Below are 57,671 nucleotides of genomic sequence, written 5' to 3'. Positions count from 1 at the left end.
TGATCTGCTCAAGCTTCATCGGCCACCTCCTGCCCTTCTTCGGGCGCAGCCGGTGCGGCGGCCGGTGAAGGTGTGGCCGAAGGCGGTTGCGGCGCCGCGCCCGGTTCGGCTGCAGGTGCCGGCGCAGCGCCATCGGCCGCAGCACCGGGCAGCAGGTAACCGGCCAGTTCGAACGACACGTCCAGGCCGAGCCCGGACTCGTTGGGCGACTGCTGGAAGCGCTGCGCGATCAGGTTGAGGTTGTCGACGAACAGGCGCGGGCTGCCGGTTTCCAGGCTGTGCAGCACCGTGGCCAGTTCGGCCACACCGCAACGCAGGCGCACCTGCATGGCCACGCGCACGAATTCGGCGTCACGGCGGTTGTCGGTCAGTGGCGTACGGTTGCTGATGGTGCAGCTGCGGTTGCCCGGGCTGGCCATCGCCACCGCATCCTGCAGCTTCGCGCCCAGCGCAGCGGCCGCAGCTTCGGCGGTGGCTTCGCGCAGGAAGCCCGGCCGCTGCTGCAGTGCCTCGCGGGTGGCGCGCAGGCGCTGTTCGATCTGCGGCTGCTGCTGCAGCTGCGCCTGCACGCGCTGCTCGCGCTCGCGCAGGGCGGCCACGTCGGCGTCGATTTCGCGCAGTGGCTGGGTGAACCAGGGGTGCACCAGCAGCAGGTAGGCCAGGCCCAGCACTGCCAGCAGCAGCGCCAGTGCCAGCCAGCGGTCACGGCGTGCGCTTGGCATCGGCATCGGCCGCCTCCCGGGTCGGGGCCGCAGCCGGCAACGGCTGCAGTTCGGCGGTCATGGTGAAGCGGTCACGGCCACTGGCGGCGCCATCGGCCTGCAGTACGCCGGTCAGATTGACCTTGCGCCACTGCGGTGCGTCCTGCAGCAGCTGCACCAGCTGCGAGGCCTCGCGGCTCAGGCCGATCAGCTGCAGGTTGTTGTTCTCGATGGCCAGCTTTTCCAGGTAGGTGCCCTCCGGCAGGCGCCGGGTCAGTTCATTCCAGATTTCCACCGTTCCGGCGCGCTGGCTGCGCTGCTTTTCCAGGAATGCGGCACCATCGATCAGCGCCTGCAGCTGCGCGCGTTCGCTGGCGACACCACGCGCACTGCGTGCACTGCGCTCGACCTGCGCACGCAGTTCGTCGGCGGCGGCGCGGCGGTTGTCGAGCAGCTGCAGGGCCGCCAGCACCAGCATCACCAGCGCGGCCACGGCCAGCAGCACATTCCAGCGCCGCGTCGGGTCTGCCCGCAGCTGGCGCTGCCCCGGTGGCAGCAGATTCACCTGCAGGGGTTCACCCTCGGTGTCGATGGCATCGACACCGGCCAGTGCATCGGCCCATTCGCCTACGCTGGCCCGCCACGCCTCAAGCTGGCGCAGTGGCCAGGCGATCAGTTCGACCTGCAGCTGGCCCTCGGCGGCGCCCCCGAGTTCACGCACGTCATAGCTGACCTGGCTGGATTCGAACGGCGTCTGGCGGTCGATCTCGAAACCGACCACGGCGCGCAGCCGGTCGGCCGCAGCCGCAGGCAGGCGCAGATGACGACGCAGTACCTCGCTGGCCGGCAGCAGCCACACCCGCGGCAGGCTGCGCAGTCGCGGTTCCAGCACGCGGTCCAGTTCGGCCGGCGACAGCGGCCATGGCACGCTGGCAACTGCTTCGCGGCGTTCTCCGGCCTCTCGCCAGACCTGCAGCTGCTCACCCTGGCGCTGCAGCAGCAGGCGCGCCTGTGCCCAGCCCAGTGCCCACTGCCAACGTGCCGGCACCCAGGCCAGCAGCGATTGCCGCCACCAGCGCAGGAAACGGCCGGCGCCAGGGCCGATCCGGCCCTGCACCTGCCGCACACTGTCCTGCCATGCCGTCATCTTGCTGTCATTCCCTGCTCCCAGCGAAGCACTGTGTAGGACCGCCCGGGAACCCCGCCCGAGCCATTGCGTACCACTGCCTGCAACACCGACCGGCGTCCACTGCCGTCGGTTGCACGAGACTCGATACTATAGGTGCCGCTGCTGCTGGCAAGCGTTGTCGCACCGCCAGCGGTATCTGCGTCACGCTCCTGCTGTGCGCGCTGCGCCAGCACGGTATCCGCATCCAGGCCCAGTGCGGTCAGCACCGGCGCGCTGGCGAACTGGGGATCCGGGCGTGCCTGGCGGCTGTACAGGGTCAGGTGCGGCAGCATGGCCTTGTACAGCGGGCCGCGCATGCCCAGTACCCGCTGCAGTTCACCGAGCGTCTCGAAACGCTTGTTGCGTGGGCCATACGGCAACCCCGCCGCCGCATAGTCCGGGGCTTCGGCACCGCCGCCCGGCTGCAGCAGGCTGTCTTCATCACGCCAGTCGACAATGGCACCGGCCAGCTGCCGGGCTGCCCCTTCGTCTTCGCCGAGCGCCTTGAGGAACGCGGTCAGCAAGGTCACGTCGGCCAGGTTCAGGTTGATCTTGCCGTTCTCGTCCAGCACCTTGATTTCGATGCTGGCGTCATCGAACTGCCAGCGGTAGGTTCGGCCATCAGCGCGCCAGGGCGCCCGCAGCGGATCGGCGGAAAGGCGCAGCAGCGCGTACTCCAGGCCGGCGCGCGCCCGTTCCTGGCCGCGTGCATCGTCATCCAGCACCCGCTGCTGCAGATGCTCGACCCGTGCGCTCAGCGCGAACGCACCGACCAGCGCGGTCATCAATGCGATCAACCACAGCACCAGTACCAGTGCCGCACCGTGTTGCCGGTTCATCGCGCGCCTCCGCTGCCACCGTTACGCGGCGCCACCACCAGCGTCGGCCAGGGCGCGCCCCTGGCCGGGACGATCCTGATCTCCACCAGCATCGGCAGGCGGCGGGTATCGTCCCAGCGCGGCATCCAGTCGCTCACCTGGCCGGTACTGGCATCGATGCCGCGATAGCGCAGTTGTACCGACTTCAGGTTTTCCACCAGCACTTCCGGCGGGCGCGGCGGGTTCTCGGCGATGCGCTCGCCTTCCTGCAGCAGCACCAGGTCCAGCAGCAGGCGCTGCTGGCCATCGCGGCCGTCCACCTGCAGCGCGTGCAGGTAGGGTCCGCCGCGGCCGAGGTAGCCCGGCAGATCGGCGGCGAACAACATGCGCTGCTCTTCGCCCTGGAAGAAGATCGGTTCGCGGGTGGGATCGGGTACTTCCAGCGGCGTGCGCAGCGCACCGGCCAGCTGCCGCCGCAACAGCGCCTGCACCGCGCGCATGCGCTCACTCTCGGCCGCGATCTGCTCGCCACGCTGACTGACCGCCATTGCCGAGCGGACGCTGGCGAACGCCAGCGCCAGGCCACCGGCCAGCAGCACCGTGGCCAGCATCACTTCAACCAGCGTGAAACCTGCGGCGCGGCGCTTCATCGCGCGCTCTCCAGGTCCGGCGGCAGCAGGCGCAGGCTGCGCCAGCGCAGCTGCTCTCGTTCGCTGTCGCCCCAACGCACCTGCAGCTGCAGTTCGGCCAGCCAGGGGGCACCGGCCGACTGTGACTGCACAGCGTTGCCGGCACGTGGCTCCACCCACGGCTGCACCTGCAGCTCCCAGTGGTAGCGTCCCTGTTCCCAGTCGCCCTGCTGGCTACCCACCTGCAGTGGCGTGGCGACACCGGTTTCGGCCAGCAGCGACTGCGCATGCAGTATCGCGCGCGTGCGCAGCTCGGCCTCGCGCACCTGCCTGGCACCACCGGACAGACTGCCCAGCAGCAGGGTCAGCGCCAGCCCGAGCAGGGCAAAGGCGATGATCACTTCCAGCAGGGTGAAGCCGCGAACGTGCCGCTTCATTGTGCCCGCCAGGGGCCGGAGCGGACCTCACCGGTCAGCCAGCCCACGTCGATGCGCCATTCGGCATCGTCACGCTGCAGCCGGATGCGGCCACCGCTGGAGCCACCATCGGGATGGAACTCGATCACGCCCTGCCCTGGCGCAGTGGCCAGCTGCGCGGCGCCTTCGAACTGCACCTGCAGCTGTGCCGGCACGTCACCATGGCGCTGGTTGGCGCCTTCCCAGCGCCGCTTTGCCGGTTCGATGACAAAGCGCTGCGGCTCGCCGCGGGCGATCGCCTGCGCGCGTACTACCCGCAGCTGGTTGGCGATGTCCTTGCCGGCGCTGCGCAGCTGCATGCCGGCGAAGCCGCGCGACAGGCCGGCGGCGGTAATCAGGCCGATCGCTGCGATCAGCGCGATCACCAGCAGCATTTCCAGCAGCGACAGGCCCGCTGCGCGCCTGCCGTGCAGGCGCGGGCGAGGCAGCCGGCGCGGCAGGAAATACGTCATGCAGGATTACGGCTGGTAGCGGATGTCGGCATCGACGCTGCTGCCGCCGGCCTTGCCATCCTTGCCGAGGCTGATCAGCTCGTACGGCTGGCCTTCGCCCGGCGCACGGTACTCCAGCGCGTGGCCCCACGGGTCGTTCAGGTCAGCCGGCTTGGCATACGGCCCCAGCCAGCCACCGACACCCGCCGGTGCGGTCACCAGATCGTTGAGCGAGCCGGGCAGCTTGCCGGTATCGATCTGGTAATTGTCGACCTTGGACGCAACGGTCTGCACCTGCGCCTTGGCGATGTTGGCCTTGCCGCGATCGGCGCCGCCCAGCACGCGGCTGGCGACCAGGGTCAGCACCGCACCGATCAGCACGATGACGATGATGATTTCCAGCAGGCTCATGCCCGACTGGTTGCGCGCGGCGGTGAAGGAAAGGCGGATCGGTCGACGGGAAGCAATCATGGTCGGTCCTTTCAGTTGCGGAGTGTCGGGGTTGCGTAGGGATCCATCGTCAACCGATGGCATTGGTCAGGTCGTACAGCGGCACCAGCACGGCAACGATCACCGCACCGACCACCGAGGCCAGCACCAGGGTGATCGCCGGCACCATCGCCGCCAGCAGGCGGTCGATGCGCCGGGCGCTGTCCTGTTCGAAGGTATCGGCCGCTTTCAGCAGCATGGTATCGAGTGCACCGGATTCCTCGCCGACCTGGATCATCTGCAGCGCCAGGCGCGGGAAACGCTTGCCGCGCGACAGCGCCAGCGACAGGCCGGTACCATTTTTCACTTCATCCGCGGCGGCTTCCACATCGGCGGCCAGCGCGCGGTTGCCCAGCACGTTGCGGGCGATGCCCAAGGCACCCAGCAGCGGCACGCCATTGCGCAGCAGCGTGCCCAGCGTGCGGGCCAGCCGCGCGGTTTCCAGTTCGCCGAGCAGGCGGCCGATGCCGCGACGCTGCAGCAGCCAGCCATCCAGCGCCAGCCGGAAGGCTGGTTGCCGCGCCTTGCGTTCGAAGAACAGCGCGAGTATCCCTGGCACCACCAGCAGCAACACCCACCAGTCGCGCACGAACAGACCCAGCTGCAGCACCGCGTTGGTGAACCACGGCAGCGCCACATCCAGGCTTTCGTACATCTGCGCGAACTGCGGCACCACGTAGCCGAGCAGGAACAGCAGCGCGCCACCCACCACCACCAGCAGGATGGCCGGGTACACCAGCGCGTTGATCACCTTGCCCTGCAACGCGCGGCTGCGTTCGAGGTAGTCGGCCAGGCGCTGCAGGGTTTCGTGCAGGCTGCCGCCGGCTTCACCGGCCCGCACCATGTTCACGTACAGGCGCGAGAACAACCCATGCTGGCGCTCCAGTGCGGTCGACAGCGGCGCGCCACCGCGCACCACATCGCGGATGTCGGTGATCGCGCGGCGCGAGCGTTCGTCTTCGGGCAACCCGAGCAGGATCGACAGCGCGCGATCCAGCGGCTGGCCTGCACCGAGCAGTGTCGCCAGCTGCTGGGTGAACTGCAGCAATGCAGCGCCCTGCAGCGGCCGTTGGCGGAACAGGTTGCGCCAGGTACTGCCACCGATCGCACCGCCATCTGCCAGCTGGGTCTCCATCGGCAGATGGCCCTGGTCCTGCAGGCGCGCGACCAGCTCGGCCTCGCTTGCCGCTTCCATCTGCCCGTCGAAGATCTCGCCGTGCGGATTCAGTGCCTTGTAACGGTAGGTCGGCATGTCAGCCCCGGCGTCCTGCGCGCATCAGCTTTCCTCGGTGACACGCAGGACTTCCTCGATGGTCGTCTGACCACTGAGGGCCTTGGACAGGCCATCTTCGTACATCGTGCGCATGCCGGCTTCGCGGGCAATGCGTTCGATCTCGCCCATGCCGTCGCGGCGCATCACCGCGCGCCGCAGCGCGTCGTTCATCACCAGGAATTCCATGATGGTGGTCCGGCCGAGGTAACCGGTCGGCGCCAGCGCGGAAGGCTTCGGGCGATACAGGTGGATCGGTCCTTCCGGCTGCAGGCGGCGCAGCTCGAAGCGTTCGATCTCCTCCGGCGAGGCTTCATAGCGCTCGGCATGGGTCGGCTCCAGCCGACGCACCAGGCGCTGGGCCAGGATGCCGTTGATGGTGGAGGTAAGCAGGTAGTCTTCCACGCCCATGTCGAGCAGGCGGGTGATGCCGCCGGCTGCGTTGTTGGTATGCAGGGTGGACAGCACCAGGTGGCCGGTCAGCGCCGACTGGATCGCGATGCGCGCGGTTTCCAGGTCGCGCATTTCGCCGATCATGATGATGTCCGGGTCCTGGCGCACGATGCTGCGCAGGGCGTTGGCGAAGTCGAGGCCGATCTGCGGCTTGGCCTGGATCTGGTTGATGCCTTCGATCTGGTATTCCACCGGGTCTTCGACCGTGATGATCTTGACGTCGGCAGTGTTCAGCTGGCTCAGCGCGGTGTACAGCGTGGTGGTCTTGCCTGAACCGGTCGGGCCGGTCACCAGCAGGATGCCGTGCGGCTGTTCCAGCACCTTGCGGAACTGCGGCAGGAAGGCGTCAGTGAAACCGAGACGATGGAAATCGAACACCACCGTTTCGCGGTCCAGCAATCGCATCACCACGCTTTCGCCGTGCGCGGTCGGCACCGTGCTCACGCGCAGGTCCAGCTCCTTGCCCTGCACGCGCAGCATGATGCGGCCGTCCTGCGGCAGGCGGCGCTCGGCGATGTTGAGCCGGGCCATGATCTTGATGCGGCTGATCACCGCAGCAGTGAGGTTGGCCGGCGGGCTTTCGCCTTCCACCAGCACGCCATCGACGCGGTAACGGACCTTCAACCGGCTTTCGAACGGTTCGACATGGATGTCCGAAGCGCGCAGTTCCACTGCACGCTGGATCACCAGGTTGACCAGGCGGATCACCGGCGCTTCCGAGGCGAGGTCACGCAGATGCTCGATATCATCGACCGCACCGCCCTCGCCATCGGCGGTTTCGACGATCGCGCCCATCGCGCTGCGGCCCTGGCCGAACCAGCGTTCGACCAGGTCATAAATTTCTGCGCGCATGCCCAGCACCGGTGTCACCGGCACACCCAGTGCCAGCTGCACGGCCTGCTGCGGATAAGGATCATGGGCATCGGCCAGCCACAGCCGGACCCCCTGTTCATCCAGCGCGAGCGGGCAGACATGGAACTGCTTGAGGAAGCGCAGCGACAACGGCAAGCCTTCCGCCAGCCCTTGTGGCGGTGCTTCCGACAGCTGTTTGCCTTCCAGCAGCGGCAGCCCCAGCACTTCGGCGCTGGCCTGGGCCTGGTCACGCTCGGAGACCAGCCCCAGCCGCACCAGCAGGCCCAGCAGGCTGCCGCCGGCCTCTGCGTGCAGCGGCCGCGCACGTGCCAGATCGCCTTCCTTCAGCCGGCCGCGCGCCAGCAGCGCATCCAGGATGCGGCCTTCAGCGTCGTCGGCAGCGGCGGTAGCAGCAAGCGCGTTCACATGACTCTCCTGTCAATCGGCTCGACTTTAACAGTTAAGCCATGATTTCCGCCGCCCCTGCGCCACCTTTCGTAAAAAGACGAAGCCCGTCACATGGGATGACGGGCTTCGGCCATTCAACTACGACAGTTCAAGCTTACTGCGTGGCGAGAATGCTCACCCCGTTGTAGGCCGCTTCACCCACCACCTTGATGTAGTAGGTGGCCGCCACCGGCTTGGTCACCCGCACCGTCTCGGAGGTGCCCGGACGGGTCGACTTGGCGTCGTTGTCGCTGGCACTGGGCTCACGGCCTTCAGCCACGTAGACCGAAACGTTGCCGGTGCCACCGTAGGTGATCACGCTGAACTGCTTGCCAGCAGCCGCTTCGAAGCTGTAGAGCTTGCTGCTGCCGGCCGCACCGGACAGGCCACCGACGGCGGCCTTGTTGGTCAGCGGCGTGGCCACCGGCCCGCAGTTCTCGGTGCACGGTTCTTCCAGTGCCTTGGCCAGCGCAGCCTTGGCATCGAGGATGCCGGTACCGATCGGGGTGGCCGCCGGGATGGCGACCGGGAACGGACGCGCGGTTTCCTTCAGCAGGGTGCGCATGGCCGCCGGAGTCAGCGGATCCTTGCCCTTGGCGATCAGTGCGCTCTGCACCAGTGCAGCAACGGCGGCCACATGCGGCGAGGCCATCGAGGTACCGCCCATGCCCATGTAGCCCGGCGTGCCCGATTCCGGCGTGGTGGCCGCATTGGAGCCGGTCTGCCAGATGTAGCCACCCGGGTTGCCGTCGACACTGCCGCCGCCACCCGGACCGGACAGGTCCACGCGGGTGCCATAGTTTGAGTAGTAGGTGATGCCACCGGTGATGCGCGTGGCACCCACGGTCACCACGCCTTCGCAGCTGGCCGGACGGTACTTGGACGCGTTGTCGGTCTCATTGCCGGCCGCCACCACCACCGTGGTACCGCGCGAGATGGCGCCGTTGATGGCGTCCTGGTAGGTGCTGCCGCAGGCGCCGCTGCCGCCCAGGCTCATGTTGATGATCTCGGCCGGGTTGGTGTTGGCCGGGATGCCGGTCACCGTGCCACCCGATGCCCAGACCACCGCGTCGGCGATGTCGGACAGGTAGCCGCCGCACTTGCCCAGCACGCGCACCGGCAGCACCTTGGCCTTGTAGGCGACACCGGCCATGCCGACGCCGTTGTTGGTCTGCTCGGCCACGGTGCCAGCGACGTGGGTGCCGTGCCAGGAACTGTCCTCTGCCAGCGAGCCGTCATAGCACTCGTTGTCGTTCTCGACCCAGTCACCGTAGTCCTGCGCACCCGGCACACGATCGTTGGTCGGGCGCCGCGAGGTCTCCGCATCGCTGATGAAGTCGTAACCCTCCAGCAGATTGCCGACCAGGTCCGGATGCTGCGGCAGGATGCCGGTATCGATCACCGCCACCACGATGCCCTCACCCTGCGAGACATCCCATGCCGCCGGTGCGTTGATGCCGCCGACGGCGTTGTGCAGGTGCCACTGGTTCTGCTGGTAGAAGGGATCGTTCGGCACCAGCGCCGGCTGTACGTTGCCTGCACGCAGTTCGGTGCGGCGCAGCTTGACGTCGGCTTCGGCGTACTGCACCGACGGGTCAGCCTTCAGTTCCTTCAGCACACGCTGCAGTTCGGCTGGGGCCAGGCGGCCCTGCACGCGGATCAGGTCCGCACCAGTAGCGAGCTTGCGTACCACCTGCGGGCCGAGGGTACTGGCACGTGAGGTACCGCCGGAGAGGCTGGCCCGGGTCAGCGCCGACTGCACGGTGGACAGCTTCGCCGAGCGGTCGGTGGCGGCGGCAGCGCCGGCCCGGTACTTGACGATGATGCGCTCGGCGCCCGGCTGGGCGGTGCTGGCCTGGCGCACCGGTTCGCGGGTCGGCAGGCCGGCGGCGTGGACGGCACCGACGGCCGTCATCGACAGCACGGCAGCGGCAAGCACATTGATGCGAAGGTTCTGCTTCTTGATCACGTCGAATTCCTCTTCTGGGTCATGGATCGAACCAACACTGCGGCCATCATTCCTTGACGACTCCCGGCCGGCCCAGCCGGGATTGCCGTGACCTCCCCCCAGGCCCTCACTGCAGGTGCTGCGCCGGCGTGGGTGGCCGCCGGCGCGATGGAGTGGCTTACCAGCCGAAGCCGGCACCGACGCCAACCGAGCTGTCGTCGCTGCTGAAAGCACCGCCGAAGGTCACCGTGGCGCGATCGCTGATCGCACGCTGGTAGCCCAGCGACAACGCCGACTCGCCGCCCTGGAAACCAATGCCGACGCCGACTCGGTTCTGGGTGCGGATACCGGCGGCACTGGTGGCCATGTTGAGCATCGCCGCGCTCATCGCACCCTGGCGGTCGATGCGGCGATCCATGTGGCGCAGGCGTCCGTCGATCTCGCCCTTGAACACATCGAAGCTGTCGGCGACGGCCTGGACGCGGCTGTCGGTGTAGCTGTTGGCTGTGGCCATGCCACGGTCGAGCTGGCCCTTGTTGACCGCATCGGTGGCCGTGGTACCCGCCGCCACATTGGTGACCTGGCGCTCGTTGCCTTCACTGCCCACCGAGACCGTGTTGGCACGATCGGCAACCGAGCCCTGGCCCAGCGCCACGGCGTTCGCAGCGGTGGCATTGGCACCCTGGCCGATGGCCGTGGATGAGGCGCCACTGGCGACGGCGCCATCGCCCATGGCAACGGCATTGACACCACTCGCCGGGGTGCCCACCGGAATGCCAGCACCCGCCGCAGCGGCCGTCGGCGTACCCTGCACCCGCGCGGTGCTGGCGGTTGCCGCATCGGCCGTTGCCGGTGCGTCGTTAACGCTGGCCAACGGGCTTTCATCCAGCGAGGTACTCATCGCGCGCAGGCTGGCGGTTCCGGTACGTGAGCCACCGGCGGTGCGGCGGTCGATCTCGCTGACCTTGCGGTCCAGCGCGCCCAGCGCATCGCCGACGTTGCTGTAGGTGGCACCCTGGATCACATAGTTCGGCGCCACGAACACACCCTGCATGCCGACGCTGGCACCACCACCGAGGAAGCTGGCGGCATCACTGAGCGACTGGAACAGCTGGCCGCCATTGATCGCCTGGCGGCTGCCAGCCGCAATGCTGCCGGCACCGACGTTGTCGATGGTGGTGCCCTGGAAGCCGGACAGGGTCAGACGATCACGGCTGGCGTCGTCATAGCCGACGGCGCTGGCCGCAGTGGTTTCAACGGTGGCGATACGAGAATCAAAATCGCCCACGCGGGTTTCCACCGCGCCCACCCGCTGGTTGGTGACGTTGAGCTGCGAACCGGTGATGGCATCGCTGCTGCCGGCGGCAATGCGGCCATCTGCCACGTTGACGATGCGGCGCGTGGCGGGACCATCAGTGGGGTTGCCACTGCCTACCGACACAACATTGGCATCCAGCGCACGCGATCCAGCACCGAGTGCAACCGAGTTCACGCCGACCGCACCCGCGCCGGCGCCAACGGCCAGCGCGCCGGAGGCAGACACCGTGGCATTGGCACCCAGCGCGATGCTGCGTGCGCCAGCCGCATTGGCCACCGAGCCCATCGCTACCGAATCGGTACCGATGGCGTTCGCGGTTCCCGTGCCGTTGGCGCGGAAGTATCGGTTGGTGGTGTTGGCAGTGAACGCAACTGCGTCCAGCTGCCCGCGATTCACTGCGTCATTGATTTCGGTACCGTTGGCGACATTGGTGACCTGCCGGTTGTTGACGGCACTGCCGACGGACACGGTATTGGCACGATCGGCCACCGAGCCTCCACCCAGTGCGACACTGCCCGCAGCCGAAGCGGTGGCACTGACACCCACCGCGGTGGCATTCAAACCAGTGGCCTTGCTGCCGTAACCGACCGCAGTACCGAGGCGGCCGCTGGCTTCGGCATAGCTGCCCAGCGCCGAAGCCCCATCGGCCGAGGCATTGGCGCGGAAACCACTGGCCTGCGACTGGGTACCGCTGGCAATGGCCTGCGCGCCGCTGGCCGTGCTGTAAGCGCCCTTGGCCTGGGCGCCGGCGCCGGTAGCGCTGGCGCCGAGTTCGCTGGCGCTGGCGCCGCTGCCCACGGCCACGCTGTCGACACCACCCGCCTGGGCCGCGTTGCCGAGTGCGGCCGCATTGTTGCCGGTGGCGAGCGCATCGAAGCCCACCGCTGTGGCGTTGGCGGCCATGGCATTGGCACCACTGCCCAGCGCGGTGGCGCCATTGCCGATGGCGTTGGCCGCATTGCCGGCAGCCAGTGCGTTGTCGCCGTCGACCAGTGCGCCGGCTTCGCCATCAGCATTGCCGCTGGCCTGGAACTGCCGGCTGGTCTTGTCGGCGACGCTGGCGACCGCATCCAACTGGCCCTTGTTCACCGCATCGGTGGCTTCGGTGCCGGCCGCGACGTGGGTCACCTGACGCTCACCGCCAGCCTTGCCGACGGCCACGGTGTTGTCACGGTCAGCCTTGGAGCCGGCGCCGAGCGCGACGCTGTTGCTGCCATTGGCGGTGGCGTTGGCACCCAGCGCGGTGGCGCTGCTGCCTGCCGCCCACGAGTTCCAGCCAATCGCGGTCGCGTAGTCTTCGGTGGCCCATGCACCGGCGCCGAACGCCGCCGCACCGGTCCCACTGGCACGCGACGGGATCAGGCCGAAGAAGGTGCTGCCGCCGATGGCCACGCTCTCCTCGCCGCTGGCCTCGCTGGACTGACCCACTGCAACGGCACCGGTACCGGCCGCAGCAGCACCGAAGCCGACTGCAGTGGTGTTGGCACCGCTGGCTGCCGAGCCGTAGCCCAATGCGGTACCGAGGCGACCGCTGGCTTCGGCGTAGCCACCCACTGCGGTGGTGCCATCAGCCGAAGCCGCGCTGCGGAAACCGCTGGCGAGCGCCTGTCCGCCGCTGGCGTTGGCTTCTGTACCTGTGGCCGTGCTGTAGGCGCCGCTGGCCTGCGCACGCGCACCCACCGCGCTTGCACCGACCTCGCTGGCGCTGGCACCACTGCCCAGGGACAGGCTGTCCTCGCCGGTGGCCTGTGCGTTGCTGCCCAGGGCAGCCGCGTTGTTGCCGGTGGCCAATGCATCGATGCCCACGGCGGTGGCGTTGGCGGCCAGCGCATTGGCACCGCTGCCGAGTGCAGTGGCACCGTTGCCGATCGCGTTGGCCGCGTCACCGGCCGCCAACGCGTTGTCGCCCTCCACCAGCGCGCCGGTTTCACCATCGGCATTGCCACTGGCCTGGAACTGCCTGCTGGTCTTTTCCGCTGCCGCGGCTACGGCGTCGAGCTGGTTCTTGTTGACCGCATCATTGCCCTGCGTGCCATCGGCCACATTGGTGATCTGGCGGGTGTTGCCACCGCCGCCCACCGATACGGTGTTGTCGCGATCCGCGATCGAATCGGCACCCAACGCCACGCTGTTGGCACCGCGCGATTCGGCGGCATTGCCCAGCGCGGTGCTGTTGATGCCGCCCGACCAGGCACCACCACCCACCGCGGTGGAGTAGTTGCCCGAGGCCTCGGTGGCCAGCACGCCGAACAACGAACCACCCACGGCGACGCTGTTGGTGCCGGTGGCCAGGCTGCCCTGGCCGGTGGCGGTGCTGTAGGCACCGGAAGCTTCCGAATCGCCACCCACTGCCACACTGTTGGAACCGGATGCATTGGCGAAGTTGCCGAACGCGGTGGCATTGAAGGCCGAGGCCTGTGCATAGCCACCGATGGCGGTGCTGTAACCGCCGCTGGCTTCGGCACCGATACCGAAGGCTGCCGACGCCGTACCACTGGCTACGCTCTCGCTACCGACAGCGGTGGCCGCGTCGCCGCTGGCATTGCTGAAGTAGCCCACGGCCACGGCCTCTTCGCCGGACGCTTCGGACAGCACGCCATTGGCAGTGCTCCCGGCACCGCTGGCGATGCTGGCCGCACCGAACGCCGCGCTCTGTTCGCCGCTGGCTTCGCTTTCCGCGCCATGCGCAGTGGCGTACTCGCCCGTGGCCTGTGCGTTGGCACCGACAGCGCTGGCGTTGGCGGCGGTTGCCAACGCATTGAAGCCCAGCGCCTGTGCGTTGCTGGCCAGCGCGTTGGCGCCGCTGCCCAGTGCGGTAGCGCCATTGCCGATGGCGTTGGCAGCATCACCGGCCGCCAGTGCGTTGTCACCCTCCACCAGTGCACCGGCTACGTCGTCGCCGTTGCCGCTGGCCTGGAAGAAGCGGCTGGTGATGGTGGCCGTGGTCGCCACCGCATCCAGCTGCGCCTTGTTCACCGCATCGGTGGCCTGCGTACCAGCAGCGACGTTGGTGACCTGGCGTTCGTTGCCGGCACTGCCCACCGATACCGTGCGTGCACGGCTGGCAACCGAACCGGCACCGAGCGCGACAGCGTTGCTGCCGCTGGCGTTGCTGCCAGCGCCCAGCGCGATCGCACTTTCACCACCGGCCACCGTGTTGGTACCGATGGCGATGCTGTTGATGCTGTTGCCCAGCGCCTGGAAGCCCAGTGCCACGCTGTTGTCGCCATAGCCGAAGGCACCGCGGCCGACCGCCGTGGAACTGGCGCCGTTGGCCCAGCTGTTGTAGCCGATGGACGTGGCGCCGCTGCCACTGGCCCACGCCGCATTACCGAACGCCGAGGCATTGGTGGCGGTGGCCCATGCACCCGAACCGAATGCTGCTGCGCCACTGGCAGTCGCCCAGCTGTAACCACCTACTGCGGTGCTGTCATCGCTGCTGGCGAACGCGCTGTCGCCGACCGCGACTGCATAGCTGCCGGTGGCGCGCGACTTGCCGCCTGCGGCGAAGCTGTTGTCACCACTGGCCTTGGCAGCGTTGCCGAAGGCGCTGCTGGCAGCCCCGGTGGCCTGCGCGCCACTGCCCACCGCCGTGGCATCGGCAACAGCGGTGGTGCCCACCTGCTGCGCCGTGCCATCGGCACCGATGATCGGCTGGTTGAACTCGTCGTAGGCCTGGCCGAGGCCACCGATGGCGACACCGCCATTACCGGTGGCCGCGCTGTTGCGGCCCACGGCCACGCTGTCATCGCCGATGGCCGACGCGGCAGCACCCTGCGCGATGGCGCCGGCGCCGATCGCATTGCTCGACGAACCCACAGCGATGGAGCCTTCGCCATCAGCCAGTGCGCCAGCATCACTGCCCGCCTCCGGCTGTGCCTGGAAGAAACGCGCGGTGGTGTCGGCAGTGCTGGCCACGGCGTCGAGCTGGGCCTTGTTCACCGCATCGGTGGCTTCGCTGCCCGCAGCGACGCTGGTGATCTGCCGCTCGTTGCCGGCGCTGCCGACGGCCACGCTGTTGGCGCGCACCGCTTCGGAATTCGCGCCGAGTGCCACACTGTTCGCGCCGCGTGCGGTGGCGTAGTAACCCACGGCCGTGCTCTGCGCACCGCTCGCCCAGGTCTGCGCGCCGAGGGCACTGGCGTTCTCGCCCGGTGCATAGGCGAAGTAGCCGACCGCGGTCGCTTCGGCGCCGGAGGCTTCGCTGAGGCTGCCGTTGGCCACGGCACGGTCGCCACTGGCGATGGCACCGGCACCGACGGCGGTGGCGGCTTCGCCACTGGCCTGGGTCTGCACGAAGAAGCCCAGGCCGGGGATCAGGTCAGCCGGACCACCGATGGCGACGCTGCTGGTGCCCGTCGCGTTGCTCTGCGTACCCAGCGCGGTGGAATAATCGCCGATGGCATTGGCCACGGCGCCGAAGGCCGACGCCTGCGCACCGGCCGCATAGGCGCCGACGCCGTAGGACGACGCCGCAAAACCACTGGCTTCGGCACTGGCGCCGACCGCAGTGCCGCCGACGCCTGCGCTGGTTGCGCCGGTTTCCACCGGCACGCCGCCGCTGGTGATCAGCGGGTTGCCGTCGGCATCCACCGCAGCGCCACCCACGGCAACGCTGCCCGGACCGTTGGCCTGCGCGTTGTTGCCGAACGCGGCACTGTTCTGGCCCGAGGCCAGCGCGTTGTTGCCAACGGCGGTGGCGTTCTGCGCGACGGCGGTGGCGCCGGCACCGACTGCAGTGGTGCCGTTGCCGATGGCATTGGCGGCCTCGCCGGCCGCCAGCGCCTCGTCGCCCTCGGCCAGTGCACCGGCATCGCTGTTGCTGCTGCCATTGGCCTGGAAGCGCTTGGCGGTAGCATCGGCCACGGCGGCGACGTCCTTCAGCTGACCGACATTGACTGCATCGTTGTCTTCGGTGCCTGCGGCCACGCTGGTGATCTGCCGGGTCAGCCCGTATTCGGCGGCACCAACGGACACGGTATCGACGCGGTCGGCCAGCGAGCCCGCGCCGAGCGCCACGCTGCCGGTGGCCACCGCCGCGGAATTCGAACCCAGCGCGGTGCTGTATTCACCGACGGCGGTGCTGAACGCACCCACCGCGATCGATGCTTCGTTGGCGGCGGTAGCGCCGCGGCCCAGCGCGGTGCTGCCCGGGCCCATCGCCACGGCACCGCCGCCAACAGCGGTGGCGCCATCGGCAGTCGCTTCGGACAGCGCACCCAGCGCGGTGGCCGCGCCGTTCTCGCTGGCGGCGGTCGCGCTTGCGCCAACCGCGGTGTCGCCGAGACCGAAGGCCGCAGCGCTCTGCCCGACCACCACGCTGGCATCGCCGATTGCCAAGGCGCCCTGGCCGAACGCGCTTGCGCCCAGGCCCGCGGCAATGGCCTGGGTACCGATGGCAGTGGTGGCATTGGCCAGCGACTGTGCGCCGGCACCGGCCGCGACTGCGCCCTGCCCGTCGATCTTCGCCGCGTCGCTGTCATCGCCTGCGCCATCGGCCTTGAAATAACGGTTGCCATCTGCGGCAACGTCGGCCAGCGCGGCCTGCGTGGCGCGCGCCTGCGCGTCCAGCTGCGCCTTGTTCACCGCATCGGTGGCCTGGCTGCCTGCGGCAACATTGGTGATCTGCCGTTCCTTGCCGGTATCACCCACGGATACCGTGTTGGCACGCGTGGCCTTGGAGCCGGCGCCCAGCGCTACGCTGTTGGCCGCACTTGCACTGCTGTTGCTGCCGATCGCCACCGCGTTGCTGCCCTTGGCCGTGGCCGAGCCTTCGATCAGGCACTTTTCGAGCAGCTTGCCGCTGAATGCCACGCAGGTGGCGCTGCCGCCGATCTGCACCGACTGTGCTGCGGCGATACCGCTCATGCCCAATCCCAATACCAGGCCCAGTGCCATCGCCAACCTTGCGGGCGCAGCCTGCGTTGCATCGCGGCGCTGGTCGACGACCCCGCCGCCGCTGTCGGAGGAGGCCAGTTCCGAGGCCACCACCAACTGACCCAATGCTTTGTTCCAGACCTTGCGATAAATCCGATTCATCGGTACGGCTCCTGATTGGACTGGTTTTGGGCAAAGCAACGCCACCGCTGGGCTTTCCGGCCCAACGTCCCCTGGGGGCGTTTATTCGCGTGATTTACTGCGGGGTATTGCCGAACGGCGCGCAGCGACAGAAAACAGAGCGCGTGCGCCAAGCGGTTACTGCGAAATGAATGATTCTGAAACGGGGTTCAAGTGTTAACGGCAACTTTGCAGATCGTCAAGACTTTGACACAGCAAATCCTATTGCCGTGAAGCACATCACTATTTCACGTGTTTATGAAAGGATTTTGTTATGCATGCGTGACGATTCCTCGACGCATGAAAATGCATGTAACTAGCGGTCGCGACTGGAGTTTCAAGCGCGCAAAGAAAAACCCGCCGATCAACGGCGGGTTTTTCCATACGCGATGGCATTGAGGCCTGCGCGATGCAGTGCGATCAGCCGCACCACACCCGCGCGTTGCGGAACATGCGCATCCACGGCGAGTCACCCTGCCACTCGGCCGGAGCCCAGCTCAGGTTGAGCGCGCGCGGGGTGCGTTCCGGGTGCGGCATCATGATGGTGACGCGGCCGTCACTGCTGGTCAGGCCGGTGATGCCGTCCGGCGAACCGTTCGGATTCAGCGGGTACTGGCTGGCAACGTTGCCGTGGCCATCGATGTAGCGCAGCGAGACACGTGCGGCGGCCTGGTCGACGGCATTGTCGAACACGGCCTGGCCTTCGCCATGCGCCACCGCCACCTGCAGGCGCGAACCGGCCATGCCGCGCAGCAGGATCGACGGCGATTCCACCACCTCCAGCAGCGCGGTACGAGCTTCGAACTGCTCGCTGGCGTTGCGGCGGAACTGCGGCCAGTGCTCGGCCCCCGGAATGATGCCCTTCAGCTGGCTCATCATCTGGCAGCCATTGCACACGCCCAGCGCGAAGCTGTCCTCGCGGGCGAAGAACGCAGCGAAGGCATCACGCAGCGCGCTGCGCTCCAGGATCGAGGTGGCCCAGCCACGGCCGGCACCGAGCACGTCGCCGTAGCTGAAGCCACCACAGGCGACCAGGCCGGTGAAGTCCTGCAGGGCCACGCGGCCTTCGATCAGGTCGCTCATATGCACGTCGAAGGCGCGGAAGCCGGCACGTTCGAAGGCGTTGGCCATTTCAATCTGGCCGTTCACGCCCTGCTCGCGCAGCACGGCCACGCGCGGGCGCGCACCGGTGCTGATGAACGGCGCCGCCACGTCCTCGTTGAGGTCGAAGCTGAGCTTGGGCTTCAGGCCCGGCGCCGTGAAGGCACGCGCAATCTCGCGCTCGGCGTCGGCGTTGGCCGGGTTGTCGCGGCGCTTCTGCATCGCATGGGTGACCGACCACCAGGCGTCGAACAGCGCGTCCCAGCGCCACTCGGCCAGGTTCTCGCCGCCCAGTGACACGCGCACCACCGGCGCGGTGGTCGGCTTGGCGATGCGCTGTGCGCATTCGGTCAGTGCGTGGCGTTCGACCAGGTCGGCGAACGCAGCACGGTCTTCGCGCGCGATCTGCACCACCGCACCCAGTTCTTCATTGAACAGGCTGCGGAACGGATCATCGCCCCAGGCATCGAGAGTGATGTCCAGGCCCAGGCGCGAGGTGAAGGCCATTTCGCACAGCGCAGCGAAGGCACCGCCGTCGCTGCGGTCGTGGTAGGCCAGCAGCAGCCCGGACTGGCGCGCATCGCGGATCAGTTCGAAGAAGCCACGCAGGCGCTGCGGGTCGTCCAGGTCCGGCGCGGCACCGGCAAAGGCCGGCAGATCGCCGTGGTCGGCATGCACCTGGGCCAGAATCGAACCGCCCAGGCGCTGCTTGCCGGCGCCGAGGCCGATCAGCCACAGCTCGCTTTCCACGTCGCGGTCGAGCAGCGGCGTCAGCTGCTGGCGCACGTCGGCCACCGGCGCAAACGCCGAGATCACCAGTGACACCGGCGACACGCTCTTGTGCGCTTCGCCCTGGTCGTGCCACTGCGCCTGCATCGACAGCGAGTCCTTGCCCACCGGGATGCTGATGTCCAGCTGCGGGCACAGTTCCATGCCCACCGCCTTCACTGCGTCGTACAGCAGCGCGTCTTCGCCCGGGTGGCCGGCCGCGGCCATCCAGTTCGCCGACAGCTTGATCTCATCCAGCGCATCGACCGGGGCCGCGCACAGGTTGGTCAACGCTTCGCCCACCGCCATGCGTGCCGAAGCAGCGGCGTCGAGCAGGGCCAGCGGGGTGCGCTCGCCGATCGACATCGCTTCACCGGACACGCCGTCGAAGTCGGCCAGGGTGATCGCCACGTCGGCCACGGGCAGCTGCCACGGGCCGACCATCTGTTCGCGTGCGGTCAGGCCACCGACGCTGCGGTCACCGATGGTGACCAGGAAGTTCTTTGACGCCACCGTCGGGTGCGCGAGCACGCGAAGGCCGGCTTCCTGCAGGTCCAGGCCGCCGGTCTTCAGCGCCGGCCAGCGCGGGGCCGACGGATGCGCGGTGTCGCGGTGCATCTTCGGCGGCTTGCCGAACAGCACATCCATCGGCAGGTCGATCGGCGCATCGGCCGGGGTGTGGCCCGGCACCGCACCGTAGGCCACCACCAGGTGTTCCTCGGCAGTCGCCACGCCAACCGCGGCGAACGGGCAGCGCTCGCGGGCACACAGTGCGGCGAACTCGGCCAGGCGCTCCTGGGCCACGCCCAGCACGTAGCGTTCCTGCGACTCGTTGCACCACAGCTGCATCGGCGACAGCGACGGATCATCGGTGGGCACCTTGCCCAGGTCGATGACACCGCCGACCTTGGAGTCGTGCAGCAGTTCGGGGATGGCATTGGACAGGCCACCGGCACCGACGTCGTGGAAGAATTTGATCGGGTTGTTGGCGCCCATCGCCACGCAGCGGTCGATGACCTCCTGGCAGCGGCGTTCCATTTCCGGGTTGTCGCGCTGCACGCTGGCGAAGTCCAGGTCCTCGGCGCTCTCGCCGGAGGCCACCGAACTGGCGGCACCGCCGCCCAGGCCGATCAGCATCGCCGGACCGCCGAGCACAATGACCGCATCACCGGCCTGCAGCTGGATCTTGTCGACCTGCACGCGGTCGATCGCGCCGAGGCCACCGGCCAGCATGATCGGCTTGTCGTAGGCACGCACCAGATCAGCGCCTTCCGGCAGCTCGAAGCTGCGGAAGTAGCCGAGCAGGTTCGGGCGGCCGAACTCGTTGTTGAACGCAGCGCCGCCAAGCGGGCCGTCGGTCATGATTTCCAATGCCGGTGCCATGCGCGGGTTCAGCGCGCGCGGCGCTTCCCACGGCTGCGGCAGTTCCGGAATGCGCAGGTGCGAAACCGAGAACCCGGACAGGCCCGCCTTCGGCTTGCCGCCGCGGCCGGTCGCGCCTTCGTCGCGGATCTCGCCACCGTTGCCGGTCGAGGCACCCGGGAACGGCGCGATCGCGGTCGGATGGTTATGCGTTTCCACCTTGATCTGGAACGCGCTGGGCACCTGCGGCTCGCGGCGGTATTCGCCGCTGGCCGGATCCGGGCGGTAACGCGACGCCGGATGGCCTTCGATCACCGCTGCGTTGTCGCTGTACGCGCTGAGCGTGTGCTGCGGGGTCTGCTGGTGGGTGTTCTTGATCATCCGGAACAGCGAGCGGTCCTGCTCCTGGCCGTCGATGGTCCAGCTGGCGTTGAAGATCTTGTGGCGGCAGTGCTCGGAATTGGCCTGCGCGAACATCATCAGCTCGACGTCGGACGGCGCGCGGCCGAGCGCGGTGAAGCGTTCGCGCAGGTAGTCGATCTCGTCCTGGGCCATGGCCAGGCCGAGGCGCTGGTTGGCAGCCTCCAGCTGGTCCACCGGCACGCGTTCCAGTTCACCGCGGGCCGGCGCCGAGAACAGCGCCTGGCCCTGTTCCACGGTCTCCAGCACCGACTGCGTCATCGGGTCGTGCAGCGCCTTGACCAGCGCCTGCTGGGCGGCGGCATCGGCCGGCCACCCCTGCACGTCGATGCGCAGGCCACGCTCGACCCGGCTGACCGGCTGGCCGGCACCACGGACCAGTTCGGTGGCCTTGCTCGACCACGGCGACAGCGTGCCCAGGCGCGGCACCACGATGCGGCTGACCGCGCCGTCGGCCACGGCTTCGGCCTGCGGCGCGGCTTCGAGGATGCGGCACAGGGTGGTCAGGTCGGGGGCGGCGCTGCCTTCGGGCTGCACGAAGTAGACGTGCCAGGCACCGCTGATGCGCAGGGAGGGCGCGATGGACTGCAGGCGGGATTCAAGACGTTCGCGGCGGAACGGCGACAGGGCGGGCGCGCCCTCGAGGACCATCATGTCCGGGGAACCGTAGTTGGGAAACGGGCCCGACATTGTACCGGAAGCGGGGGGTGGGCTTTGGCCGGGCGGCGCCCGGCACCCGCCGAAGCCAAGGCAACGGCAACAGCAACAGCAACGGCCAAGGCAACAACAGGCATTCCGTGGGCTGGCGGGGTGGTGGGGGCCAGCAGGACACGCCGTAAACCCGTCCATGGGGGCTCGATGGCGCCATCCATGGCGCCAACGGTCCTGCTGGTCCCCACCACCCCGCCTTCGACAGATTTCCGCGATCTGCAGTAGATCCACGCCATGCGTGGATGCTCCCCGGTAGTGCCGGCCGCTGGCCGGCAACCAGGAAATTTCAGAAATCAGGCATTGAAGAACGAAGCGATCGGCTTCTGCTTTTGATTTTTTGTTCTGTCTTCCGTGGCTGGCCGCGCAGGAACCTGTCAGGGGCCGGGTGGGTGGGCTGCGCAGGGGCGTGAGCCGCATGGATGCGGCGATCGAGCTTACATGGACGTACTTGCAGCGTCCCCTGCGCAGCCCACCCACCCGGCCAACCCTCAGAAACCCGCTTTCAGCGACCCACTCCAGCCACGAGGGGCTCCGCCGATGGCCGCCGACCGCGCGCCAGCGCCGCTCTCCGCCAAATCCCCGAACCATGCACTCGCTCACGGATTGACCACACGATTGATGACAACGTTGTCCCTACCTGGCGCCGGACTCTCTCCCCGGCCTCCCAGGTACCTCCGTCCGCCCCCTCCGTCGCCTTCCCGGGCGACGCCCGGACCTGCGTCACGCGCGGCGCCATCGGGGCCCGCGCGCCCTTTGATCGGAGACTTACCCATGTACGACCCGATTGTGCGCAGTGCCGAACGTTCGACCCGAAGCTGTCGTCCCCGCCGCCTGGCCTGGCTGCTTGCCCTGGCCGCCGGTACCGCCGCCCTGCCCGGCCTGGCGCAGGCCGCCAGCTGTGCCGGCGTGGCCCAGTGGGACCAGGCCAAGATCTACCGGGCTGGCGATACCCTGCAGAAAGGAGGCGTCCTCTATCGGGCGAACCAGGACATCTGGAACGCGCCGCCGGACCATCCGGCCGGTGCGCCCTACTACACCAACCTCGGTGCCTGCGATGGCAGCGGCGCCAACCAGCCGCCGGTGGTCAGCCTGACCTCGCCGGCCAACGGCGCCACCTTCAGCGCCGGCAGCACGGTCAACGTGACCGCCAACGCCAGTGATCCGGACGGCAGCGTCGCCAAGGTCGAGTTCTTCCGCGATGGCAGCACGCTGGGCGTGGCCACCAGTGCGCCGTACGCGGCCAGCTGGGCCAATGCCAGCGCCGGCAGCCACACCCTGCGTGCAGTCGCGACCGACAACAACAACGCCACCACCAGCACCGCGACCATCAACATCACCGTCAACGCCGCCGGTGGCGATACCACCGCACCGAGCGTGCCGGGCGGGCTGGCGGTCGGCACCCGCACCGCCAACAGCATCGCGCTCAGCTGGAGCCCGTCCACCGACAACACCGGTGGCAGCGGCGTGGCCGGCTACGACGTGTACCGCAACGGCAGCCTGGTCGGTTCACCGTCCAGCGCCAGCTACATCGATGGCGGGCTGACTGCCTCCACCACCTACCGTTACCGGGTTCGTGCCCGCGACAACGCCGGCAACGCCTCGGCCCAGGGCACCGAGATCAGCGCCACTACGCTGGCCGGCGACGGCGGCACCACCGGCAAGCGGGTGATCGGTTACTTCACCCAGTGGGGCATCTACGGCCGCAACTACCGGGTCAAGAACATCGACAGCAGTGGCTCGGCCGCACGCCTGACCCACATCAACTACGCGTTCGGCAATGTGCGCAACAACCGTTGCGAAGTGGGCATCACCCAGCCGTCGGATCCGAACAGCGGTGCCGGTGGCGATGCCTTCGCCGACTACACCAAGGCCTTCAGTGCCGCCGAGAGCGTCAGCGGCAGCGCCGATACCTGGGACCAGCCGCTGCGCGGTAACTGGAACCAGCTCAAGCAGCTCAAGGCCAAGTACCCGGGCATGAAGGTGCTGATCTCGCTGGGTGGCTGGACCTGGTCGCGTGGTTTCTCCAGCGCGGCGCGTCCGGAAAACCGCCAGGCCTTCGTCGCCTCGTGCATCGACGCCTACATCAAGGGCAACCTGCCGGTGACCGACGGTGCCGGTGGCGCCGGTGCCGCACTGGGCGTGTTCGACGGCATCGACGTCGACTGGGAGTACCCGGTGGCGTGTGGCATCGAATGCGGCAAGCCGGAGGACAACGCCAACTTCACCGCGCTGATGGCCGAGTTCCGCCGCCAGCTCGATGCGGTGCGTCCGGGCCTGTTGCTGACGGTGGCGGTGGGTGCCGGCATCGACAAGATCCGCGTCACTGATCCGGCCGCGTACCACCCGTACCTGGACTACATCAACGTGATGACCTACGACTTCCACGGCGCGTGGGATGCGAAGACCAATCACCAGTCGGCGCTGTTCGATTCGCCGAATGATCCCTCCACCGGCGACCAGAAGCTCTACAACAGCAACGACGCCATCGAGGCCTTCATCAGCCGTGGCGTGCCCGCCGCCAAGCTCAACCTGGGCATCGGCTACTACGGGCGTGGCTGGACCGGTGTGACCAACGCCAACAACGGCCTGTACCAGACCGCGACCGGCGCCGCCCCGGGCACGTATGAAGCCGGCATCGAAGACTGGAAGGTGCTGAAGAACCTGGCGTGGCCGGGCTACACCGACAACACGGCCGGTGCCACCTGGATCTACAACGGCAGCACGCTGTGGAGCTTCGACACTCCGGCCAACATCACCCGCAAGATGGGCTACGTGAAGACCCAGGGCCTGGGCGGCGCGTTCGTCTGGGAGTTCAGCGGTGACGATGCGCAGGGCACGCTGACCAAGGCGGTCAGTGATGGCCTGAAATAAGCACAAAGCCGGGGGCGCATTGTGCGCCCCCGGCCTCTGATCTGTAGCGCCGAGCCCATGCTCGGCTGATGGTCCCGCAGTCGAGCATGCCTCGACGCTACGATTCCGCGTCAGCGCTTCTCGGACAGCTTGTCCAGCGCCGCACGCAGCTGCGCCGGCGGCAGGTAACCGCCCAACTGGGTGCCATCCGGCGCGAAGATCGCCGGCGTGCCGTTCACGCCCAACTGCTGGCCCAGCGCGTACTGCATCGCCACCGGGTTGGTGCAGTTCTTGGCCGGCACACTGCCACCGCGCTTGGCGTTGGTCAGGGCCTGGCGGCGATCCGCTGCACACCAGACCGAAATCATGTCGGTGTAGTCCTTGCTGCCCAGGCCCATGCGCGGGAATGCCAGGTACTCGACCGAGATGCCGTTGCGGTTGAGCTCTGCGATGTCCTGATGCAGCTTGCGGCAGTAGCCGCACTCGATGTCGGTGAACACGCTGATGGTGTACTTGGCATTGGGCGCAGCGAATACGATGCGGTCGCCGTGGTTGGCCTTGGCCAGCAGATCGCGGCGGTAGCCGAGCAGGCCTTCGCTGTTGGCCGGGCCCTTGGCACGCGTGTCGTAGGGCTGCGACTGGAACAGGTAGCGGCCATCGTCGGACACGTACAGCAACTGGCCGGAGACCACGACCTCGCGGAAGCCGGGGAACGGCGCAGCGCCGATGTAGTCCACCTGGAAGCCGGGATTCAGGGCGGTCAGCGCGGCGCGTACGGCCTGGTCGGCCGAAGCGTTGGCGGCCGGGGCGGCCTTGGCCGCAGCCGCGGCGGGTGCCTTGGCGGCCGGCGGAGCCGGCTGGGCGCAGGCGGTCAGGCTGAGCGCACCGAACACGGCGGCGATGGCAAATCGGAGCATGGAGCGGTCCGCGACAGAAGAAGACCCCGGATTCTGACACAGCCGCCGCTACCGGGCCGCGACACTGCCCACCGTCCGAGGCCGGGGTTCAGGCCGCTGCTCAGCCGCGCGGATGGTGGCGCGCGTGCAGCTTCTGCAGGTGTTCGCGGGCCACCAGGGTGTAGATCTGGGTGGTCGACAGCGAGCTGTGGCCGAGCAGCATCTGCAGCGCGCGCAGGTCGGCGCCGCGGTTGAGCAGATGCGTGGCGAAGCTGTGGCGCAGGCCATGCGGGCTGATCCGCACCGGATCGATACCGGCCACCTGCGCGTGGCGCTTGACCAGATGCCAGAACGCCTGGCGGGTCAGCGCATGCAGCGTCGGCTCGACAAACAATGGGGTCTGCCCATCGGCCAGCGCCTGCACCTTGCCCTTGCCGACCAGCTGCGGGCGCGACGCCTGCAGATAGCGCTCCAGCCAGTGCTGCGATTCCTCGCCCAGCGGCACCAGCCGCTCCTTGCTGCCCTTGCCCGTGACCCTCAGCACGCCCTGGCGCAGGTTGACTGCCGTGGCCGGTAGCAGCACCAGCTCGCTCACGCGCAGGCCGGCCGCATACATCAGCTCCAGCATGGCGCGGTCGCGCAGGCCCAGCGGACTGTCGATGTCCGGCGCCGCCAACAGTGCGTCGATCTGGCTTTCGGCCAGCGCCTTCGGCAACAGCCGCGGCAGCTTCGGCGGGTCCAGCAGGGCACTGGGGTCCTCGCTGCGTTCACCACGGCGCACGCCATCGGCGAAGAACGCGCGCAGCGCCGACAGCAGGCGCGCATTGCTGCGCGGCGACCAGCCATGCCGGGTGCGCCAGGCCAGGTAATCGAACAGCCCCGGGCGCTCGATGCCGGCCAGGCCACCGTCGCGCCCATCCATCCAGCGCGCCAGCCCTTCCAGGTCGCGCCGGTAGCTGTCGAGGGTGGCGCGGGCCAGGCCGTTCTCGACCCAGATCGCATCGAGGAAGCGCTGGATGCGCGCGCTGTCGTCGGCGCGCAGCTCGGGCAGTTGCTGCACCAGCTGGCGGCGTTCGGCGGGGGTGGAAACAAGGGCCATGGGTGCAGGATACGAGGGCCACTGCGGGCACGGCCAGCTTTGCGTATGCTCGGCGCATGTCCCGCCCCGTCACCGACACGGCCCCTGCGGCCGCTACCGAAATGCCCCGCCCACGTGCCTTGTTGGCGTGGCGCGTGCTGGCGATGGTCTACGACGCACTGCCGGTGCTGGCGCTGTGGATGCTGGCCGGCACGCTGTTCACCCTCGTCTACACCTTCAGCGGCCACGCGCAGCGCGAGAACATCGCGCCGTTCAGTGCCTGGCAGTGGCTGCTGTGGGCGGTGTGCTGGGGAATCACGGGGTGGTACGCCACGGCCAGCTGGCGCCGTGGCGGACAGACGCTGGGCATGCGACCGTGGCGGCTGAAACTGCAATCGAGCGATGGCACGCCGCTGCGGCGCGGCCAACTGTGGCTGCGCTTCGCGGTGGGCTCACTGTCGCTGCTGCTGGGTGGACTGGGGTTCTGGTGGGCATGGGTCGACCGCGACCGCCTGACCTGGCACGACCGCGCCAGCGGCACCCGCCTGATGCGCATGCCGAAGCGGTGATGCACCACGTGTAGAGCCGAGCATGGGTTCGGCTCTACACGATCAACGCAGCGATCAGCCGGCTGGCGCCGGGTCCGGCAGGATCACCGCCGGCTGCGTCCAGAGGTCGAAGAAGGCGGACGCAAACGCATTGGCCTGCACATCGTCAGCCACCGGCGACTGTCCGCTCAACTGCGCACGGGTCTTCACGAACTCCTGCCACAGTTTCAGGCTGGCCTTCTTCAGGCGCTTCTGCTCGCCAGCATCGGTTGCGGCAAGGTACTGCGCGTACAGCTCGCGCATCGGTTTGCCCTGGGCCTCATAGGCCGCCGGAAGCGGCGGCAGCTGGGCGGCAGTGAAAGCCACCGATGCTGCCGGCGGCCGGTAGCCATCCGGCCCGAAAGCCTCCTTCAGCTCGTCCCCGGCATCCAGGTATTCGAAGAAGCCAGGCACGTTGTAGAGCTTGGTCCGGTAGTCGGACGAGGTATCCGGGCTGCTGGAGACCAACGTTTCAGGCAGCTCGCCCTTCAGTCCTGCGTCCCAACGGCGCGGAATGAAGAAGCCGGTCGCCTTCACGTAGGGACCCTCGATCTCCACATCGTTCAGTTCGATCTTCGATGCCAGGTTGCCGGTATTGGTTTTGCTGGTGACGTACTGCTCGGTGACGATCACGTACTCGGCCATGGCCGGGTTGATCAGCCCACCGATCCCGTCGGCGTAGACAACCATGCGTACGCTGCCGATCTTCTCGCTCTGCAGCCGGTACTGGCCCGGCTCCAGGACCAGGGGCATGGAGGTGTGCGGCGGCAGGGTATGCACCTGCTGGTCGACCGACAAGGTCAGCGGTGCATCCGTCGGGTTGTCGACCTCGAAGTCGACGGTGGACCGGCTGCAGCCGGCAGAAAGCAGCACGGCCGCGATGTACGGCAGAAAGCGTTGGAAGCTCATGTTCGTCCTTGAAGTGAAACGGAAACAGCCGGGCCTTGCCCGGCTCCCTGGGAATCAACCCGATTTGCGCCGGAACAGCAGTCCGGACACCGCCAGCATCACGATCGGTGGCAGCGCATAGGCAATGCGGTAATCGAACTTCAGCGCGCCGGCCATGCGGCCGAAGAACAGCTGCAGCAGCCAGAAGCCCAGCGCGAACAGGATGCCCAGGAACAGGCGCTTGCCCATGCCGCCGCTGCGCAGCGAACCGAACGCGAACGGCACCGCCGCCAGGCACAGCGCCAGCACGTTCAACGGGTAGAACCAGCGGCTCCAGTACACGTCCTCGAAGTCACGCGCGTCCAGCCCGTTGCGCTGCCGGTAGGTGATGCTGGTGCTCAGTTCGGCGAGGCTGAGGTTGCGCGGCTTGGCGATGCCGGTGGCCAATGCGGCCGCATCCAGCTTCGAATTCCACGGTTCGCGCGCGATTTCCTGGCGGGTCGCCGAGCGCTCGCCGAAGGTATCGCGACGTACCCCGGTCAGCACCCAGCCATCCCTGTCATGCTCGGCGGTGTCGGCATGGGTCAATGAGGCGATGCCCCCATTCTCGGCGATGCGGTACAGGCGCACGTCGCGCAGGATCAGGCGCGTGCCCTTGTCGCCGACCAGCTGCTCCTCGCCGCTCTGCGCGTTGAGGAAGGTATCGCCCTCGCGTGCCCACAGGCCCGAGTAGCGGCTGGTGGCGATATCCCGCCCCCACTTGGCGCTGGACTTCAACGCATCGGCGCGGTCCTGGCCCCAGGGGCCCAGGGTCTCGGCGCTGAACACCATCACCGCGGTCAGCAGCGACAGCGCAATCGCCACCGAAACGCTCAGGCGCTTGCGCGACAGGCCCAGCGCACGCAGCGCGGTCAGCTCCGAGGTCGCTGCCAGCTGGCCCAGGCCCATCAGTGCACCGATCACCGCGGCGGTGGGGAACATGGTGTAGGCGCGGCGTGGCACCGTGTACAGCACCCATGCGGCGGCATGGCCCAGCGTGTAGCCGTTCTTGCCGATGTCCTTGAACTCGCCGGAGAACGCCATCACCACGTCCAGGCCAACCAGCACGGCCCAGGTCAGCAGCACCGTGGTGAACACCGACCGGCCCAGGTACAGGTCGAAACGCATCGGGCGCAGCCTCATGCGCGGGCTCCCTTCGGGCGGCCCAGGCGGCCATCACGTGCATACATCCAGATTGCCAGCGCCAGCAACGGCAGGGTCAACCACCACAGGCCGAGCGCTGGGGGGATCTTGCCGTTGGCGATCCAGCCGCTGCCGATGAACATCAGATTGGTACCGACCATGTAGGCCATCAGCGCCAGCATCATGCGGCCGTAGCGCTGCTGGCGCGGCGAGCTGCGGCCCAGCGGCACGGTCAGCAGGGCGAACGCCAGCGCGATCAGCGGCGGCGCCAGGCGGCGGTGCAGCTGCGCCTGCGCCTGCGGACGCTCATCGCCGATCAGCTGCAGGGTCGGCATCAGTTCCGGGTCATCCTCGGTGCGGGTCTGCGCGCCATCGGGCAAGGCCACGTCATTGCGGGCGAAGGTCGCCAGGCGGTAGTCCAGGCCACCGGCCACCGGCCCTTCCACCTGGTGGCCGTCATCCAGCTCCAGGAAGCGCTGGCGGGTACCTTCGAAGAACATGCGGCCGCCATTGGCCGACACCACCTCCAGGCGGTCATCCTTCTGGCGCTGCAGGAACACCTTGCCCAGCTGGGTGCCATCGGGCGAGATCGAGGACAGGTAGACCACGCCGCCGTTGGGCAGCGGGGTGAAGCGGCCCGGCTCCAGACCGGCCATCAGCACGCTGCGGTTGGCCTCGATGATCATCTGCTCGGCCACCCGGCCGGCCCACGGGCCCAGCCACAGCGAGCAGGCGCCCACCAGGGCCACCACCGGCACCACCAGCATCAGCAGTGGCCGCAGCAGTCGCTTGGGGCCGACACCAATGGCGGTGATCACTGCCATTTCCGAGTCGCGGTACAGGCGCGCGATGGCCAGCAGCAGGCCCAGCATCAGCGCCAGCGGCAGGATCAGCGGCAGGTAGGCGATGAACTGCAGGCCCAGCTGCGAGAACAGCAGCTTGGCCGGCAGGCGCCCGTCGGCGATGTTGCCGAGGATGTCCACCAGCACGCCGCCCACGCTGACCACCAGCAGGACGATCAGGGTAGCCAGGAAACTCTGGACGAAATCGCCCAGCAGGTATCGGTCGAGCTTCAACATGGGGCGGTGGTTTAAACTCTGGGGTTCGTTCGCGGTGCCGCCCAGTCTACTGTCTGGGCGTAAACGGCCTGCGATTGTACGGACTCGCCAATGGAATCTGCTCAATGGCCCTCGAATTCACCCTGAACCACGTTGCTCCGGCCGCCGCCACCGTCGATTGCCTGGTGGTTGGCGCGTATGCCGACCATACCCTGACCCCGGCCGCACAGGCCCTGGACGCCGCCAGCGGTGGCCGCCTGGCCGCCCTGGCCCAGCGCGGCGACCTGTCCGGCAAGACCGGCGCCACCACCCTGCTGCATGACCTGCCGGGCGTGACCGCCCCGCGCGTGCTGGTGGTCGGCCTGGGCGAAGCCGCCCGCTTCGGCGTGCCGCAGTACCTGAAGGCCGTCGGCGACGCCGTGCGCGCGCTGAAGGCCGGTGCTGCCCGCAGCGCACTGTTCACCCTGTCCGAAGTGGCGGTGAAGGACCGCGACGCGGCCTGGGCGATCCGCCAGGCGGTGATCGCCGCCGATCATGCCGCGTACCGCTACACCGCCACCCTGGGCAAGAAGAAGGCCGACGACGCCGGCCTGGCCCAGCTGGCCATCGCCGGTGACGACGCGCAGGCCCTGGCCCAGGGCCAGGCCATCGCCGCCGGTGTCGAGTTCGCCCGCGAGCTGGGCAACCTGCCGCCGAACTACTGCACCCCGGCCCATCTGGCCGAGGTCGGCGTGAAGTTCGCCGGCGAGCACGACGGTGCCGAGGCCGAGATCCTCGACGAGACCCAGATGGAAGCACTGGGCATGGGCTCGCTGCTGGCCGTGGCCCGTGGTTCGGCCAACCGCCCGCGCCTGGTCGTGCTGAAGTGGAACAATGGCGGCGACGCCAAGCCGTACGTGCTGGTCGGCAAGGGCATCACCTTCGATACCGGTGGCGTCAACCTGAAGACCCAGGGCGGCATCGAAGAGATGAAGTACGACATGTGCGGTGGCGCCAACGTCATCGGCACCTTCGTCGCTGCGGTCAAGGCCAAGCTGCCGCTGAACCTGGTGGTGGTGGTGCCGGCGGTGGAAAACGCCATCGACGGCAACGCCTACCGCCCGTCTGACGTGATCACCTCGATGTCGGGCAAGACCATCGAAGTGGGCAACACCGACGCCGAAGGCCGCCTGATCCTGTGCGACGCGCTGACCTACGCGCAGCGCTTCGAGCCGGCCGCGCTGGTCGACGTCGCCACCCTGACCGGCGCCTGCATGGTCGCCCTGGGCCACCAGACTGCCGGCCTGATGAGCAAGCACGACGATCTGGCCAACGAGCTGCTGGCCGCCGGCGAGCAGGTGTTCGACCGCGCCTGGCGCCTGCCGCTGTGGGACGAATACCAGCCGATGCTGGATTCGACCTTCGCCGACGTCTACAACATCGGCGGCCGCTGGGCCGGTGCGATCACCGCCGGCTGCTTCCTGTCGCGCTTCGCCGAAGGCCAGCGCTGGGCCCACCTGGACATCGCCGGCGTGGCCAGCGATGAAGGCAAGCGTGGCATGGCCACCGGCCGCCCGGTCGGCCTGCTGAGCCAGTGGCTGCTGGACCAGGCCGCCCGCGCCTGATGCCGTACCCGACCCTGGCCGGCCCCGCCGGCCAGGGCCTCGCCCGGCACTGCCGGGCCCCTGCCTGACCCGGACCCTGCCATGCCCCGCGCCGACTTCTACCTGATCGCCAAGCCCCGCTTCCTGACCGAGCCGTTGCGCCTGGTCTGCGAGCTGGCGCGCAAGGCCAACGACGCCGGGTTGTTCACCCTGGTGCTGGCCCGCGACCAGGCCCAGGCCGAGGAGCTGGACGAACTGCTGTGGGCGTTCGACAACGATGCCTACATCCCGCACCAGATCGCCGGCGAGGACATGGACGAGGAAGAAGCCCTGGTGCTGATCGCCGTGCCGGGCACCGAGGCACCGGCGCGCCCGCTGGTGATCAACCTGCGTGATGAACCCTGGCTGGGCGAGTGCGAGCGCGTGCTGGAAGTGGTTCCGGCCGACCCGGAAGCGCGCGAACCGCTGCGCGAACGCTGGCGCCAGTACAAGACCGCCGGTTACGACCTAAACAAGCACGACATGTAAGTCCAGCGAGGACCCCTTGATGCGCCTGTTGATCGCCCTGATTCTTCCCTGGCTGTCCTTCTTCACCATCGGCCGGCCGTTTGCCGGCATTGTCTGCCTGATCCTGCAGATCACCCTGATCGGCTGGCTGCCCGCCGCGATCTGGGCCGCCTACGCGGTCAGCCAGTACCACACCGACCAGAAGATCCGGCGCGCCCTCGGGCCGCGCTGATCTCCCTTCCGCCTTGATTACCGGTTCCCCCGCATGACCCAACTCGCCTCCAGTTACGACCCGAAGTCCTTCGAGACCGACCTCTACGAGGCCTGGGAGAAGGCCGGCCACTTCAAGCCGTCCGGCACGGGCGAGCCTTACACCATCCTGCTGCCGCCGCCGAACGTGACCGGCACCCTGCACATGGGCCACGCCTTCCAGCAGACCCTGATGGACGCGCTGGTGCGCTACCACCGCATGCGTGGCTACGACACGCTGTGGCAGGTCGGTACCGATCATGCCGGCATCGCCACCGAAATGGTGGTCAGCCGCAACCTGGCGCTGGAAGGCAAGGGCGAGACCCGCGATTCGCTGGGCCGCGAAGGCTTCATCGGCAAGGTCTGGGAGTGGAAGCAGCAGTCCGGCGACACCATCGAACGCCAGATGCGCCGCCTCGGCACCTCCGCCGACTGGTCGCGCAGCACCTTCACCATGGACCCGCAGCCGTCGGCGGCGGTCAACGAGGCCTTCGTGCGCTGGTACGAGCAGGGCCTGATCTACCGCGGCCAGCGCCTGGTCAACTGGGACCCGGTGCTGAAGACCGCCATTTCCGACCTGGAAGTGGAAAGCGCCGAGGAAGACGGCTTCCTGTGGTCGATCGCCTACACGCTGGATGAGGGCCTGAGCTACGAACACGTCGAGCGCGATGCCGACGGCGTGGAAACCCTGCGCGAAACCCGCGACTACCTGGTCGTCGCCACCACCCGCCCGGAAACCCTGCTGGGCGATACCGCGGTGATGGTGCACCCGGAAGACGAGCGCTATGCACATCTGATCGGCAAGAGCGTGGTGCTGCCGCTGACCGGCCGCCGCGTCCCGGTGATCGCCGACGACTACGTGGACCGTGCCTTCGGCACCGGCGTGGTCAAGGTCACCCCGGCGCACGATTTCAACGACTACGAAGTGGGCGTGCGCCACAGCCTGCCGATGATCAACCTGTTCACCCCGGTGGCGGCGCTGAACGAAAACGCGCCGGAGCGTTTCCAGGGCCTGGACCGCTACGCCGCGCGCAAGGCCGTGCTGGCCGAGCTGGAAGACCTGGGCATCCTGGTCGAGACCAAGGCGCACAAGCTGCAGGTGCCGCGCGGCGACCGTACCGGCCAGGTGATCGAGCCGTACCTGACCGACCAGTGGTTCGTGAAGATGGACGACCTGGCCAAGCGTGGCCTGGAGCTGGTCGAAGACGGCAGCATTTCCTTCGTGCCGCCGAACTGGATCAACACCTACCGCCACTGGATGAACAACATCCAGGACTGGTGCATCAGCCGCCAGCTGTGGTGGGGCCACCGCATTCCGGCGTGGTTCGACGAAGCCACCGGCAGCTGCTACGTCGGTCGCAGCGAAGAGGAAGTGCGGGCGAAGCACAACCTGGGCAGCGACGTGGTGCTGAACCAGGAAAGCGACGTGCTGGAGACCTGGTTCTCCTCGCAGCTGTGGCCGTTCTCCACCCTGGGCTGGCCGAACGAACAGGCCATGGCCGAGCGCGGCTTCGACCGCTACCTGCCGTCGTCGGTGCTGATCACTGGCTTCGACATCATCTTCTTCTGGGTGGCGCGCATGATCATGGCCACCGACAACCTAGTCGGGAAGATCCCGTTCAAGGACGTCTACTTCACCGGCCTGATCCGCGACGGCCAGGGCCAGAAGATGTCCAAGAGCAAGGGCAACGTGCTCGATCCGCTGGACATCATCGACGGCATCACCATCGACGATCTGGTCGCCAAGCGCACCGGCGGCCTGATGCAGCCGAAGATGGTGGAGAAGATCGAGAAGGCCACCCGCAAGGAATTCCCGGACGGCATTGCTGCCCACGGTGCCGATGCGCTGCGCTTCACCATCGCCGCGCTGGCCACCCACGGCCGCGACATCAAGTTCGACATGAACCGCGCCGAGGGCTACAAGAACTTCTGCAACAAGCTGTGGAACGCCAGCCGCTTCACCCTGATGAACACCGAGGGTGCAGCGTTCACCGGCGTGCCGACCCCGCGCACCGATGCCGAGCGCTGGATCCTTGCGCGCCTGGCGGCGGTGTCCACCGAGGCGCAGGGCCACTACGCCAACTACCGCTTCGACCTGCTGGCGCAGTGCCTGTACGAGTTTGCCTGGAACGAGTTCTGCGACTGGTTCCTGGAACTGAGCAAGCCGGCGCTGAACGGTGCCGATGCCGCCGACGCCGAAAGCACCCGCCACACCCTGCTGTACGTGCTGGAAGCGCTGCTGCGCCTGCTGCACCCGCTGACCCCGTTCATCACCGAACAGCTGTGGCAGCAGCTGGCCCCGCGACTGGGCCTGACCGAAACCACGCTGTCGCTGCGCCCGTACCCGACCGCCGCCGAGTTCGAAGGCGATTTCGCCCAGGCCGAGGCCGACGTGGAATGGCTGAAGGCCGTGATCAGTGCCGTGCGCCGCGTGCGCAGTGAGCTGAACGTCGCGCCGTCCAAGCTGGTGCCGCTGCGCCTGCAGGCCGGTCTGGAGCAGGACCGCGTGCGCATCGAACGTTTCAGCGCCTCGCTGTCGTTCCTGCTCAAGCTGGACAGCATCCAGTGGCTGGCTGAAGACGAAAGTGCACCGCCGGCTGCCGCCGCGATCGTCGGTGAACTGAAGCTGCTGGTGCCGCTGGAAGGCCTGGTCGATCTCGATGCCGAGCGCGCGCGCCTGGACAAGGAGATCAAGCGCGTGGAAGGCGAGCAGGAGAAGAGCGAAACCAAGCTGGCCAAGTTCACCGACAAGGTGCCGCCGGCGGTGGTCGAGCAGGAACGCGTGCGCCTGATCGACTGGAACACCCAGCTGGCCGGCCTGCGCGAGCAGCGCGCGAAGCTGTAAGCGCCTCGCTCTGGTGCGTGCCAACCAAGGTTGGCACCTACCACGGTGGGAGAGGTTGGCACCTACCGAAGCGGAATCGGAAACGCCGGGCGATGCCCGGCGTTTCCATTTCTCCCGCATGGCATCATCGCTGGATGCCGCTTTCCATCTTCCTGCTGGTTCTCGCCGCTGCAGCCCTGCACGCCAGCTGGAACGCGATCGTCAAGCGCGGGCCGGACAAGTTCCTCGGCACCGTACTGGTGACCGGCAGTGCCGCGCTGCTGTCGGCTGCCGCCCTGCCCTTCCTGCCATTTCCCGCCGCGCACAGCTGGCCGTGGCTGGGCGCGTCGGTGCTGCTGCAGGTGACCTACTACGGCCTGGTCGCACGCTGTTACCAGCAGGTCGACATGAGCCTGGCCTACCCGCTGATGCGTGGCAGCGCGCCGATCCTGGTCGCGTTGGCGGGCACCCTGCTGGGCGAGCAGCTGCCACCGGCAGCGTGGCTGGGCGTCGTACTGGTCAGCACCGGCATCCTGTGCATGGCATTGGGTGCACGTGGCGGCCAGCTGCGCCTGCCGCTGCTGACCGCGGCGATGATCGCCACCTACACCCTGGTCGATGCGCAGGGCGCGCGTCAGTCCGGCAGCGCACTCAGCTATACGTTGTGGCTGTTCCTGCTGTCGGGCATTCCACTGCCACTGTGGGCGCTGTACACGCGCCGCGACGCGGTGCTGGACTATGCGCGACAGCACTGGCCGCTGGGGCTGGCCGGTGGCGTCGGCACCACCGCCTCGTATGCGATGGCGTTGTGGGCAATGACCCAGGCGCCGGTGGCGATGGTCTCGGCGTTGCGCGAATCGTCGATCCTGTTCGCGTTGCTGATCTCGGTGTTCCTGCTGCGCGAACGGATTCCGCGCGCGCGCTGGCTGGCGGCGGCGTTGATCGTCGGGGGTGTGTTGGCACTGCGGCTGGCGTGAGGAAAACGTGCCAACCAAGGTTGGCACCTACCACGGCGGGTGACGTGTCGATGGCAACGGAGATCCATCGGTAGTGCCGGCCGCTGGCCGGCAACCCTGCTCCGTTACAGCGGCGGCATCGCCTGCAGGTCGCCGTCGACCAGTTCGATCGCCATCACCACCGCGTCTTCGCGGCCCTGTGCGGCCGGGTAGTAACGCGGGCGGCGACCGATCTCGTTGAAGCCTTCGCTGTGGTACAAGGCCAGCGCGGGTGTGTTGGACGGACGCACTTCCAGGAACACACGCTGCGCACCCCGGTCGCCGGCCAGCTGTACCAGCGCGCGCAGCAACTGACGTCCGAGCCCACGCGACTGCGTCAGTGGATCGATGCAGACGTTCAGCACATGGGCCTCGTCGGCCGCGATGCTGAGCACGCCATAGCCGATCAGCTGGCCATCACGCTCCATGGCCAGGCCCGGATAGCCCGCACGCAGGCAGTCGACGAAGATGCCGCGGGTCCAGGGAAACGGATAGCCGCGTACTTCAATCGCCATCACCGCGTTGAGGTCGCTCTCGCGCAGCGCGCGCAGGCTGACCGGACCGGGCTGGCTGACCGCACTCATGGCGCGCCCCGCTTGCGCAGGGCGCGCAGCTGCGGCCACAGCGCGCGCTTGGCGGCCGGGTCCTGACGCAGCTGGTCCAGCGGCCAGCTGTCCATCAGCGCCTGCGTGGCCGGATCATTGGGATTGCAGCCGGACGCGCGCAGCAAGGCGATCTGCAGGCGATCCGGCAGGCGCACCACCGGCTGCCGGGCATTGCCGCCAGGCAGCGGCCGGGCAGCCGCGGGCGCGGTGTCCGGTGCGCTGACCGGGGTCTCGCGACGCGCTGGCGCCGGGCGTTCCTGGCGGGAAACCGGTGCGGCCGCAGCCAGAGGTTCGCGCGCGGGTGCGGTTGGCGCCCGCGCCTGCTCCGCCGCTGGTGTGGCAGCCGCCTCGGCGTCGGCCACGCTCAGCTGCAGCGCGGCATCCAGCTCGGCGGCCAGCTGGCCGTCGTGATAGACGGTGTAGCCCATGGCCTGCAGCCAGGCCTGCTGGGCCGGTGACCACAGCACGGGCAGGTCCCCGCTCACGCGGCCTCGGGCTTCTTGCGCAGGCGCTGCACGGCCCACATCACCGGGCCCGACAAGGCGTACAGGATGCCCACCGCGAACAGCACGCGCGGCAGATCGATGACCGCAATGGCGATCGCCACTGGCACCAGGGCCAGTACCAGGAACGGCACGCGGTCGGAGCGGGTGCCCTTGGCGCCGCCGCCCTTGAAGCTCCAGAAGCGGATGCGGCTGACCATCAGCAGCGCCGCGATGATCGTCACCGCCAGCGCCACGTAGCGCAGCTGGTTGCCGTCCCAGCCCAGGTTGCCATCGGCGAACGCCCAGACGAAGGACATCATCAGGCCGGCCGCGGCCGGGCTGGCAAGGCCGACGAACCAGCGCTTGTCGACCACCGCTACCTGGGTATTGAAGCGGGCCAGGCGCAGCGCCGCGCAGGCGGCATACAGGAAGGCCACGGCCCAGCCGACGCGACCCAGCAGCGGGTCGTCGAACTTCAGCCACGACAGCGACCAGTGGTACATCACCAGCGCCGGGGCCATGCCGAAGCTGACCAGGTCGGCCAGCGAGTCGTACTGCACGCCGAATTCGCTGCTGGTGCCGGTCAGGCGCGCCACGCGCCCATCCAGGCCATCCATCACCGCCGCCACGAACACGGCGATGCTGGCGTTGACGAAGTCCCCGTTGGCCGCGGCGATGATCGCGTAGAAGCCAGCAAACAGGCCGGCGGTGGTGAACAGGTTGGGCAGCAGGTAAATCGTGCGCGAACGCGGCGGCGGTGTGATCGGGTCCATGGAATCCAGTTTAATCGACTTGCCAGTGCTCGGCGCCAATGCTGCAATCGGCGTTCTACGCCCATTCCGTGGAGTTTGCCATGCGTGCCCTGTCCTGCCTTGGATGCCTGCTGCTGTTGGCCAGTGCCAACGCCGTGGCCGGCCCGGTCTACAAATGGAAGGACGCCAATGGCGTGACCCAGTATTCGGAGACCCCGCCGGCGGGCAGGAAGTTCGAGACCCGGGCGCAGGCGCGCAGTCCCCAGGCGGCGGCCAGCGCCGAGACCCCGGCCGCGCCGGTGCCCGAGCAGTGCAGCACCGCCCGCGCCAACCTGGCCCTGCTGGACGGCGGCGGCCAGGTGATGCAGGACACCGATGGTGATGGCAAGGCCGATACCCCGTTGGCTCCGGAGCAGCGCAGCGCGCAGAAGGGATTGGCTGAAGCCGCCATCAAGGCCTACTGCCCGGCGGAGTGAGGGTTATCGGCAGGGCTGCGCCCTGCACCTGCCGAGACCAAAGCAACGTCAACGGCAACAGCCGGCTCTGGGCTTTCCGTGGGTTTGGCGGGGCGGTGTGGGCTGGCAGGACACGCCGTAAACCCTTCCATGGGGGCTCGATGGCGCCATCCATGGCGCCAACGGTCCTGCCAACCCACACCGCCCCGCCTCTGACAGTTTCCTGCTGCTGTTGGTAGGTGTCGACCTTGGTCGACACGCTGGATCCACGCCATGCGTGGATGAATCTCCATGGAAATCGAATAGTTCGAGAATTGATCGAACAGCAGCCGAGCATGGCTCGGCCCTACAAAAGGGCGACAGATCGCGGAAAACTGTCGAAGGCGGGGTGGGTCCGGTTGCTGGGGCGTGAGCGCCATGGATGGCGCGACCGAGCCACAGGGACGTATTTACGGCGCCCCCCCGCAACCGGACCCACCCCGCCATCCCACGGGAAGCCCGCTGTTGCAGTTGCAGTTGACGTTGCTTGAGGCGGGTGCAGGGCGCAGCCCTGCCGATACCCCTCCCCCCGGCCGGGCTGGCAGAATAGGCGTCTCTGCCGTTATCCGAAGCCGACGATGCGCCTCTCCCAGTTCCACCTGCACACCACCAAGGAAACCCCCAGCGACGCCGAGCTGACCAGCCACCGGCTGATGCTGCGCGCGGGCATGATCCGCAAGCTGGCATCGGGCCTGTACACCTGGTCGCCGCTGGGCCTGCGCGTGCTGCGCAAGGTCGAGCGCATCGTGCGCGAGGAAATGGACCGCGCCGGTGCCGTGGAATTCCAGATCCCGACCATCCAGCCGAAGGAACTGTGGGAGCAGACCGGGCGCTGGCAGAAGTTCGGCCCGCAGCTGCTGAAGATCAAGGACCGCAAGGACCAGGTGTTCTGCTACAGCCCGACCGCCGAAGAAGCCGCCTGCGACTTCGCGCGCAGCGAGCTGTCCAGCTACAAGCAGCTGCCGGTGAACTTCTACCAGGTGCAGACCAAGTTCCGCGACGAGATCCGTCCGCGCTTCGGCGTGATGCGTTCGCGCGAGTTCCTGATGAAGGACGCCTATTCGTTCCACCTGCACGATGAGTGCCTGGTGCGCGAGTACGAGAACATGAAGTCGGCCTACAGCCGTATCTTCACCCGCCTCGGCCTGGACTTCCGCATGGTGCAGGCCGACTCCGGCGCGATCGGCGGTGATGCCTCGCAGGAATTCCACGTCATCGCCGATTCCGGCGAAGACGCGCTGGTGTTCTCCACCGGTTCGGACTACGCGGCCAACATGGAAGCGGCGATCGCTGCCGATCCGGCACCGCGTGCGGCCGCCAGCGAAGCCATGCGCAAGGTCGATACCCCCACCCAGAAGACCTGCGAGGATGTCGCGGCGCTGCTCGGCATCGACCTGCAGCGCACGGTGAAATCGGTGGCGCTGATGGCCGGCGAAGGCAAGGCACAGCAGTTCGTGCTGCTGCTGGTACGCGGCGACCATGAGGTCAACGAGATCAAGCTGGCCAAGGTTGCCGGCCTGGACGAACAGCGCTTCGCCAGTGAGGCGGAAATCGCCGAGCACCTGGGCAGCGTGCCGGGCTTCCTCGGCCCGGTCGCCCCGACGAAGGCCATCCGCGTGGTGGCCGATCGCGAAGTGGCGGCGATGTCCGACTTCGTCGTCGGCGCCAACGAAGCCGGTTTCCACCTGGCTGGCGTCAACTGGGGCCGCGACCTGCCGGAACCGGAAGTGGCCGACATCCGCAACGTGCGTGCCGGTGACCGCGCGCTGGACGGTGGTGAACTGAAGATCGCCCGTGGCATCGAAGTCGGCCACGTGTTCCAGCTCGGCCGCAAGTACGCCGAAGCGCTGGATGCCACCGTTCTGGACGAGAACGGCAAGGCCGCGGTGATGGCGATGGGCTGCTATGGCATCGGTATCTCGCGCGTGGTGGCTGCCGCGATCGAACAGAACCATGACGATGCCGGCATCATCTGGCCGGACGCGATGGCGCCGTGGCAGGTGGTGGTGTGCGTGATCAACCCGAAGGGCGACGCCGCCGTGGCCGACGCCGCGGCCAACCTGCTGCAGGAGCTGCGCGATGCGGGCCTGGACGCGGCACTCGACGACCGTGGACTGCGCCCGGGCGCGATGTTCGCCGACATGGAACTGATCGGCATCCCGCACCGCGTGGTGGTGAGCGAACGTGGCCTGGCCGCCGGCACCTACGAGTACCGTTCGCGCCGCGCCAGCGAAGCGGAAAGCCTGGACAAGGCCACCCTGCTGCAGCGCCTGCAGGGTTGATCAGGAAAAGACCGGGGCATGCCCCGGTCTTTTTTTTGCCTGACGCCCATTTGAGCAATATTGCAGCGGACATAATCCGGTCAAAATCGACGCAATGCAGCCGGGATGCTGCCAGGCCATGACCGGTCTGCATTTGTGCTGGGATTAATTCATCTTTATTCTGTCCCGCGACGCCAGGGACTGGCTCGTCCCGTCCACTTATTAGTTTCCGGAGTAACCGTAAATGAGCATTGACCTGACCGGCCTGTCGGCACGCGAGCTGGGCGCCCTGATCCGCACCGCCAAGAAACAGCAGACCATCGTCGCCAAGCGCCGGCCGATCACCAAGGTCCGGGCACAGCTGACCAAGCTGGCCAAGACCGAGGGTTACACCATCGAGGAACTGTTTGGCGACGCCCCGGCCCCCCGCGCGCGCAAGGTGGCCAAGGCCGCCAAGGCACCGTCGAAGACCGCTGGCCGCAAGCTGGGCAAGGTTGCGCCGAAGTACCGCAACCCGGCCAATCCGAAGGAAACCTGGACCGGCCGTGGCAAGCAGCCGCGCTGGATGGCCGAGCTGACCGCCAAGGGCAGCAAGAAGCCGGAAGATTTCCTGATCAAGAAGGCCTGAGGCCGGATCGGGATGCAATGAAAAACGCCGGCGAAAGCCGGCGTTTTTTCATTCCCCGGAAAGGAAAGGTGTGTGGACCAACGGTCCACACCCACAGGAAGCAGCCCAGAGGGCAATTACAGGGTTTTGCGGGCCGGCATCAGCAGGTTGCCGAACAGCAGGCCAGCGACCAGCGCCATCACCACGTTGAGCACGGTGAGGAACACGCTCTGGCCGGCGCCCACGTCTTGCTGCTGGACCAGGGTCAGCACGCCGCGCAGGCTGGTGCTGCCGGGCACCATCATGATGATGCCGGGCAGGCGGATGATTGCGCCCGGGCGGCCGACGAGGCGGCCGAACAGATTGCCACCGGCGGTCAGCAGCATCGCCGACAGGAAGATGCCAGCCGGCGCCCCCCAGGCGTGGCCACCGAACTTGGAGATCGCATAACCAGCGACCGAGGCCGCGATCACCCACGGATAATCGCGGCGGTTGGCCTTGAACAGCATCGCGAAGGCAAACGCTGCGGTCAGCAGTGAGCCCCACTCCACCCACGGCCCCTGCGGCCGCGTGGCGCGGATCACCGGATCGAGCCCGAGCACGTCGGCCAGGGTCACCGCGATCATCGCGCCGACGCTGAGCTTCATGATGGTGGTCAGCGCGCCGGCAAAGCGCGCGGTACCCGACACCCAGTGCTGGCTGGCCAGCTCATTGACCGCATTGGTCAGCGACATGCCGGGCAGCAGCACCACCAGCGAGGCGATGATCACCGTGTTGAGGTTGAGCGCGCCGATGAAGGACGCGACCAGGGTGGCGACCAGGCCGGCCAGCAGCGCGGCCAGTGCCTCGGCGGCTTCGCGGGTGGCCGGGCGACGGTCGGTGACCATGCCGAGCAGGCCGATCATCAGGCCGATGACACCGGCGGTGGCAATGTCCAGCCACGGCAGCTTCCACATGCCGGCCACGCCGGCCGCGCCGAGGGTGAACGAAAGGATGGTGCGCAGCTTGCCGCGCCGGCCCGGATCCTTGTCCAGCTGGCGCAGCGCGGTGTGGCCCTGGGCGATGCTCATCCGCCCGTTGGCCACTTCCTCGGCGATATGGTCGGCCACGCTGAGCTTGTGCAGGTCGTTCTCGCCGGGGGCCAGGCGGATCACGCGGGTGATGTCACTGGAGCCGATCGCCTGCGCAGGGTCGCTGAAGCTGAGAATGATACCGGTGGGATTCGACCACGGTTCACAATCCAGATCGAGCTGGCGGGCCAGTGCCACCACTGCCGTTTCCAGGCGCTGGGCCGTTGTGCCATAGCTGTGCAGGCGTCCGGCGATCTCGGAAACGAAGGCCACGCGCTGCGCGTAGGTGGCCTGGGGCGTGGGGATCGTGTGAGCGTCTGCGGACATGCGCCGTAGTATTACCTAGGCTGGGCCTTACCGGAGAAATTCATCCGAGTTCGACGCGATGCCCAATACAGAACGGTTATGCTGCGACCCGAATGGCCCAAGTGACCCCGAACCACGCCCCCCAGCTCGAACAGGATGCCCATGACCCGGGCGTGATCCGCCTGTCCGGCACCTGGACCTTGAAGACCGCGCTGGCCGCGGCCGAAGTGCTGCGCGGCGTTCCCGACACGCTGACCGGCATCGATGCCACCGCCATCGAGAAGATGGATTCGGCCGGCGTGCTGCAGGTGCTGCGCGTAGCCCACCGTGCCGACCTCGGCGAAGACGCACTGAAGTTCCGCCCGGACCATCAGGCGCTGGTGTGCACCATCGAGGAAGTGGCCGACGACCGGCCCAGGCCCAAGCGCGATTTCGGCGTGCTGGCCGCGCTGGAACGGCTGGGTGTCAGCGTCCATGCCACCGGCCACAACATCAAGGCGCTGTGCAGTTTCCTCGGCGAGAACCTGGTCAAGGCCGCGCGCCTGGTCAAGGAACCCCGCCGTTTCCGCCTGACCGCCACCGTGCACCAGATGGAGCAGGTCGGGCTGGATGCGGTACCGCTGGTGGCACTGCTGTCCTACCTGGTTGGCGCGGTGATCGCCTTCCTCGGCTCGACCATCCTGCGCGACTTCGGCGCCGAGATCTATGTGGTCGAACTGGTCAACATCGCCTTCCTGCGCGAATTCGCGGTACTGCTGACCGCGATCGTGCTGGCCGGCCGCACCGCCAGCGCCTTCACCGCGCAGATCGGTGCGATGAAAGCGCGCGAGGAAATCGATGCGATGCGCACTCTGGGCCTGGACCCGATCGACCTGCTGGTGCTGCCACGGCTGCTGGCGCTGCTGGTCACCCTGCCCCTGCTGACCTTCATCGCCATGGTCGCCGGTCTGGCCGGCGGCATCACGGTGGGTGCATTCGACCTGGATATTCCGCCGCAGATGTACATCGCGCGCATGCACGAGACGATGGAAGTGCGGCACATGCTGGTCGGCCTGTCGAAGGCGCCGGTGTTCGCGCTGGTGATCGGCCTGATCGGCTGCCTGGAAGGCCTGAAGGTCGAAGGCACGGCGCAGTCGGTTGGCGAACGCACCACCTCCAGCGTGGTGCAGACCATCTCGCTGGTGATCATCATCGACGCCTTCGCGGCGTTGTGGTTCATGCACATGGACTGGTGACATGAGCACGCATGCGACGCCCGAAGAAATTCCCATGCAGGACGACAACGGCCACGAGCTGGCCATCCGCGTGCGCGGGCTGGTCAATCGGTTCGGCAGCCAGACCGTGCATGAGGACCTGGACCTGGACGTGCGCCGCGGCGAGATCCTGGGCGTGGTGGGTGGTTCGGGTACCGGCAAATCGGTGCTGATGCGTTCGATCCTCGGCCTGCGCGTGCCCGATGCCGGGCAGATCGAAGTGCTCGGCCGCGACGCGCGTGCCGACGATGCCGAGAGCCGCCTGCACATCGAGCGCAACACCGGTGTGCTGTTCCAGGACGGTGCGCTGTTCTCCTCGCTGACCGTGGGCGAGAACGTGCAGGTGCCCTTGAAGGAACACCACCGCGAATTGCCCGAGCGCTGGCACTACGAACTGGCGCTGCTGAAAGTGAAGCTGGCCGGCCTGCCCGCCGATGCGATCAACAAGCTGCCCTCGCAGTTGTCCGGTGGCATGCGCAAGCGCGCCGGCCTGGCCCGAGCGCTGGCGCTGGATCCGCCGCTGCTGTTCCTGGACGAACCGACCGCAGGCCTCGACCCGATCGGTGCGGCTGCATTTGACCGCCTGATCAAGACCCTGCAGGAAGCGCTGGGACTGACCGTGTTCCTGATCACCCACGACCTGGACACGCTGTACGCGATCTGCGACCGGGTCGCGGTGATCGCCGACCGCAGGGTGGTGGCCAACGCGCCCTTGCCTGACATCGAGAAACTGGATCATCCGTGGATCCAGGAATACTTCCACGGACCCCGCGCGCGTGCCGCGCGTGGCGAACAGATCGAGAGTGCCTGAGCCATGGAAACCAAAGCCAACTACGTGCTGATCGGCGCGTTCACCCTGATCACCGGCCTGGCCCTGCTGGCCTTCGGCCTGTGGGCCGCCAAGTACTCTTCCGACCGCACCTGGCAGGAATACCGCGTGGTGTTCCGCGAAGCGGTGACCGGGCTGTCGGTGGGCAGCCCGGTGCAGTACAACGGCATCGCGGTGGGCTCGATCACCGAACTGAACCTGGTACCGGACGACCCGCGCCAGGTGGTCGCGCGCATCCGCCTGAACTCCAACACGCCGGTCAAGACCGATACCCGCGCCAAGCTGGCGATCACCAGCCTGACCGGCCCGTCGATCATCCAGCTCAGCGGCGGCACGCCACAGTCGCCGGCGCTGACCACGGTCAACAAGGACCCGGCGCCGATCATCCCGACCACGCCGTCGGCGCTGCAGAACATCACCGACGTCGCCAACCGCATCGTCGAGCGCATGGACCAGATTCTCAGCGACCGCAACGTGGCTTCGATCAACGCGACACTGGCCAACCTGGAAACCATCAGCGGTGGTCTGGCCGACCGTGACCAGGGCACGCAGGCGCTGCTGCTCAGCGCGCGCGACGCCGCCCGCAGCCTGGACACCACGCTGAAGACCACCAACGGCACCATCGAGCGCCTGGACAAGAACCTGGTGCAGCAGCTGCCCGGCATCATCGACAAGCTCGACGGCACTCTGGCCAAGCTTGATTCGGCCGCAGGCAACGCCGATTCGATCCTTGGCGAGAACCGCGCTGCCATCAACAGCTTCGCCAACGATGGCCTCGGCCAGCTCGGCCCGACGCTGACCGAACTGCGCGGCCTGATCCGCGACCTGCGCCGGGTCAGCGACCGCCTCGAGAACAACCCCGCGCGCTACCTGCTGGGCCGCGACGCACCGAAGGAGTTCGAACCCAAATGAGCCCGACCAACCTTCCGCGCCTGCTGCTGGCCGCTTCGATGGTCACCCTGCTGGGCGGCTGCTCCATCCTTGGCAGCAGCGAGAAAACCGCAGTGACGCTGTACTCGCCGTCGGTGCAGGTGAAGGCGGACCCGGCGTGGCCACAGGCCAGCTGGCAGCTGGTACTGGCCAAGCCCAGCGCCGCGCGCATGGTCGACAGCCCGCGCATCAACGTGCGGCCGACGCCGTCGCAGCTGGAGATCTACAAGGGCGCCAGCTGGGCGCAGCCGGCCACCGACATGATCGAGGACACCCTGCTGCGCGGCTTCGAGGATTCCGGCCGCATCCGCGGCGTGGCCCGCAGCACCGCCGGCATCCGCGCCGACTACAAGCTGTCCACCGACGTGCGCCGCTTCGAATCGGATTACCAGGGACAGGCCACGCCGACGGTGGTGATCGAGGTCAACGCCAAGCTGATCCACGTCGCCGACCAGCGCGTGGTGGCTGACCGCACCTTCCGCCAGGCGCAGCCGGTCGGCAGCACCGACGTACCGGCGGTGACCGCGGCCTTCGAGCGCGGCCTGCAGCAGCTGGCACAGGAGATGGTGGGCTGGACGCTGACCAGCGGGCAGGCCGACCAGCCAACCGTCGCGCGCTGATCGATCAGCGCGGCGTGATCCAGCGGAACGTCAGGTTGATCCGCTCGCCCTGCACCCGCGCCATCTTCGGCAGCGCGTGCTGATAGAACTGTTGGGTCTGACCGGCCATCACCAGCAGATCGCCATGGCCGAGCAGATACTCGGCCTTCCGCGCCGGGTCATCGCGCCGGCGCAGCAGGAATCGGCGCGCCGTGCCCAGGCTCAACGAAGCAATCACCGGGGCCGGCCCCAGTTCCGGCTCGTCATCGCTGTGCCAGCCCATGTAATCACCGCCGCCGCGATAGCGGTTCAGCAGCACGCTGTTGAAGCGGCCGAGGCCCTCCACCTGCAGGCGATCACGCATGGCCTGCAACGCGGGTGGCCAGAAGTGCGGCACGAATTCAGCCCCCGAATAGCGGTAGCGCGCCTGCGGATCGCCGATCCAGCAGCTCAGCCGCGGCGAATCCACCCAGTTGCCGAACATGCGGATGCGGTGAACTTCCCAGGGGACTTCGGCCTGCAGCACGGACAGGAGCCGGTCGGCATCGGTCGCGGCCAGCCAGCCCGGCGAGTGCTGGACATCGGCATCGGGCAGGTCGTGAGGGAACAGCATGGCGCCATGTCTTCAGATGAAATCAGCTCCAGCTTGCCCGATTTGCCCGGTTCAGTCACAGACGGGACAATGCTCCATCTCGACCTATCCTTCCAATTCAACTGATGCCGCGCCTTAAACCCAGCCAGTCCAGCTCTGCATCTGACCAACGGAGTGAACGGTGAAGCTCCGTCGTTACCTTGATGCAATCCAACGCTCGGTTCAGCGCCACGGAGGCGGATTGCCGGGACTCTGGTCGGTGGTCCGTCGCGCACTGAAGATTGCACGTATCATGGGTATCGGTGGACTGCTGCGCCGCGTGCGCACTTCCGGCGCAACTCATCACGCGAGTACTCCACCAGTATGCGACACACCATTGCCAGCACCAGTCCCACTGGAGCTGATTTCATTGAAGGTCGGAGTGATGGCGCATGTCTTCTATCCGGACCTGATTGAAGAGCTGGCCTCGTCGCTGGAACAGATGCCAGTTCCCTATCGGCTTATGGTCTCGGTGGTGGATGACGTCGCTGCAGAGCAGGTTCGTGCACGGTTTGGGCAGCTTCCCAAGCTGATCGACCTGCAGGTAGCGAAGGTAGCCAACCGTGGCCGCGACATCGCGCCACTGATGCTCGCATTTGAAACCAGCATCCGTGAGCTGGACGTGGTGGGCCACGTACACACCAAGAAATCGCTTTACACCGGTAGCACCCAGGAACAGTGGCGACGCTATCTACTGGCATCGCTGTTTGGTGACCACGATCGCCTGGCTTGGTTGCTTGGCGTGCTGCAGGCGGCCCCGGATTTGGGGCTGGTCTATCCGGAAACCCATGCGTCACTACCGCCATGGGCACATACATGGCTTTCCAACGCTTCAATAGGTCACGCTTTGTGCGCCCGCCTGGGTCTGGGGTGGGACGGCACCGGCTACTTCGATTACCCCGCCGGCTCGATGTTCTGGGCGCGAGTGGATGCCCTGCGGCCACTGTTCGAGCTGAGACTTTCGTTGGATGAGTTTCCCGCAGAGCAGGGCCAGATCGATGGCACTCTGCAGCATGCGATCGAACGTCTTTTCGCATTGATCGCTCGCGATCGTGGCTATCGAATCGGCGTACTGCCGGCCGATGGCAGTCGCCACATGGCCACCGAAGGTGAGCGAAATGCCGGTGTTGCCTTCAGGTATCCGCTGGCAGAGCAACTACGGATGGCGGGCATCGAAGCCAGGGTGGTGACGCTGGATGTATTCGACACCATGGTTCTGCGCCCCTTCACGACGCCAAATGGCGCGCGCCAACTGCTGGCACTTCGTGCTGAACGCATATCGGGATTGACTGCGTTCGCCGAGATTCGCGAGGACGCGGAGATCGCAGAACGGCAACGCCTGGGCCGCGATCCGGAACTGGCCGAAATCTACCAGCAGGTGGGACGCATCGGGCACATTGACAGCGCCATGGCCCAGCGTCTGCTGGCACTGGAAGTGCAGATGGAGCAGGAGCTCCTGCGCCCGCGCCAGGGGCTTCTGGAAGCACTACCGGTGTTGGCCGGAAGACGGCTGATCGCTCTGTCGGACATGTACCTGCCCGCAGCCGTACTGCGTAGCGTACTGCCGCCAGCGGTGGTAGCCGTAACCGGCACCTGGTGGATCTCCTGTGAAACCGGGCACCGCAAGGATGCCGACGACAGCTGGGCGCGATGGGCGGAACAGCTGGCTACATCTCCGGATCATTGGCTGCATGTGGGCGACAATGAACATTCGGATGTCCAGTTGCCGCAGCGTGCAGGCCTGATCAATCCGGTCCATGTGCTACGTCCCGTCGCACTGTTCGACATGGTCCCCGCTCTGCGCACGTTACGCCATCGGTCAGCAGCGCAAGCACCTTGGCCTGAGCAGCTATGGCGTGGATTGCTGGCCAATCGTTTGACGTACATAGCTGACACTGCCCCGCATCGCGTGTACCCGACGCCACAACTTGCAGCGGAGGACACAGGCTATTGCGTGGTGGGTCCCATCCTGCTTGATTTCCTGTTGACAGCCGCCACTGCCGCTCAACGGCGGGGTATCGGGTCAATCCTGCTGCTCGCTCGAGAAGGCCATCTGCTGGAGCAGGCTTGGACGCTGTTGGCCAAGGTCCATTCCGGAATGCGAGCACTGCGCGCAGAGTATTTTCTTGCATCGCGGCGCTCCACCGCCTTGCCGGCGCTGGCAGCGGATGCAGATCTATCTGCCGTGCTGGCCGGTAGCTTCAACGGCAACATGCGGCAACTTCTTGTGGCACGCCTTGGCACGCAGGCCATGGACGTGATTGCCCAAGTTGACTCTACTCTGCTGGAGCGCGACGTCTTTTTGCCTGAAATGGCAGACACGGTCTCGCTGTGGCTGCAACCTGCACTTCCCTCCCTCCTTGAGCTGGCCGAGCAGAGCCGACAGATCTGGCAAGCGCGCCTGTCAGAGGCCACTGGCGGCGAACCAGCCATGGTCGTCGATCTGGGTTATGCAGGAACCATCCAGCGCAATCTGATCCGCCTTAGCGGCGAACCGATTGGCGGCCATTACTTCGCCTTGCGGGAAACGGCCAAGCAGCTGGACGGATTGGGCTGGGCTGAAGCGCGCTACTTCGACGGCCGCCAGGATCCCTCAGGCTCATCCTTGATCCTTCAGCACGACCTCTTGCTGGAAGCACTGCTAAGTGCCCCGCACGGTCAGTTCAACGGCTATTTCCGCGACATGAGTGGAGTGGTGCACGGCGAGTTCGGCGAACAGACCTTGGGGGAGCGTGGACTGGAAGCTCTCGCCGCAGTGCAGACTGGCGCGCTCGCATTCATCCGTGATGTCTGCTCGGCGGTCGGCACGGACGTTGTCAGCATCACGCTCGATGAACGGAGTGTGCTGGAACCACTGCGCCTGCTTGCCGAGGGAAGCTGGCAGGCAGGCACCTGGCTGCAGGATTTGGCCACCGAAGACGACTTCAGTGGCCGTGGCAATGTAGCCGTGAGCAGGCCTTACTGACGGAACGCGACGCCCGTCTTTTCCTTCAGTTCTTCATCGCTGACACCCGGCGCGGCTTCCACCAGCAGCAGGCCCTTGTCAGTCACGTCGAACACGGCCAGATCGGTGATGATGCGGTCGACCACGCCCACACCGGTCAGCGGCAGCGTGCATTCGGTCAGGATCTTGTGCTCGCCGTTCCTGGCGGTGTGCTCCATCAGCACCACCACGCGCTGCACGCCGGCCACCAGATCCATCGCGCCGCCCATGCCCTTGACCATCTTGCCGGGCACCATCCAGTTGGCCAGGTCGCCCTTGTGGGTGACCTGCATGGCGCCGAGGATGGCCAGGTTGACATGGCCGCCGCGGATCATCGCAAAGCTGTCGTGGCTGCCGAAGTAGCTGGCACCGGCACGTGCGGTCACGGTCTGCTTGCCGGCGTTGATCAGGTCGGCATCGACTTCGGCATCGGTCGGGAACGGGCCGATACCGAGCAGCCCATTTTCCGACTGCAGCCACACATCCACGCCTTCGGGGATGTGGTTGGCAACCAGGGTCGGCAGGCCGATGCCCAGGTTCACGTAGGCACCATCGGTCAGTTCGCGGGCGGCGCGTGCCGCCATCTCATCGCGGGTCCACGCCATGTCAGTTGCCCTCCGCGCGGATGGTGCGCTGTTCAATACGCTTTTCTGGATGCGGGTTGTGCACGATGCGGTGCACGTAGATACCGGGCAGGTGCACCTGGTCCGGATCGATGGCGCCGACCGGCACGACCTCCTCCACTTCCACGATGCAGACCTTGCCGGCCATCGCGCAGGCCGGGTTGAAGTTACGCGCGGTCTTGCGGAACACCAGGTTGCCCGCTTCGTCGGCCTTCCACGCCTTGACCAGCGCGACGTCGGCACGCAGCGCGGTTTCCATCACGTAGTGCTTGCCGTCGAACTCGCGGGTTTCCTTGCCCTCGGCCACCACGGTGCCGTAGCCGGTGGCAGTGAAGAACGCCGGGATGCCCGCGCCGCCGGCACGCAGGCGCTCGGCCAGGGTGCCCTGCGGGTTGAATTCCAGCTCCAGCTCGCCGGCCAGAAACTGGCGCTCGAATTCCTTGTTCTCGCCCACGTAGGACGAAATCATCTTCTTGATCTGCCGGGTTTCCAGCAGCTGGCCCAGGCCGAAACCATCGACGCCGGCATTGTTGGAGATCACGGTCAGGCCCTTGGCGCCACTGTCACGCAGCGCGGCGATCAGGGCCTCGGGAATGCCACACAGGCCGAAGCCGCCCACGGCCAGCGTCTGGCCATCGGCGACCACCCCTTGCAGGGCCTCCGCCGCACTGGCGAAGCGCTTGCCGCGCTTGCCGGTGGAAGTCGATTGCTGCATTGCTGTACTACCCTGCACGTTGAGGATGACCGCATTCTAGCTGGAGGGCGGCGAAGGGCCTGGATGCGCCGCAGCATTGACGGAGCACCAGGCGGGCATTGGGTAGAATGGGCGATTCCACGCAGAAGGGTGCTTCAGCGCCTACGCCCCTCGATCTACGATGACGCCGACCTTCACAGACGAAGACCTGTTCCGCTGGATCGACGAATGGACACTGCAGAAAAGCGAGCAGTGCCTGGGTGGCGTGCGCAACCGGCAACTTCGCGATGGCCTGCTGACGGCCGAGGTACAGGGTTCGGCCAGGCATCCCTACTACGTGGAGATCGATCTGACGGCCAGTACGCGCACCGCGCACAGCCGCCTGCAGAGTGCCTGTTCCTGCCCCGTCGGCCGCACCTGCAAGCATGTGGCGGCGGTGCTGGTCTCGTACATGCTGGATTCGCTTGCCATGGACGACGAGAGCCCCCTGACCGAACAGGACCTGACGCAACCGCCGCGTCCTGAACTGCTGGCAGAGCTTTCGCGTTGGCAGAGCGCGCGGATCCGGCCGGCCCAGCCACGCCGGAACGGTGTCATCTTCGAACTGTCCACCTACAACCACCACCCCGCCGTGCTGGTCCGGCGCGTCAAGTACGGGGCCGATGGTGCGATCAGCACGGGCAAGTGGATGGATATCACCGCGGACCTGCTGCTGGATCCTCCGGCCTATCTCACGCCGACTGATCTGGCGGTGATGATCCAGCTACGCACCCAGCGGCAGCCCGCGACGAAGGACGAATGGATCGACTTCGCGGCCACCCTGCAGTTGATCGTCTCCAGCGGCCATGGCTGGGTCTCCTGCGGTACGCACGGCGACGTGCCGGCCCGGTCAGGAGCTCCACGCCGCGGCGAACTGGGCTGGACCGTTGGCATGACGCAGGGCGCGACGCTGCTGGAACCCACGTTGAGCGTGGAGGGCGGCGCCAGAGGCGTGGTCCTGGGCCGGAGTGCGTGCTATCTGGACCCGGTCACCGGCGAGGTCGGTCCGCTGCTGCTGGATGTCAGGGCCGAGGACGCCGACGCCTTCCTGAGCCTGCCCAATCTGTTACCCAACGAAGAAGCGGTGGTCGCACAGATGCTGCAACAGATCGACCCTGCCCTGCCGCGCCCCGGTGCAAGCGACACACTGCCCACCCTGCAGATCAGCGCGATGATCCCCGTGCTGCGCCTGTATACGATTGAGTTCCGGCCGGCGTGGCTCGGCCGCCGCGACCCGTCGCAATGGGCCGATATCGCGACCGTGGCCTTCGAGTACGACGAGCACGTGCGGTTCCTGGATGATCCGAGCCTGTTCGCACTCGATCCGGAGGGCCAGCTCGCCCTGCTGCCCCGTGACCTGGCTGAGGAATCACGGCGCGAGGCCCAGCTGCGCACGGTGGGACTGTATCGCGACACGGACCCGCGGGCGCCATTGGACGGCGCTGGCCCGCAGTTCCAGCTGCGCACCCATGACTGGACACGGTTCCTGCTGGATGACGTGCCGCGCCTGGAAGCCTTGGGCTGGAAGGTGGAGACGGACGACGATTTCCGCCATCGCATCACCCGGGTGGATGAGATCGACCTGGACATCCAGGCGGACCCGACGGATGCGGGCTGGTTCAACCTGGGTCTGGACATCCAGGTGGAAGGCCGCAACGTATCGATGGTTCCGCTGCTGCAGCAGGTGCTGCAGTCCGATCCCCGCTGGATGCGTGGCCAGCTGGACGCCATCGGCGACGACGAGAACGTCCTGTTGATGGCAGGCGACAACACCCGCCTGGCACTGCGGGCCGCGCGACTGAAGCCGATCATGGCCCTGTTGGCGGACCTGTTCGCCCAGCGTGGCGCGCCGCTGCGCTTGTCAGCGCTTGACCGTGGCCGCCTGCAGGCACTGCAGGACACGGCGCGCCTGCAGTTCCGGGGCCGCAAGGATACCCAGGCGCTGGTGCAGCGGCTGATGCAGGCACCCGCACTGGGCGAAGTGCCGCCACCGGCGGGGCTGGTGGCAACGCTGCGTCCCTACCAGCTGGAGGGCCTGTCGTGGCTGCAGTACCTGCGCCAGCAGGGGCTGGGCGGGGTGCTGGCCGATGACATGGGGCTGGGCAAGACCCTGCAGACACTGGCGCATCTGCTGGTCGAGAAGGAAAGTGGCCGCCTGGACCGGCCGGCGCTGCTGGTGGTGCCGACCTCGCTGCTGCACAACTGGCAGAGCGAAGCGGCACGCTTCACTCCGGGCCTGCGCGTACTGACCCTGCACGGACCGGCACGTGAAGCACTGTTCGAGGCGATCCCCGAGCACGATCTTGTACTGACCACGTATCCCCTGCTGTGGCGCGACGAGCAGGCGCTGCAGGCACATGCCTACCATCTGCTGATCCTCGACGAGGCCCAGCAGGTGAAGAATCCGAAATCGCGTGCGGCGGTCACCCTGCGCACGCTGCAGGCCCGCCATCGCCTGTGCCTGACCGGTACGCCGCTGGAAAACCATCTGGGCGAACTGTGGACGCAGTTCGACTTCCTGCTGCCCGGCCTGCTCGGCAGCGAGAAACAGTTCAACCAGCATTGGCGCCATCCGATCGAACGCGGCAGCGACCACCGTCGCGCCACGTTGCTGGCGCAGCGTCTGCGCCCCTTCATCCTGCGCCGGCGCAAGGACCAGGTCGCGTCAGAGCTTCCGCCCAAGACCCTCATCACCCGCGCGGTGGAGATGGAGGGTGGCCAGCGTGATCTCTATGAAACCGTGCGTGCGGCGATGGAAAAGCAGGTGCGCGAAGCCATCAGCGGCAGCGGGTTGGCGCGCAGCCATATCGTGGTGCTGGATGCCTTGCTGAAGCTGCGCCAGGTCTGCTGCGATCCGCGGCTGCTGCCGGGCGACGCCCCTGCACGCAATGCCGGCTCGGCCAAGCTGGAGCTGCTGCGCGACATGCTGCCGTCGATGGTCGAGGAAGGCCGGCGGATCCTGGTGTTCTCACAGTTCACCGGCATGCTGGCGCTGATCGCGCAGGCGCTGGAGGAGCTCGGGCTGGCCTATGTGACGCTGACCGGCGACACCCAGGACCGGGCCACGCCGGTGCAGCGTTTCATGCAGGGCGAGGTACCCGTGTTCCTGATCAGCCTGAAGGCGGGTGGCGTCGGGTTGAACCTGACTGCTGCAGACACCGTCATCCACTTCGATCCCTGGTGGAACCCGGCGGCCGAAAACCAGGCCAGTGACCGCGCCCACCGCATCGGCCAGCAGCAGCCGGTGTTCGTCTACCGGCTGATCGCCGCAGGCAGCATCGAAGAACGGATTGCCGAGCTGCAGGAACGCAAGGCCCTTCTGGCGGAATCGATTCTGGAAGGCGGCGGCAGCACGGGTCCACGCTTCAGTGAGGAAGACGTCCAGGCGCTGCTGGCGCCGTTGCCGGGCCTGCCGGCCAAGCGCACCCGCCGGCCAGGCCGACGATCGCCGCAGGCCTGATCCGTGGCGCCAGTCAGGTGGCGTTCTCCGATGGAAACGATTCCCAAACGGGACTGGGACTACAATTGAGGGCTGAGCTCACAAAGGATCTGATCGATGCCCCTGCCCGCCTTCAAGGCCTACGATATCCGCGGCCGCGTGCCGGAAGAACTGAACGAAGACCTGGCCCGCCGCATCGGCGTCGCCCTGGCTGCGCAGCTCGCTCCCGGCCCGGTGGTCCTCGGCCACGATGTGCGCCTGACCAGCCCGGCGCTGCAGGATGCACTGGCCGCAGGCCTGCGTGGTACCGGTCGTGAGGTGATCGACATCGGTCTGTGCGGTACCGAAGAGGTCTACTTCCAGACCGATCACCTCGGCGCAGCCGGCGGTGTGATGGTGACCGCCAGCCACAACCCGATGGACTACAACGGGATGAAGCTGGTCAAGGAGAACGCCCGCCCGATCAGCTCCGATACCGGCCTGTTCGCGATCTCCGATGCGGTCGCCGTCGATACGTCCGAGGCCCAGCCGCCACGCGCCGGGCAGACCGCCCAGCATGACAAGAGCGCCTATATCCAGCATCTGCTGAGCTACGTCGACGCCGCCAAGCTCAAGCCGCTGAAGCTGGTGGTCAATGCCGGCAACGGTGGTGCGGGCGCCATCGTCGACCTGCTGGCACCGCACCTGCCATTCGAGTTCATCCGCATCTGCCACGAACCCGATGGCAGCTTCCCCAATGGCATTCCCAACCCGCTGCTGCCGGAAAACCGCGCCGCCACCGCCAATGCGGTGCGCGAACACGGCGCCGACTTCGGCATTGCCTGGGACGGTGACTTCGACCGCTGCTTCTTCTTCGACCATACCGGCCGCTTCATCGAGGGCTACTATCTGGTCGGCCTGCTGGCCAAGGCCATCCTGGCACGCAATCCCGGTGGCAAGATCGTGCACGACCCGCGGCTGGTCTGGAACACCGTGGAAATGGTTGAACAGGCAGGCGGCGTGCCGGTGCTGTGCAAGAGCGGCCACGCTTTCATCAAGGAAAAGATGCGCGCCGAAGATGCGGTGTACGGCGGCGAGATGAGCGCCCACCACTACTTCCGCGAATTCGCCTATGCCGACTCCGGCATGATCCCGTGGCTGCTGATCGCGCAGCTGATCTCCGAGAGCGGCCGCTCGCTGGCCGACTGGGTCGAAGACCGCATGGCGGCCTATCCCTGCAGCGGCGAGATCAACTTCAAGGTGGCCGATGCCAAGGCCGCCGTGGCCCGCGTGATGGAGCACTTCGCCGCGCGGTCGCCTGCGCTGGACCATACCGATGGCATCAGCGCCGATTTCGGCGACTGGCGCTTCAACCTGCGCAGTTCCAACACCGAGCCGCTGCTGCGCCTGAACGTTGAAGCCCGCGGCGACGCAGCGCTGATGCAGGCGCGCACCGACGAAATCTCCCTCCTTATCCAGCAGTAATCAAGGAAGATCATGAGCAACATCCAGCCCGTCATCCTGTCCGGTGGTTCCGGCACCCGCCTGTGGCCGCTGTCGCGCGAGGCGTATCCGAAGCAGTTCCTGCCGCTGGCAGGCGAACTGACGATGCTGCAGGCCACCTGGCAGCGCGTCGCGCCCATTGCCACCCACGGCCCGTTGGTGATCGCCAACGAAGAGCACCGCTTCGTCGCTGCCGAGCAGCTGCAGCAGGTCGGCGCCGAGCCGGCTGCCATCATCCTGGAACCGGTTGGCCGCAATACGGCGCCGGCGATTGCGGTCGCAGCCCTGGAGGCCACCCGCGACGGCGCCGATGCGCTGCTGCTGGTGCTGCCCTCGGACCATGTGATCACCGATGAGGCTGCGTTCCGTGCAGTCGTGCAGGCTGCAGCCAGCGCTGCCGAGGCCGGCAAGCTGGTGACCTTCGGCATCGTGCCGACCGGTCCGGAGACCGGCTACGGCTATATCAAGGCCGCCAATGGGCAGGGCCTGCGTGCCGTCGAGCGTTTCGTCGAAAAGCCCGACCTGGACACCGCCACCGGCTATGTGGCCAGCGGCCAGTACTACTGGAACAGCGGCATGTTCCTGTTCAAGGCCTCGCGCTACCTGCAGGAACTGGAGCGCTTCCAGCCCGACATGCTGGCCAGCAGCCGCCAGGCCTGGCAGCAGGCCCGTCGCGATTCGGATTTCACCCGCCTCGACAAGGAGGCGTTCGCCACCGTTCCCTCCGATTCCATCGACTATGCCGTGATGGAAAAAACCGAAGACGCCGTGGTGATTCCGCTGGATGCCGGCTGGAACGACGTCGGTTCGTGGACCGCACTGCGCGATGTCTCGCATCAGGATGGCGATGGCAATGCGCACCAGGGCGACGTGATCGCGATCGACTGCCGCAACACCTATGCCTATGCACAGCGCCTGGTGGCACTGGTCGGCCTGGATGACGTGATCGTGGTCGAGACCGACGATGCGGTGCTGGTCGGCAAGGCCGACCGCATGCAGGAGGTCAAGACCGTAGTGGCGCAGCTGAAGGCCGACGGTCGCAGCGAGGCCACCTGGCATCGCAAGGTCTACCGCCCGTGGGGCGCCTACGATTCGATCGACAACGGCGAGCGTTTCCAGGTCAAGCGCATCACCGTCAAGCCCGGCGGTACGCTCAGCCTGCAGATGCATCACCATCGCGCCGAGCACTGGATCGTGGTCAGCGGCACCGCCGAGGTGACCCGCGGCGACGAGGTGATCCTGCTCAGCGAGAACCAGAGCACGTACATCCCGCTGGGCGTGACCCATCGCCTGCGCAACCCGGGCAAGCTGCCGCTGGAGCTGATCGAGGTGCAGTCCGGCAGTTACCTCGGTGAAGACGACATCGTGCGTTTCGAGGACACGTACGGGCGTAGTTGATCCGACGCCCTGCGGCGGGTGCCGACCGTTGGTCGGCACGTCGCCTGCCGGGTCAGGCAATCTCCGCCATCACCC

44 protein-coding genes (2 of these 44 cut by a window edge) are annotated in these 57,671 nt (G+C 67.4%); 18 read left to right on the top strand and 26 right to left on the bottom strand.

What is annotated here, in order from left to right; all coding sequences use genetic code 11:
* From ACZK5G_RS02905 to purL, 13 genes are all read right to left on the bottom strand, one after another.
* On the bottom strand, window positions 1-19 hold the start of the coding sequence (locus ACZK5G_RS02905) for a hypothetical protein (protein WP_478465280.1). Its footprint begins 776 nt before the window's first position; the window shows 19 of its 795 coding nt (coding positions 1-19); the start codon lies at window positions 17-19; its stop codon lies beyond the left edge, outside the window.
* A complete protein-coding gene (gene gspM, locus ACZK5G_RS02900; RefSeq protein ID WP_049424965.1) occupies window positions 9-728 on the bottom strand; it encodes a type II secretion system protein GspM in 720 nt (239 codons plus the stop codon). The genes ACZK5G_RS02905 and gspM overlap by 11 nt, the downstream gene beginning before the upstream one ends.
* Window positions 703-1,848, bottom strand: coding sequence for a PilN domain-containing protein (locus ACZK5G_RS02895; RefSeq protein ID WP_032130128.1), 1,146 nt, complete (start codon window positions 1,846-1,848; stop codon window positions 703-705). The genes gspM and ACZK5G_RS02895 overlap by 26 nt, the downstream gene beginning before the upstream one ends.
* The gene (locus ACZK5G_RS02890) at window positions 1,845-2,708 is read right to left on the bottom strand and encodes a type II secretion system minor pseudopilin (RefSeq protein ID WP_032130129.1); all 864 of its coding nucleotides are present in this window, start codon (window positions 2,706-2,708) and stop codon (window positions 1,845-1,847) included. The genes ACZK5G_RS02895 and ACZK5G_RS02890 overlap by 4 nt, the downstream gene beginning before the upstream one ends.
* Window positions 2,705-3,337 carry a type II secretion system protein J gene (locus ACZK5G_RS02885; RefSeq protein WP_189720559.1) on the bottom strand — a complete coding sequence of 211 codons (633 nt, stop codon included), beginning with the start codon at window positions 3,335-3,337 and terminating at the stop codon, window positions 2,705-2,707. The genes ACZK5G_RS02890 and ACZK5G_RS02885 overlap by 4 nt, the downstream gene beginning before the upstream one ends.
* A complete protein-coding gene (gene xpsI, locus ACZK5G_RS02880; protein ID WP_032130131.1) occupies window positions 3,334-3,753 on the bottom strand; it encodes a type II secretion system protein XpsI in 420 nt (139 codons plus the stop codon). The genes ACZK5G_RS02885 and xpsI overlap by 4 nt, the downstream gene beginning before the upstream one ends.
* Entirely contained in the window at window positions 3,750-4,244 is a 495-nt protein-coding gene (xpsH, locus tag ACZK5G_RS02875; protein WP_032130132.1) for a type II secretion system protein XpsH, read from the bottom strand. Before xpsH ends, xpsI begins: the two co-directional genes overlap by 4 nt.
* Window positions 4,245-4,250: 6 nt before the next feature.
* Window positions 4,251-4,694 carry a type II secretion system major pseudopilin GspG gene (gene gspG / locus ACZK5G_RS02870; RefSeq protein WP_004142831.1) on the bottom strand — a complete coding sequence of 148 codons (444 nt, stop codon included), beginning with the start codon at window positions 4,692-4,694 and terminating at the stop codon, window positions 4,251-4,253.
* A 49-nt stretch (window positions 4,695-4,743) separates the two neighbouring features.
* Window positions 4,744-5,964: a type II secretion system protein XpsF gene (gene xpsF / locus ACZK5G_RS02865; protein ID WP_032130133.1), complete on the bottom strand. Its 1,221-nt coding sequence runs from the start codon at window positions 5,962-5,964 to the stop codon at window positions 4,744-4,746.
* Window positions 5,965-5,988: 24 nt separating this feature from the next.
* On the bottom strand, window positions 5,989-7,713 hold the full coding sequence (gspE, locus tag ACZK5G_RS02860) for a type II secretion system ATPase GspE (protein WP_478465278.1): 1,725 nt from the start codon (window positions 7,711-7,713) through the stop codon (window positions 5,989-5,991).
* Window positions 7,714-7,849: 136 nt separating this feature from the next.
* Window positions 7,850-9,703 carry a S8 family peptidase gene (locus tag ACZK5G_RS02855; RefSeq protein ID WP_121504852.1) on the bottom strand — a complete coding sequence of 618 codons (1,854 nt, stop codon included), beginning with the start codon at window positions 9,701-9,703 and terminating at the stop codon, window positions 7,850-7,852.
* A gap of 157 nt (window positions 9,704-9,860) precedes the next feature.
* Window positions 9,861-17,039, bottom strand: a complete 7,179-nt coding sequence (locus ACZK5G_RS02850; RefSeq protein ID WP_478465276.1) for an ESPR-type extended signal peptide-containing protein — start codon at window positions 17,037-17,039, stop codon at window positions 9,861-9,863.
* 438 nt (window positions 17,040-17,477) lie between these two features.
* Window positions 17,478-21,362: a phosphoribosylformylglycinamidine synthase gene (purL, locus tag ACZK5G_RS02845; protein ID WP_478465274.1), complete on the bottom strand. Its 3,885-nt coding sequence runs from the start codon at window positions 21,360-21,362 to the stop codon at window positions 17,478-17,480.
* An 828-nt stretch (window positions 21,363-22,190) separates the two neighbouring features.
* On the opposite strand from purL, the gene ACZK5G_RS02840 reads away from it, so the two are divergent.
* Window positions 22,191-24,290 (top strand): glycosyl hydrolase family 18 protein, encoded by a 2,100-nt coding sequence (locus ACZK5G_RS02840; RefSeq protein WP_478465272.1) that lies wholly within the window; start codon window positions 22,191-22,193, stop codon window positions 24,288-24,290.
* Between the two features lie 110 nt (window positions 24,291-24,400).
* Here the strand turns inward: ACZK5G_RS02840 and ACZK5G_RS02835 are convergent, their stop codons facing one another.
* Window positions 24,401-25,186 (bottom strand): DsbC family protein, encoded by a 786-nt coding sequence (locus tag ACZK5G_RS02835; protein ID WP_049424945.1) that lies wholly within the window; start codon window positions 25,184-25,186, stop codon window positions 24,401-24,403.
* 100 nt (window positions 25,187-25,286) lie between these two features.
* Window positions 25,287-26,264, bottom strand: coding sequence for a site-specific tyrosine recombinase XerD (gene xerD / locus ACZK5G_RS02830; protein WP_478465270.1), 978 nt, complete (start codon window positions 26,262-26,264; stop codon window positions 25,287-25,289).
* A 56-nt stretch (window positions 26,265-26,320) separates the two neighbouring features.
* Here xerD and ACZK5G_RS02825 point away from each other — a divergent pair, with 56 nt between their 5' ends.
* On the top strand, window positions 26,321-26,812 hold the full coding sequence (locus tag ACZK5G_RS02825; protein WP_478465269.1) for an RDD family protein: 492 nt from the start codon (window positions 26,321-26,323) through the stop codon (window positions 26,810-26,812).
* 54 nt (window positions 26,813-26,866) lie between these two features.
* On the opposite strand, the gene ACZK5G_RS02820 is transcribed toward ACZK5G_RS02825, so the two are convergent.
* The 3 genes from ACZK5G_RS02820 to lptF are packed head-to-tail and all read right to left on the bottom strand — an operon-like array spanning window position 26,867 to window position 29,979.
* Window positions 26,867-27,739 (bottom strand): hypothetical protein, encoded by an 873-nt coding sequence (locus tag ACZK5G_RS02820; protein ID WP_478465267.1) that lies wholly within the window; start codon window positions 27,737-27,739, stop codon window positions 26,867-26,869.
* Between the two features lie 54 nt (window positions 27,740-27,793).
* On the bottom strand, window positions 27,794-28,900 hold the full coding sequence (lptG, locus tag ACZK5G_RS02815) for an LPS export ABC transporter permease LptG (protein WP_049424937.1): 1,107 nt from the start codon (window positions 28,898-28,900) through the stop codon (window positions 27,794-27,796).
* The gene (gene lptF / locus ACZK5G_RS02810; protein WP_032128008.1) at window positions 28,897-29,979 is read right to left on the bottom strand and encodes an LPS export ABC transporter permease LptF; all 1,083 of its coding nucleotides are present in this window, start codon (window positions 29,977-29,979) and stop codon (window positions 28,897-28,899) included. The genes lptG and lptF overlap by 4 nt, the downstream gene beginning before the upstream one ends.
* A 104-nt stretch (window positions 29,980-30,083) precedes the next feature.
* Between lptF and ACZK5G_RS02805 the strand changes: the two genes are divergently transcribed.
* The 5 genes from ACZK5G_RS02805 to ACZK5G_RS02785 all read left to right on the top strand — a co-directional run bounded on the left by ACZK5G_RS02805 (window position 30,084) and on the right by ACZK5G_RS02785 (window position 36,098).
* Window positions 30,084-31,562 (top strand): leucyl aminopeptidase, encoded by a 1,479-nt coding sequence (locus ACZK5G_RS02805; RefSeq protein ID WP_125892550.1) that lies wholly within the window; start codon window positions 30,084-30,086, stop codon window positions 31,560-31,562.
* Window positions 31,563-31,643: 81 nt separating this feature from the next.
* Window positions 31,644-32,069: a DNA polymerase III subunit chi gene (locus ACZK5G_RS02800; protein ID WP_032128006.1), complete on the top strand. Its 426-nt coding sequence runs from the start codon at window positions 31,644-31,646 to the stop codon at window positions 32,067-32,069.
* A gap of 19 nt (window positions 32,070-32,088) precedes the next feature.
* Window positions 32,089-32,280, top strand: a complete 192-nt coding sequence (locus tag ACZK5G_RS02795) for a YqaE/Pmp3 family membrane protein (protein ID WP_012510005.1) — start codon at window positions 32,089-32,091, stop codon at window positions 32,278-32,280.
* Between the two features lie 33 nt (window positions 32,281-32,313).
* Window positions 32,314-35,142 carry a valine--tRNA ligase gene (locus ACZK5G_RS02790; protein WP_478465266.1) on the top strand — a complete coding sequence of 943 codons (2,829 nt, stop codon included), beginning with the start codon at window positions 32,314-32,316 and terminating at the stop codon, window positions 35,140-35,142.
* A 134-nt stretch (window positions 35,143-35,276) separates the two neighbouring features.
* Window positions 35,277-36,098, top strand: coding sequence for an EamA family transporter (locus tag ACZK5G_RS02785; RefSeq protein ID WP_478465264.1), 822 nt, complete (start codon window positions 35,277-35,279; stop codon window positions 36,096-36,098).
* A 104-nt stretch (window positions 36,099-36,202) separates the two neighbouring features.
* Here the strand turns inward: ACZK5G_RS02785 and rimI are convergent, their stop codons facing one another.
* The 3 genes from rimI to pssA are packed head-to-tail and all read right to left on the bottom strand — an operon-like array spanning window position 36,203 to window position 37,979.
* Complete coding sequence (rimI, locus tag ACZK5G_RS02780) at window positions 36,203-36,700, bottom strand: ribosomal protein S18-alanine N-acetyltransferase (RefSeq protein WP_032128003.1); 498 nt, start codon at window positions 36,698-36,700, stop codon at window positions 36,203-36,205.
* The gene (locus tag ACZK5G_RS02775; protein WP_149908765.1) at window positions 36,697-37,206 is read right to left on the bottom strand and encodes a hypothetical protein; all 510 of its coding nucleotides are present in this window, start codon (window positions 37,204-37,206) and stop codon (window positions 36,697-36,699) included. The genes rimI and ACZK5G_RS02775 overlap by 4 nt, the downstream gene beginning before the upstream one ends.
* Window positions 37,203-37,979, bottom strand: a complete 777-nt coding sequence (pssA, locus tag ACZK5G_RS02770) for a CDP-diacylglycerol--serine O-phosphatidyltransferase (RefSeq protein ID WP_019660986.1) — start codon at window positions 37,977-37,979, stop codon at window positions 37,203-37,205. Before pssA ends, ACZK5G_RS02775 begins: the two co-directional genes overlap by 4 nt.
* Before the next feature lie 80 nt (window positions 37,980-38,059).
* Between pssA and ACZK5G_RS02765 the strand changes: the two genes are divergently transcribed.
* The 3 genes from ACZK5G_RS02765 (at window position 38,060) to ACZK5G_RS02755 (ending at window position 41,341) form a co-directional block, all read left to right on the top strand.
* Entirely contained in the window at window positions 38,060-38,434 is a 375-nt protein-coding gene (locus ACZK5G_RS02765) for a DUF4124 domain-containing protein (protein ID WP_100437948.1), read from the top strand.
* Window positions 38,435-39,030: 596 nt separating this feature from the next.
* Window positions 39,031-40,734 (top strand): proline--tRNA ligase, encoded by a 1,704-nt coding sequence (locus ACZK5G_RS02760; RefSeq protein ID WP_478465261.1) that lies wholly within the window; start codon window positions 39,031-39,033, stop codon window positions 40,732-40,734.
* A gap of 223 nt (window positions 40,735-40,957) precedes the next feature.
* Window positions 40,958-41,341, top strand: a complete 384-nt coding sequence (locus tag ACZK5G_RS02755) for an H-NS histone family protein (RefSeq protein ID WP_132809137.1) — start codon at window positions 40,958-40,960, stop codon at window positions 41,339-41,341.
* Between the two features lie 116 nt (window positions 41,342-41,457).
* On the opposite strand, the gene ACZK5G_RS02750 is transcribed toward ACZK5G_RS02755, so the two are convergent.
* Window positions 41,458-42,717 carry a threonine/serine exporter family protein gene (locus ACZK5G_RS02750; RefSeq protein WP_049398420.1) on the bottom strand — a complete coding sequence of 420 codons (1,260 nt, stop codon included), beginning with the start codon at window positions 42,715-42,717 and terminating at the stop codon, window positions 41,458-41,460.
* Window positions 42,718-42,809: 92 nt separating this feature from the next.
* On the opposite strand from ACZK5G_RS02750, the gene ACZK5G_RS02745 reads away from it, so the two are divergent.
* From ACZK5G_RS02745 to ACZK5G_RS02730, 4 genes are read left to right on the top strand one after another with little or no spacing between them, the layout of a single operon-like run.
* Complete coding sequence (locus ACZK5G_RS02745) at window positions 42,810-43,931, top strand: ABC transporter permease (protein ID WP_049424924.1); 1,122 nt, start codon at window positions 42,810-42,812, stop codon at window positions 43,929-43,931.
* Between the two features lies 1 nt (window position 43,932).
* Window positions 43,933-44,760: an ABC transporter ATP-binding protein gene (locus tag ACZK5G_RS02740; RefSeq protein ID WP_121504842.1), complete on the top strand. Its 828-nt coding sequence runs from the start codon at window positions 43,933-43,935 to the stop codon at window positions 44,758-44,760.
* A gap of 3 nt (window positions 44,761-44,763) precedes the next feature.
* On the top strand, window positions 44,764-45,690 hold the full coding sequence (locus ACZK5G_RS02735; RefSeq protein ID WP_014035909.1) for an MlaD family protein: 927 nt from the start codon (window positions 44,764-44,766) through the stop codon (window positions 45,688-45,690).
* A complete protein-coding gene (locus ACZK5G_RS02730) occupies window positions 45,687-46,328 on the top strand; it encodes an ABC-type transport auxiliary lipoprotein family protein (protein ID WP_478465258.1) in 642 nt (213 codons plus the stop codon). Before ACZK5G_RS02735 ends, ACZK5G_RS02730 begins: the two co-directional genes overlap by 4 nt.
* Before the next feature lie 4 nt (window positions 46,329-46,332).
* On the opposite strand, the gene ACZK5G_RS02725 is transcribed toward ACZK5G_RS02730, so the two are convergent.
* Entirely contained in the window at window positions 46,333-46,920 is a 588-nt protein-coding gene (locus tag ACZK5G_RS02725) for an alpha-ketoglutarate-dependent dioxygenase AlkB family protein (RefSeq protein WP_478465257.1), read from the bottom strand.
* Window positions 46,921-47,080: 160 nt separating this feature from the next.
* Here ACZK5G_RS02725 and ACZK5G_RS02720 point away from each other — a divergent pair, with 160 nt between their 5' ends.
* A complete protein-coding gene (locus ACZK5G_RS02720; RefSeq protein WP_478465255.1) occupies window positions 47,081-49,903 on the top strand; it encodes a rhamnan synthesis F family protein in 2,823 nt (940 codons plus the stop codon).
* Here ACZK5G_RS02720 and ACZK5G_RS02715 read toward each other — a convergent pair.
* The gene (locus tag ACZK5G_RS02715; RefSeq protein WP_478465254.1) at window positions 49,897-50,526 is read right to left on the bottom strand and encodes a CoA transferase subunit B; all 630 of its coding nucleotides are present in this window, start codon (window positions 50,524-50,526) and stop codon (window positions 49,897-49,899) included. The two genes, ACZK5G_RS02720 and ACZK5G_RS02715, sit on opposite strands and share 7 nt — an antisense overlap.
* Before the next feature lies 1 nt (window position 50,527).
* Entirely contained in the window at window positions 50,528-51,259 is a 732-nt protein-coding gene (locus ACZK5G_RS02710) for a CoA transferase subunit A (RefSeq protein ID WP_012509993.1), read from the bottom strand.
* 160 nt (window positions 51,260-51,419) lie between these two features.
* Here ACZK5G_RS02710 and ACZK5G_RS02705 point away from each other — a divergent pair, with 160 nt between their 5' ends.
* The 3 genes from ACZK5G_RS02705 (at window position 51,420) to ACZK5G_RS02695 (ending at window position 57,596) form a co-directional block, all read left to right on the top strand.
* Window positions 51,420-54,737 (top strand): DEAD/DEAH box helicase, encoded by a 3,318-nt coding sequence (locus ACZK5G_RS02705; protein WP_478465253.1) that lies wholly within the window; start codon window positions 51,420-51,422, stop codon window positions 54,735-54,737.
* Window positions 54,738-54,833: 96 nt separating this feature from the next.
* Window positions 54,834-56,180 (top strand): phosphohexomutase domain-containing protein, encoded by a 1,347-nt coding sequence (locus ACZK5G_RS02700; protein WP_478465251.1) that lies wholly within the window; start codon window positions 54,834-54,836, stop codon window positions 56,178-56,180.
* 12 nt (window positions 56,181-56,192) lie between these two features.
* On the top strand, window positions 56,193-57,596 hold the full coding sequence (locus tag ACZK5G_RS02695) for a mannose-1-phosphate guanylyltransferase/mannose-6-phosphate isomerase (RefSeq protein ID WP_032127990.1): 1,404 nt from the start codon (window positions 56,193-56,195) through the stop codon (window positions 57,594-57,596).
* A 52-nt stretch (window positions 57,597-57,648) separates the two neighbouring features.
* Here ACZK5G_RS02695 and rfbD read toward each other — a convergent pair whose 3' ends face one another.
* Window positions 57,649-57,671, bottom strand: the 3' end of a protein-coding gene (gene rfbD / locus ACZK5G_RS02690; RefSeq protein ID WP_478465249.1) for a dTDP-4-dehydrorhamnose reductase. Its footprint extends 871 nt past the window's final position; only the last 23 of its 894 coding nucleotides appear in the window; its start codon lies off the right edge, out of view; its stop codon occupies window positions 57,649-57,651.

It is taken from the genome of Stenotrophomonas sp. 62841_Sma (assembly GCF_056482945.1).
The sequence above is the reverse complement of the archived record's forward strand: the minus strand, read 5'-3'. Positions and strand labels throughout refer to the sequence as shown.

Coding starts and splice junctions, on each gene's coding strand:
- ACZK5G_RS02805 (WP_125892550.1), top strand. CDS start 30,084: ATGGCCCTCGAATTCACCCTGAACCACGTTGCTCCGGCCGCCGCCACC.
- ACZK5G_RS02750 (WP_049398420.1), bottom strand. CDS start 42,717: ATGTCCGCAGACGCTCACACGATCCCCACGCCCCAGGCCACCTACGCG.
- purL (WP_478465274.1), bottom strand. CDS start 21,362: ATGATGGTCCTCGAGGGCGCGCCCGCCCTGTCGCCGTTCCGCCGCGAA.
- ACZK5G_RS02715 (WP_478465254.1), bottom strand. CDS start 50,526: ATGGCGTGGACCCGCGATGAGATGGCGGCACGCGCCGCCCGCGAACTG.
- lptF (WP_032128008.1), bottom strand. CDS start 29,979: ATGTTGAAGCTCGACCGATACCTGCTGGGCGATTTCGTCCAGAGTTTC.
- ACZK5G_RS02745 (WP_049424924.1), top strand. CDS start 42,810: ATGGCCCAAGTGACCCCGAACCACGCCCCCCAGCTCGAACAGGATGCC.
- ACZK5G_RS02705 (WP_478465253.1), top strand. CDS start 51,420: ATGACGCCGACCTTCACAGACGAAGACCTGTTCCGCTGGATCGACGAA.
- ACZK5G_RS02885 (WP_189720559.1), bottom strand. CDS start 3,337: ATGAAGCGCCGCGCCGCAGGTTTCACGCTGGTTGAAGTGATGCTGGCC.
- lptG (WP_049424937.1), bottom strand. CDS start 28,900: ATGAGGCTGCGCCCGATGCGTTTCGACCTGTACCTGGGCCGGTCGGTG.
- ACZK5G_RS02795 (WP_012510005.1), top strand. CDS start 32,089: ATGCGCCTGTTGATCGCCCTGATTCTTCCCTGGCTGTCCTTCTTCACC.
- ACZK5G_RS02840 (WP_478465272.1), top strand. CDS start 22,191: ATGTACGACCCGATTGTGCGCAGTGCCGAACGTTCGACCCGAAGCTGT.
- ACZK5G_RS02760 (WP_478465261.1), top strand. CDS start 39,031: ATGCGCCTCTCCCAGTTCCACCTGCACACCACCAAGGAAACCCCCAGC.
- ACZK5G_RS02835 (WP_049424945.1), bottom strand. CDS start 25,186: ATGCTCCGATTTGCCATCGCCGCCGTGTTCGGTGCGCTCAGCCTGACC.
- ACZK5G_RS02695 (WP_032127990.1), top strand. CDS start 56,193: ATGAGCAACATCCAGCCCGTCATCCTGTCCGGTGGTTCCGGCACCCGC.
- ACZK5G_RS02785 (WP_478465264.1), top strand. CDS start 35,277: ATGCCGCTTTCCATCTTCCTGCTGGTTCTCGCCGCTGCAGCCCTGCAC.
- pssA (WP_019660986.1), bottom strand. CDS start 37,979: ATGGACCCGATCACACCGCCGCCGCGTTCGCGCACGATTTACCTGCTG.
- ACZK5G_RS02800 (WP_032128006.1), top strand. CDS start 31,644: ATGCCCCGCGCCGACTTCTACCTGATCGCCAAGCCCCGCTTCCTGACC.
- rimI (WP_032128003.1), bottom strand. CDS start 36,700: ATGAGTGCGGTCAGCCAGCCCGGTCCGGTCAGCCTGCGCGCGCTGCGC.
- ACZK5G_RS02735 (WP_014035909.1), top strand. CDS start 44,764: ATGGAAACCAAAGCCAACTACGTGCTGATCGGCGCGTTCACCCTGATC.
- ACZK5G_RS02825 (WP_478465269.1), top strand. CDS start 26,321: ATGTCCCGCCCCGTCACCGACACGGCCCCTGCGGCCGCTACCGAAATG.
- xpsI (WP_032130131.1), bottom strand. CDS start 3,753: ATGAAGCGGCACGTTCGCGGCTTCACCCTGCTGGAAGTGATCATCGCC.
- ACZK5G_RS02755 (WP_132809137.1), top strand. CDS start 40,958: ATGAGCATTGACCTGACCGGCCTGTCGGCACGCGAGCTGGGCGCCCTG.
- ACZK5G_RS02895 (WP_032130128.1), bottom strand. CDS start 1,848: ATGACGGCATGGCAGGACAGTGTGCGGCAGGTGCAGGGCCGGATCGGC.
- xpsF (WP_032130133.1), bottom strand. CDS start 5,964: ATGCCGACCTACCGTTACAAGGCACTGAATCCGCACGGCGAGATCTTC.
- xpsH (WP_032130132.1), bottom strand. CDS start 4,244: ATGACGTATTTCCTGCCGCGCCGGCTGCCTCGCCCGCGCCTGCACGGC.
- ACZK5G_RS02700 (WP_478465251.1), top strand. CDS start 54,834: ATGCCCCTGCCCGCCTTCAAGGCCTACGATATCCGCGGCCGCGTGCCG.
- ACZK5G_RS02710 (WP_012509993.1), bottom strand. CDS start 51,259: ATGCAGCAATCGACTTCCACCGGCAAGCGCGGCAAGCGCTTCGCCAGT.
- xerD (WP_478465270.1), bottom strand. CDS start 26,264: ATGGCCCTTGTTTCCACCCCCGCCGAACGCCGCCAGCTGGTGCAGCAA.
- ACZK5G_RS02765 (WP_100437948.1), top strand. CDS start 38,060: ATGCGTGCCCTGTCCTGCCTTGGATGCCTGCTGCTGTTGGCCAGTGCC.
- gspM (WP_049424965.1), bottom strand. CDS start 728: ATGCCGATGCCAAGCGCACGCCGTGACCGCTGGCTGGCACTGGCGCTG.
- ACZK5G_RS02725 (WP_478465257.1), bottom strand. CDS start 46,920: ATGCTGTTCCCTCACGACCTGCCCGATGCCGATGTCCAGCACTCGCCG.
- gspG (WP_004142831.1), bottom strand. CDS start 4,694: ATGATTGCTTCCCGTCGACCGATCCGCCTTTCCTTCACCGCCGCGCGC.
- ACZK5G_RS02790 (WP_478465266.1), top strand. CDS start 32,314: ATGACCCAACTCGCCTCCAGTTACGACCCGAAGTCCTTCGAGACCGAC.
- ACZK5G_RS02890 (WP_032130129.1), bottom strand. CDS start 2,708: ATGAACCGGCAACACGGTGCGGCACTGGTACTGGTGCTGTGGTTGATC.
- ACZK5G_RS02820 (WP_478465267.1), bottom strand. CDS start 27,739: ATGAGCTTCCAACGCTTTCTGCCGTACATCGCGGCCGTGCTGCTTTCT.
- ACZK5G_RS02740 (WP_121504842.1), top strand. CDS start 43,933: ATGAGCACGCATGCGACGCCCGAAGAAATTCCCATGCAGGACGACAAC.
- ACZK5G_RS02730 (WP_478465258.1), top strand. CDS start 45,687: ATGAGCCCGACCAACCTTCCGCGCCTGCTGCTGGCCGCTTCGATGGTC.
- ACZK5G_RS02850 (WP_478465276.1), bottom strand. CDS start 17,039: ATGAATCGGATTTATCGCAAGGTCTGGAACAAAGCATTGGGTCAGTTG.